At 46.5% G+C, this 55,573-nt stretch carries 62 protein-coding genes, 2 tRNA genes and 2 pseudogenes (2 of these 66 cut by a window edge); 38 read left to right on the plus strand and 28 right to left on the minus strand.

Annotation, left to right across the window (positions count from 1 at the left end; genetic code table 11):
* Window positions 1–386: the 5' portion of a DUF2889 domain-containing protein gene (locus DXE33_RS00320; protein WP_114638146.1), read on the minus strand. 163 nt of this gene lie to the left of the window's left edge; only the first 386 of its 549 coding nucleotides appear in the window; the start codon lies at window positions 384–386; its stop codon lies off the left edge, out of view.
* 102 nt (window positions 387–488) lie between these two features.
* On the opposite strand from DXE33_RS00320, the gene DXE33_RS00325 reads away from it, so the two are divergent.
* A complete protein-coding gene (locus DXE33_RS00325; protein WP_114638147.1) occupies window positions 489–1,226 on the plus strand; it encodes a pseudouridine synthase in 738 nt (245 codons plus the stop codon).
* Window positions 1,223–1,531: a 4a-hydroxytetrahydrobiopterin dehydratase gene (locus DXE33_RS00330; protein WP_114638148.1), complete on the plus strand. Its 309-nt coding sequence runs from the start codon at window positions 1,223–1,225 to the stop codon at window positions 1,529–1,531. Before DXE33_RS00325 ends, DXE33_RS00330 begins: the two co-directional genes overlap by 4 nt.
* A 15-nt stretch (window positions 1,532–1,546) precedes the next feature.
* On the opposite strand, the gene DXE33_RS00335 is transcribed toward DXE33_RS00330, so the two are convergent.
* Window positions 1,547–1,762 (minus strand): hypothetical protein, encoded by a 216-nt coding sequence (locus DXE33_RS00335; RefSeq protein WP_114638149.1) that lies wholly within the window; start codon window positions 1,760–1,762, stop codon window positions 1,547–1,549.
* Between the two features lie 310 nt (window positions 1,763–2,072).
* Between DXE33_RS00335 and DXE33_RS00340 the strand changes: the two genes are divergently transcribed.
* The 3 genes from DXE33_RS00340 to DXE33_RS00350 all read left to right on the plus strand — a co-directional run bounded on the left by DXE33_RS00340 (window position 2,073) and on the right by DXE33_RS00350 (window position 5,356).
* Window positions 2,073–2,426 carry a (2Fe-2S)-binding protein gene (locus DXE33_RS00340; RefSeq protein WP_331851779.1) on the plus strand — a complete coding sequence of 118 codons (354 nt, stop codon included), beginning with the start codon at window positions 2,073–2,075 and terminating at the stop codon, window positions 2,424–2,426.
* Between the two features lie 10 nt (window positions 2,427–2,436).
* Window positions 2,437–4,653, plus strand: a complete 2,217-nt coding sequence (locus DXE33_RS00345; protein ID WP_114638150.1) for a xanthine dehydrogenase family protein molybdopterin-binding subunit — start codon at window positions 2,437–2,439, stop codon at window positions 4,651–4,653.
* A gap of 253 nt (window positions 4,654–4,906) precedes the next feature.
* Window positions 4,907–5,356, plus strand: a complete 450-nt coding sequence (locus DXE33_RS00350; RefSeq protein ID WP_331851780.1) for a ferric reductase-like transmembrane domain-containing protein — start codon at window positions 4,907–4,909, stop codon at window positions 5,354–5,356.
* A gap of 196 nt (window positions 5,357–5,552) precedes the next feature.
* Here the strand turns inward: DXE33_RS00350 and DXE33_RS00355 are convergent, their stop codons facing one another.
* Complete coding sequence (locus DXE33_RS00355) at window positions 5,553–6,176, minus strand: SOS response-associated peptidase (protein ID WP_114638151.1); 624 nt, start codon at window positions 6,174–6,176, stop codon at window positions 5,553–5,555.
* 88 nt (window positions 6,177–6,264) lie between these two features.
* Here DXE33_RS00355 and DXE33_RS00360 point away from each other — a divergent pair, with 88 nt between their 5' ends.
* Window positions 6,265–7,107, plus strand: a complete 843-nt coding sequence (locus DXE33_RS00360) for a peptidylprolyl isomerase (RefSeq protein ID WP_114638152.1) — start codon at window positions 6,265–6,267, stop codon at window positions 7,105–7,107.
* 76 nt (window positions 7,108–7,183) lie between these two features.
* Here the strand turns inward: DXE33_RS00360 and DXE33_RS00365 are convergent, their stop codons facing one another.
* The 4 genes from DXE33_RS00365 to fdxA are packed head-to-tail and all read right to left on the minus strand — an operon-like array spanning window position 7,184 to window position 9,912.
* Window positions 7,184–7,672, minus strand: coding sequence for a dihydrofolate reductase (locus DXE33_RS00365; RefSeq protein ID WP_114638153.1), 489 nt, complete (start codon window positions 7,670–7,672; stop codon window positions 7,184–7,186).
* 10 nt (window positions 7,673–7,682) lie between these two features.
* The gene (locus DXE33_RS00370; RefSeq protein ID WP_114638154.1) at window positions 7,683–8,477 is read right to left on the minus strand and encodes a thymidylate synthase; all 795 of its coding nucleotides are present in this window, start codon (window positions 8,475–8,477) and stop codon (window positions 7,683–7,685) included.
* Between the two features lie 44 nt (window positions 8,478–8,521).
* The gene (locus tag DXE33_RS00375; RefSeq protein ID WP_231970272.1) at window positions 8,522–9,565 is read right to left on the minus strand and encodes an NAD(P)/FAD-dependent oxidoreductase; all 1,044 of its coding nucleotides are present in this window, start codon (window positions 9,563–9,565) and stop codon (window positions 8,522–8,524) included.
* 23 nt (window positions 9,566–9,588) lie between these two features.
* Complete coding sequence (gene fdxA / locus DXE33_RS00380; protein WP_114638156.1) at window positions 9,589–9,912, minus strand: ferredoxin FdxA; 324 nt, start codon at window positions 9,910–9,912, stop codon at window positions 9,589–9,591.
* A 117-nt stretch (window positions 9,913–10,029) separates the two neighbouring features.
* Here fdxA and DXE33_RS00385 point away from each other — a divergent pair, with 117 nt between their 5' ends.
* Window positions 10,030–11,043 carry a 2-hydroxyacid dehydrogenase gene (locus DXE33_RS00385; protein WP_114638157.1) on the plus strand — a complete coding sequence of 338 codons (1,014 nt, stop codon included), beginning with the start codon at window positions 10,030–10,032 and terminating at the stop codon, window positions 11,041–11,043.
* A 91-nt stretch (window positions 11,044–11,134) separates the two neighbouring features.
* On the opposite strand, the gene DXE33_RS00390 is transcribed toward DXE33_RS00385, so the two are convergent.
* From DXE33_RS00390 to DXE33_RS00410, 5 genes are all read right to left on the minus strand, one after another.
* Window positions 11,135–11,428, minus strand: coding sequence for a hypothetical protein (locus DXE33_RS00390; RefSeq protein ID WP_114639669.1), 294 nt, complete (start codon window positions 11,426–11,428; stop codon window positions 11,135–11,137).
* 12 nt (window positions 11,429–11,440) lie between these two features.
* Window positions 11,441–12,757: a molybdopterin molybdotransferase MoeA gene (gene moeA / locus DXE33_RS00395; protein ID WP_114638158.1), complete on the minus strand. Its 1,317-nt coding sequence runs from the start codon at window positions 12,755–12,757 to the stop codon at window positions 11,441–11,443.
* Window positions 12,754–13,359, minus strand: a complete 606-nt coding sequence (gene mobA / locus DXE33_RS00400) for a molybdenum cofactor guanylyltransferase MobA (RefSeq protein ID WP_114638159.1) — start codon at window positions 13,357–13,359, stop codon at window positions 12,754–12,756. Before mobA ends, moeA begins: the two co-directional genes overlap by 4 nt.
* Entirely contained in the window at window positions 13,359–14,483 is a 1,125-nt protein-coding gene (moaA, locus tag DXE33_RS00405) for a GTP 3',8-cyclase MoaA (RefSeq protein WP_408634190.1), read from the minus strand. The genes mobA and moaA overlap by 1 nt, the downstream gene beginning before the upstream one ends.
* A 116-nt stretch (window positions 14,484–14,599) precedes the next feature.
* Window positions 14,600–17,239 carry an Rne/Rng family ribonuclease gene (locus tag DXE33_RS00410; RefSeq protein ID WP_114638161.1) on the minus strand — a complete coding sequence of 880 codons (2,640 nt, stop codon included), beginning with the start codon at window positions 17,237–17,239 and terminating at the stop codon, window positions 14,600–14,602.
* A gap of 329 nt (window positions 17,240–17,568) precedes the next feature.
* On the opposite strand from DXE33_RS00410, the gene DXE33_RS00415 reads away from it, so the two are divergent.
* From DXE33_RS00415 to sppA, 3 genes are read left to right on the plus strand one after another with little or no spacing between them, the layout of a single operon-like run.
* Window positions 17,569–18,594 carry an RluA family pseudouridine synthase gene (locus tag DXE33_RS00415; RefSeq protein WP_114638162.1) on the plus strand — a complete coding sequence of 342 codons (1,026 nt, stop codon included), beginning with the start codon at window positions 17,569–17,571 and terminating at the stop codon, window positions 18,592–18,594.
* A complete protein-coding gene (locus DXE33_RS00420; RefSeq protein WP_114638163.1) occupies window positions 18,591–19,265 on the plus strand; it encodes an HAD-IA family hydrolase in 675 nt (224 codons plus the stop codon). Before DXE33_RS00415 ends, DXE33_RS00420 begins: the two co-directional genes overlap by 4 nt.
* Window positions 19,266–19,302: 37 nt before the next feature.
* On the plus strand, window positions 19,303–20,250 hold the full coding sequence (gene sppA / locus DXE33_RS00425) for a signal peptide peptidase SppA (protein WP_114638164.1): 948 nt from the start codon (window positions 19,303–19,305) through the stop codon (window positions 20,248–20,250).
* 28 nt (window positions 20,251–20,278) lie between these two features.
* Here the strand turns inward: sppA and DXE33_RS00430 are convergent, their stop codons facing one another.
* The gene (locus tag DXE33_RS00430; RefSeq protein WP_114638165.1) at window positions 20,279–21,049 is read right to left on the minus strand and encodes an SAM-dependent methyltransferase; all 771 of its coding nucleotides are present in this window, start codon (window positions 21,047–21,049) and stop codon (window positions 20,279–20,281) included.
* 3 nt (window positions 21,050–21,052) lie between these two features.
* Window positions 21,053–21,673 carry a Maf family nucleotide pyrophosphatase gene (locus DXE33_RS00435; RefSeq protein ID WP_114638166.1) on the minus strand — a complete coding sequence of 207 codons (621 nt, stop codon included), beginning with the start codon at window positions 21,671–21,673 and terminating at the stop codon, window positions 21,053–21,055.
* 319 nt (window positions 21,674–21,992) lie between these two features.
* Between DXE33_RS00435 and DXE33_RS09910 the strand changes: the two genes are divergently transcribed.
* The 17 genes and pseudogenes from DXE33_RS09910 to nagZ all read left to right on the plus strand — a co-directional run.
* Window positions 21,993–22,292, plus strand: a complete 300-nt coding sequence (locus DXE33_RS09910; protein WP_231970273.1) for a YceD family protein — start codon at window positions 21,993–21,995, stop codon at window positions 22,290–22,292.
* Between the two features lie 114 nt (window positions 22,293–22,406).
* Window positions 22,407–22,586: a 50S ribosomal protein L32 gene (rpmF, locus tag DXE33_RS00445; protein WP_011902241.1), complete on the plus strand. Its 180-nt coding sequence runs from the start codon at window positions 22,407–22,409 to the stop codon at window positions 22,584–22,586.
* 83 nt (window positions 22,587–22,669) lie between these two features.
* Window positions 22,670–23,683, plus strand: a complete 1,014-nt coding sequence (gene plsX / locus DXE33_RS00450; RefSeq protein ID WP_114639670.1) for a phosphate acyltransferase PlsX — start codon at window positions 22,670–22,672, stop codon at window positions 23,681–23,683.
* Window positions 23,680–24,666, plus strand: coding sequence for a beta-ketoacyl-ACP synthase III (locus DXE33_RS00455; RefSeq protein ID WP_114638167.1), 987 nt, complete (start codon window positions 23,680–23,682; stop codon window positions 24,664–24,666). Before plsX ends, DXE33_RS00455 begins: the two co-directional genes overlap by 4 nt.
* Before the next feature lie 74 nt (window positions 24,667–24,740).
* Complete coding sequence (gene fabD / locus DXE33_RS00460) at window positions 24,741–25,676, plus strand: ACP S-malonyltransferase (RefSeq protein WP_114638168.1); 936 nt, start codon at window positions 24,741–24,743, stop codon at window positions 25,674–25,676.
* 109 nt (window positions 25,677–25,785) lie between these two features.
* A complete protein-coding gene (gene fabG / locus DXE33_RS00465) occupies window positions 25,786–26,529 on the plus strand; it encodes a 3-oxoacyl-ACP reductase FabG (RefSeq protein WP_114638169.1) in 744 nt (247 codons plus the stop codon).
* A 99-nt stretch (window positions 26,530–26,628) separates the two neighbouring features.
* Window positions 26,629–26,868, plus strand: a complete 240-nt coding sequence (gene acpP, locus DXE33_RS00470; RefSeq protein ID WP_114638170.1) for an acyl carrier protein — start codon at window positions 26,629–26,631, stop codon at window positions 26,866–26,868.
* Between the two features lie 21 nt (window positions 26,869–26,889).
* Window positions 26,890–28,137, plus strand: a complete 1,248-nt coding sequence (fabF, locus tag DXE33_RS00475; RefSeq protein WP_114638171.1) for a beta-ketoacyl-ACP synthase II — start codon at window positions 26,890–26,892, stop codon at window positions 28,135–28,137.
* Window positions 28,138–28,185: 48 nt separating this feature from the next.
* Window positions 28,186–29,637, plus strand: a complete 1,452-nt coding sequence (locus DXE33_RS00480) for a DegQ family serine endoprotease (protein WP_114638172.1) — start codon at window positions 28,186–28,188, stop codon at window positions 29,635–29,637.
* Between the two features lie 137 nt (window positions 29,638–29,774).
* The gene (gene lepA / locus DXE33_RS00485; RefSeq protein ID WP_114638173.1) at window positions 29,775–31,580 is read left to right on the plus strand and encodes a translation elongation factor 4; all 1,806 of its coding nucleotides are present in this window, start codon (window positions 29,775–29,777) and stop codon (window positions 31,578–31,580) included.
* Window positions 31,580–32,386 carry a signal peptidase I gene (gene lepB / locus DXE33_RS00490; RefSeq protein WP_114638174.1) on the plus strand — a complete coding sequence of 269 codons (807 nt, stop codon included), beginning with the start codon at window positions 31,580–31,582 and terminating at the stop codon, window positions 32,384–32,386. Before lepA ends, lepB begins: the two co-directional genes overlap by 1 nt.
* 5 nt (window positions 32,387–32,391) lie before the next feature.
* Window positions 32,392–33,183, plus strand: coding sequence for a ribonuclease III (gene rnc / locus DXE33_RS00495; protein ID WP_114638175.1), 792 nt, complete (start codon window positions 32,392–32,394; stop codon window positions 33,181–33,183).
* Between the two features lie 44 nt (window positions 33,184–33,227).
* A complete protein-coding gene (gene era / locus DXE33_RS00500) occupies window positions 33,228–34,121 on the plus strand; it encodes a GTPase Era (protein ID WP_231970472.1) in 894 nt (297 codons plus the stop codon).
* A 6-nt stretch (window positions 34,122–34,127) separates the two neighbouring features.
* Entirely contained in the window at window positions 34,128–34,877 is a 750-nt protein-coding gene (gene recO, locus DXE33_RS00505) for a DNA repair protein RecO (protein WP_114638177.1), read from the plus strand.
* Entirely contained in the window at window positions 34,874–35,632 is a 759-nt protein-coding gene (pdxJ, locus tag DXE33_RS00510; protein WP_114638178.1) for a pyridoxine 5'-phosphate synthase, read from the plus strand. The genes recO and pdxJ overlap by 4 nt, the downstream gene beginning before the upstream one ends.
* 12 nt (window positions 35,633–35,644) lie before the next feature.
* Window positions 35,645–36,037 (plus strand): holo-ACP synthase, encoded by a 393-nt coding sequence (acpS, locus tag DXE33_RS00515; RefSeq protein WP_114638179.1) that lies wholly within the window; start codon window positions 35,645–35,647, stop codon window positions 36,035–36,037.
* Window positions 36,038–36,053: 16 nt separating this feature from the next.
* Window positions 36,054–36,637 (plus strand): annotated as a pseudogene (nagZ, locus tag DXE33_RS00520) (beta-N-acetylhexosaminidase); the annotation flags it as partial.
* A 104-nt stretch (window positions 36,638–36,741) separates the two neighbouring features.
* Here nagZ and efp read toward each other — a convergent pair.
* Together efp and earP are read right to left on the minus strand one after the other, a co-directional pair.
* Complete coding sequence (gene efp / locus DXE33_RS00525; protein WP_114638180.1) at window positions 36,742–37,302, minus strand: elongation factor P; 561 nt, start codon at window positions 37,300–37,302, stop codon at window positions 36,742–36,744.
* Window positions 37,303–37,386: 84 nt separating this feature from the next.
* Entirely contained in the window at window positions 37,387–38,457 is a 1,071-nt protein-coding gene (earP, locus tag DXE33_RS00530; protein ID WP_114638181.1) for an elongation factor P maturation arginine rhamnosyltransferase EarP, read from the minus strand.
* On the opposite strand from earP, the gene uvrC reads away from it, so the two are divergent.
* From uvrC to DXE33_RS09695, 5 genes are all read left to right on the plus strand, one after another.
* Window positions 38,456–40,372, plus strand: coding sequence for an excinuclease ABC subunit UvrC (gene uvrC, locus DXE33_RS00535; RefSeq protein WP_114638182.1), 1,917 nt, complete (start codon window positions 38,456–38,458; stop codon window positions 40,370–40,372). The genes earP and uvrC overlap by 2 nt on opposite strands.
* A gap of 32 nt (window positions 40,373–40,404) precedes the next feature.
* On the plus strand, window positions 40,405–40,980 hold the full coding sequence (pgsA, locus tag DXE33_RS00540; RefSeq protein WP_114638183.1) for a CDP-diacylglycerol--glycerol-3-phosphate 3-phosphatidyltransferase: 576 nt from the start codon (window positions 40,405–40,407) through the stop codon (window positions 40,978–40,980).
* A gap of 127 nt (window positions 40,981–41,107) precedes the next feature.
* Window positions 41,108–41,183: transfer RNA gene (locus DXE33_RS00545), tRNA-Gly, on the plus strand.
* Between the two features lie 51 nt (window positions 41,184–41,234).
* A tRNA-Cys gene (locus tag DXE33_RS00550) sits at window positions 41,235–41,308 on the plus strand.
* Window positions 41,309–41,534: 226 nt separating this feature from the next.
* Window positions 41,535–41,699, plus strand: coding sequence for a hypothetical protein (locus tag DXE33_RS09695; protein ID WP_197711956.1), 165 nt, complete (start codon window positions 41,535–41,537; stop codon window positions 41,697–41,699).
* Between the two features lie 228 nt (window positions 41,700–41,927).
* Here DXE33_RS09695 and lexA read toward each other — a convergent pair whose 3' ends face one another.
* On the minus strand, window positions 41,928–42,647 hold the full coding sequence (gene lexA, locus DXE33_RS00560; RefSeq protein WP_114638184.1) for a transcriptional repressor LexA: 720 nt from the start codon (window positions 42,645–42,647) through the stop codon (window positions 41,928–41,930).
* Window positions 42,648–42,707: 60 nt separating this feature from the next.
* Here lexA and DXE33_RS00565 point away from each other — a divergent pair, with 60 nt between their 5' ends.
* From DXE33_RS00565 to dnaB, 6 genes are all read left to right on the plus strand, one after another.
* Window positions 42,708–43,784 (plus strand): asparaginase, encoded by a 1,077-nt coding sequence (locus DXE33_RS00565; protein WP_114638185.1) that lies wholly within the window; start codon window positions 42,708–42,710, stop codon window positions 43,782–43,784.
* A gap of 146 nt (window positions 43,785–43,930) precedes the next feature.
* Window positions 43,931–44,305: a 30S ribosomal protein S6 gene (gene rpsF, locus DXE33_RS00570; protein ID WP_114638186.1), complete on the plus strand. Its 375-nt coding sequence runs from the start codon at window positions 43,931–43,933 to the stop codon at window positions 44,303–44,305.
* 59 nt (window positions 44,306–44,364) lie between these two features.
* On the plus strand, window positions 44,365–44,658 hold the full coding sequence (priB, locus tag DXE33_RS00575; protein ID WP_114638187.1) for a primosomal replication protein N: 294 nt from the start codon (window positions 44,365–44,367) through the stop codon (window positions 44,656–44,658).
* A gap of 13 nt (window positions 44,659–44,671) precedes the next feature.
* A complete protein-coding gene (gene rpsR / locus DXE33_RS00580) occupies window positions 44,672–44,944 on the plus strand; it encodes a 30S ribosomal protein S18 (protein WP_011902267.1) in 273 nt (90 codons plus the stop codon).
* A gap of 13 nt (window positions 44,945–44,957) precedes the next feature.
* Window positions 44,958–45,410 carry a 50S ribosomal protein L9 gene (rplI, locus tag DXE33_RS00585; protein WP_114638188.1) on the plus strand — a complete coding sequence of 151 codons (453 nt, stop codon included), beginning with the start codon at window positions 44,958–44,960 and terminating at the stop codon, window positions 45,408–45,410.
* An 80-nt stretch (window positions 45,411–45,490) separates the two neighbouring features.
* Window positions 45,491–47,941 carry a replicative DNA helicase gene (dnaB, locus tag DXE33_RS00590; protein ID WP_331851811.1) on the plus strand — a complete coding sequence of 817 codons (2,451 nt, stop codon included), beginning with the start codon at window positions 45,491–45,493 and terminating at the stop codon, window positions 47,939–47,941.
* Between the two features lie 95 nt (window positions 47,942–48,036).
* Here dnaB and DXE33_RS09650 read toward each other — a convergent pair whose 3' ends face one another.
* From DXE33_RS09650 to DXE33_RS00630, 11 genes and pseudogenes are all read right to left on the minus strand, one after another.
* Window positions 48,037–48,204 (minus strand): hypothetical protein, encoded by a 168-nt coding sequence (locus DXE33_RS09650; protein ID WP_174222274.1) that lies wholly within the window; start codon window positions 48,202–48,204, stop codon window positions 48,037–48,039.
* A 120-nt stretch (window positions 48,205–48,324) separates the two neighbouring features.
* Window positions 48,325–48,750, minus strand: a pseudogene (locus tag DXE33_RS00595) (C40 family peptidase); the annotation flags it as partial.
* 88 nt (window positions 48,751–48,838) lie between these two features.
* Window positions 48,839–49,852, minus strand: coding sequence for a PhoH family protein (locus DXE33_RS10610; protein ID WP_408634161.1), 1,014 nt, complete (start codon window positions 49,850–49,852; stop codon window positions 48,839–48,841).
* Window positions 49,815–50,009, minus strand: a complete 195-nt coding sequence (locus tag DXE33_RS10615) for a hypothetical protein (protein ID WP_408634162.1) — start codon at window positions 50,007–50,009, stop codon at window positions 49,815–49,817. The genes DXE33_RS10610 and DXE33_RS10615 overlap by 38 nt, the downstream gene beginning before the upstream one ends.
* A 47-nt stretch (window positions 50,010–50,056) precedes the next feature.
* Window positions 50,057–50,491 (minus strand): PIN domain-containing protein, encoded by a 435-nt coding sequence (locus DXE33_RS10620; RefSeq protein WP_408634163.1) that lies wholly within the window; start codon window positions 50,489–50,491, stop codon window positions 50,057–50,059.
* A gap of 212 nt (window positions 50,492–50,703) precedes the next feature.
* Window positions 50,704–51,195, minus strand: a complete 492-nt coding sequence (locus tag DXE33_RS00605; RefSeq protein ID WP_114638191.1) for a peroxiredoxin — start codon at window positions 51,193–51,195, stop codon at window positions 50,704–50,706.
* 48 nt (window positions 51,196–51,243) lie between these two features.
* A complete protein-coding gene (locus tag DXE33_RS00610; RefSeq protein WP_114638192.1) occupies window positions 51,244–52,161 on the minus strand; it encodes a polysaccharide deacetylase family protein in 918 nt (305 codons plus the stop codon).
* A gap of 18 nt (window positions 52,162–52,179) precedes the next feature.
* A complete protein-coding gene (locus tag DXE33_RS00615) occupies window positions 52,180–53,226 on the minus strand; it encodes a bifunctional UDP-4-keto-pentose/UDP-xylose synthase (protein ID WP_114638193.1) in 1,047 nt (348 codons plus the stop codon).
* 34 nt (window positions 53,227–53,260) lie between these two features.
* Window positions 53,261–54,130: a formyltransferase gene (locus DXE33_RS00620; protein ID WP_114638194.1), complete on the minus strand. Its 870-nt coding sequence runs from the start codon at window positions 54,128–54,130 to the stop codon at window positions 53,261–53,263.
* Window positions 54,131–55,093: a glycosyltransferase gene (locus DXE33_RS00625; RefSeq protein ID WP_114638195.1), complete on the minus strand. Its 963-nt coding sequence runs from the start codon at window positions 55,091–55,093 to the stop codon at window positions 54,131–54,133.
* A gap of 41 nt (window positions 55,094–55,134) precedes the next feature.
* Window positions 55,135–55,573 carry the final stretch of a DegT/DnrJ/EryC1/StrS family aminotransferase gene (locus tag DXE33_RS00630; RefSeq protein ID WP_114638196.1) on the minus strand. 728 nt of this gene lie beyond the right edge of the window, so the window shows 439 of its 1,167 coding nt (coding positions 729–1,167); its start codon lies off the right edge, out of view; its stop codon occupies window positions 55,135–55,137.

A 55,573-nucleotide genomic window follows, 5' to 3' on the forward strand; every position in this document is an offset into this window, starting at 1 on the left:
GCTAGGTTATTCAGTAGCTCACGTAAGTGGGTACAACCTGCAATTCCGCCTAAGTGGGTTTGAATCGTTTTACGCCAGCCTTTACCCAAGCGCGCTCCAATCAACTCATCCATCGGCGGAATTACCTGAGGACACTCAGGGTGAGGGTGTCCATCCATGGTGACTTCAATATCTTGAATTACCAGTTCTTGATTAACTGTTAAACGCACCCACATGTCATGAAAAGCTTGGCCAGGTTGCCAGGTTGTTGCGCCCGTTACAAAAGGACTGGTTTTGTAATCCTTGAGATGACCTTCGATATCCCATAGACCATCTTCTCTAGCAAATCCTTGAAAAGTGATTTCACGGGTATGTAGTAGGGAGCGTGGTTTTGGGTTGGAAAGCATCGGTATTCAGGTGTATGTGTCGGTATGGATCTAATGATAATGAATTGGTTCGGATAATGCTCCCGTAGATAAAACTTTGCTCTGTAGTATGCTCTGCAGCATATGGAAAAACCGATCTCGCTTGAAAAGATTTTATTTAGCCAAGGCTTTGGCACCCGTCGTTATTGCAGCGATTTGGTATATGCCGACCTCGTGAAGGTCAATGGTGAGCTTGCTCAGGATCCAGAAGAGCGGATTACCACTGATGGCTTAATCCTCAATGTTGATGGTAAAGATTGGGAGTATCACGAGAAGGCTTATATCGTTTTTAATAAGCCAGTCAACTACGAGTGTTCTCATAAAACCACACACCATCCCAGTGTCTATAGTTTGTTGCCTGCCCCATTTGTAGAGCGAGGCTTGCAGTGTGTAGGGCGACTAGACTATGACACCACTGGATTACTCTTAATTTCAGATGATGGTCAATTTATTCATAAAATGACCACCCCGAAAAAAAATATTGGCAAGGTCTATGAGATCACCACGCCAGATCCGATTACTACATCACAAATAGATCACTTATTAAATGGAGTGGTATTGGACGATGATCCCAAGCCTTGTTTTGCAAGTGCCTGTAAACAACTTTCTGAAAACGTGTTGGCGATGACTATCGTCGAGGGGCGTTATCACCAAGTCAAACGTATGATGGCCGCAGTTGGTAACCATGTTGCCAAGCTACACCGCACCCAAATTGGTACTTATCATATGCCATCAGATTTAGCAGAAGGCCAATGGCGCTGGTTATATGCTGACGATCTCAAGCAGCTTTCGCAAAGTGTCGATACACTAAGCGGCAAATGAGTCCCACACTGTTACCAGCTAATTTTGATTATCAAGGAGCTATACCCTTATGGCAGCTCCATGCCAGCGGTAAGAAGATTACACGCGAACTGACCTTTCAGAATTTTGAAAAAGCTTTTGCATTCATGATGCTAGTTGCACAGCGCGCCGAGGAAATGGACCATCACCCGGATTGGTCTAATTCATGGAATTGGGTGAAGATTGAGCTTTCAACCCACTCTGCAGGTGGGCTTACAGGGCTCGATATAGATTTAGCGCTGGCAATTGATCAGATCGCCAGTCAAGTGCAATCAGCCAAAGCTTAATAACTCAATAGTACTTTAGTGCTCTTCGCCTTCATGATCGTCTTCGTTGAGGCTCATTAAGATAGTTGCTAGCAGTCCATAGACAACTTCAGTGGAGATCATGCCATCTTCATCTAGGTCATCAATGAGGTCATTGAGACGATCCTCGGTTGGCTCGTTGAGCAAGCTCATGGCACATTCGCACCCATAGTCAAAATCTTCGTCGTTTTGGGTTTGATCTTCGTTTGTCATAGATTTCCTTAATTGAGTGCTTAGAATAGCAAATTACGCTTAAAACTGATAGTAATAAATGGGGAAGCTTATACCCTGGGCAAGTCTGATTTTGAGTAAGTGATGTGCATCTGCAAAAAGCCTGGAATGATTTATAGTCATCTAAAAATACAACAGAGGAGACAGTATGCAACTAAATATCAACGGTCAAATCCATCAGATTGACGTAGAACCCAATATGCCCTTGTTGTAGGCTATCCGGGAAGTCATTGGTCTTACTGGGACGAAATATGGTTGTGGCGTCGCCCAGTGTGGTGCCTGTACTGTGTATATGAATGGTGAGCCAGTTCGCTCTTGTTCTATTCCAGTTTCTGCTGTAGGCGCTGCCAAAATTACCACTATCGAATCTCTCTCTAAAGATAACTCTCATCCGGTACAACAAGCTTGGATTGCTCTAGATGTTCCTCAGTGTGGTTACTGCCAATCCGGTCAGGTGATGGCCGCTGCTGCTTTGCTTAAAAGAAATCCCAAGCCAACCGATGTGGATATTGATAATGCGATGTCCAATATTTGTCGTTGCGGCTCTTATCAAAAAATCCGGGACGGTATTCATGTTGCCTCTGGCCAGAAAAAATTAGCAGAAGTGTTGGCGCAATACCAAGCTTCTCCTGCAACTCGTGGTTAAGGAGAGGACGATGACATTAGAAAATCAATCACGTCGCGAATTTATTATCAAAGGCACCTTAGTCGGTGGTGGCTTGATCTTAGGAGTTGGCGCTTTGCCTGAATTTGCTCTAGCACAAGCTGGTGCTCAGTATGATCCGAATGCTCCCACCAAAATGGGTGAAGCAGAAGTGAATGCTTGGGTCAGTATTAAGCCAGATGACACAGTGTATGTCCGAATTGCTCGCTCAGAAATGGGCCAGGGCACTCGCACCGGTTTAGCTCAGCTAGTCACTGAAGAGTTGGAATGTAATTGGAAAAAGGTAAAAACTCAGTCAGCAACACCAGGCCAGAGTTTGGCGCGTAAGCGTGTTTGGGGTGAGCATGGTACTGGTGGTAGTCGTGGTATTCGTATTTCTGAGGGCTATGTTCGTCGTGGTGCAGCTGCTGCTCGCATCATGTTGCTTCAAGCCGCTGCCAATCAATGGAATGTACCTGTCAGCGAACTATCGGTATATAAAGGTGTCATTACCCATGTGCCAACGGGGCGCAAAACCACCTATGGAAAAGTAGCTGAGCTCGCATCTACCTTAACGCCGCCCGATCCGAAGTCTATCACTCTCAGAGACCCGCGCCAGTGGAAAGTAGCTGGTCAGCCGTATGCCCGTCTAGATACGGCTAATAAAGTCAACGGGAGCAAGGTTTACGGTATCGATTTACAGATGCCAGGCATGCTCTGCGCCTCGGTGAAGTCATGCCCTGTTTTCGGGGGTAAGTTAGTGAGCTATGACCAGGCTAAGATTGCGAAGATGCGTGGGGTCAAGGGAGTTGTCAAAATCAACGACAGCACGCTCGCGGTAGTGGCAGATACTTGGTGGCGCGCTAATACCGCCTTAAATGCATTGCCAATTGTTTGGGATGAGGGTAAGGCTGCAAATGTTTCACAAGACGACATACATCAGATGTTACGCGCCGGCTTGGATGAGAAAGGCGACTTTTGGCAGCGCAAGATTGGCGATGCCCCAGAAGTGATTAAGAGCTCATCGAAAAAGTTGGAAGCTACTTACTACACTCCCTATCGTGCGCACGTCAATATGGAGCCAATGAACGCCACCGTCAAAATTAGTGCGAACGGTGATCGTGCTGAAGCCTGGGTGCCGACTCAAAATGGTGAGGGCTCTCTAGCGGCACTCTCGGAAGCAACTGGAATCGATATCAACAAATGTGAAGTCTATAAGTTGGATTCTGGAACTGGCCTAGGTCGACGTGGGTCTACTCAAGACTTTACGACCTATGCTGCTAAGGTTGCAAAAGAATTTCCGGGTGTTCCAGTGAAAGTCATTTGGAGTCGTGAGGAGGATTTAACCCACGACTACTATCATCCGATTGCAATGGCCAAAATGACAGCAGGCTTGGATGCCAACGGTAATGTGACTGGAATGCATATCAAGGTATCAGGTCAATCTATTAATGCGACACTTGCTCCATCTGCAATTAAAGATGACAAGGACGAATGTCAACTTCAAGGCTTTTATGAAAATGGCCCTGATGCGCAATTGGGGTACACCTTCCCGACATTGCTCACTGAATATGTCATGAAAAATACTCATGTACCCGTTGGTCCATGGCGTGGTGTGAATACGAACCAAAATGGCATCTTTATGGAATGCTTTATGGATGAGTGCGCCAAAGCGGCTGGTAAAGACCCAGTGAAGTTTAGGCAGGCTGTAATGCAAAATCATCCTAAGCATTTGGGGGTTCTCAATGCTGTAGCTCAAAAAGCCAATTGGGATAGGCCGCTGCCTGCAGGAACCTATAGGGGTGTTGCGCAGTTTATGGGTTACGCTAGTTACTCGGCTTGCGTTGCTGAAGTTGCTGTAGAGGGCAATGTTGTTCACATCAAACGCTTGGTATTTGCATTAAATTCTGGGCATGTGGTGAATCCCTATTTGACCCGTGAGCAAATCGAGGGCTCAGTAGCCATGGCTTTAAGCGCCATCTTTAACCCTGAGATCACGGTTGAAAATGGCCGCATTAAGCAACAGAACCTTGACTCATACCCAATCATCAAATTGGCTTCAACCCCAAATATTGAGACAGTCTTGGTGCCTAGCTATGATTTTTGGGGTGGAGTAGGTGAGCCAACGATTTGCGTCGTGGGTCCTGCAGTGGCTAATGCTATCTCCGCTGCAATAGGTAGGCCTGTGCGCAACTTTCCACTCTCTAAAGAAGGTTTGAGTTTGGCGTAAGGCATCGTTTTCATCGTCATTTTTCTTCCCCCTTCTTTCTTTTTTATAAACAACTCTACTGAACATGCAAGAAGACTTGTAGATTGAGTAGGGTCGTTTAACATGTGTGAATGAAGCATCACAAGAGCGCACTCTTTCTAATCTCCTTATTGCCTGCAGTGCGTTTGCTCTGGCTTGCTTATTACGACGATCTAGGTGCCAATCCAATTGAGTTTATGACACGGTCGACGGGCACCTGGGCGTTAGTTTTCTTGTGCATCACGCTAGCAATGACGCCATTACGAGTCATCACGGGTTCATCATCTTGGATTTTGATGCGTCGCATGTTTGGACTCTTTTGCTTTTTTATGCCAGCATCCATTTTCTGATTTGGTTTTATTTAGATCAGGGTTTGGATATACAGGTAATGTTGCATGATGTGATCAAGCGCCCCTTTATCACGATGGGTTTTATCACTTTGCTTTTATTGTTACCACTGGCGCTGACATCTAATCGTTATTCGATTCGTTTGCTTGGAAAACGTTGGACTGTTTTGCATCGATTGGTTTATGTCATTACCTTTACGGCAGTCATTCATTACTGGTGGCACAAGGCAGGTAAGAATGATTTACAGACAGTGTTGATTTATGCAGGCGTGATTGCTGTGTTGCTCGTATCCCGCATTTCTTGGGTCAAAAGCTGTATTGGGCGCCGTCAGTCCTAGACCGAATCAAGTATGAATCTTGCTCGACAATTACGCTTTGTGTCTCTATCCAAAGGAGCGCAAAGTTCAAAGGTCGTCACTCGACTCTCATTATTTGAATGCTTCCGTGGGCGAGTAAGAGGCAGAGGCGATTGAAAATGAGTCGGTTGAGCCCTATGAGCCGATTCCTGCAGCGATCCAGTTTTAATAATGCGGATTATTCCGAAAAGATCAGCTCTGGAATGGAATCTAGATTTAATAGTTGGTGGGCAGTTTGTGGTGTTGCGTTGAGCCATGATTCAAAAAGCTCTAGCTTGAGGGGAACCACAGTACGCTTTTCATCTTCGGGCTTATGACAGCGTTTCATCACGGGATGCTGATCGGCATTAATGGTAAGCATCGAAAAAGAGACGATCAGCTCACCAGTCTCTGGTTCAGTCCAGGTATCCCAGATTGATGCAATCGCCATAGGCTCCCGATTAGCCAGTGTAATTTTGGTTCGAACTGCTTTTCCAGACTCGTAAGAGGGCTCATAAAAAGCATCTGCCAAAGCGAGTGCGTAGTGACGTTGAGACCAAGCATGTTTATAGGATGGTTTTTGATTAACAGTTTCCGCTCTAGCGTTATAGGTTTTTCTACCAAAGTCTTCATCCTGCGCCCAGGATGGAATCAGACCAAACCTAGCCAATCCAATCGCGGTTCGTTGGGTATTATGGCTTTTAAGAACAATCGGGCCGGGATAGGTAGGAAATACATCGTGCGCTCTAGTGATCGGTAAATCGAGATCAAAGTGGGTTTTGACCCAATCGATATTGACTGTAGATAGGTATTGAACGCACATGCGCTGATTTTACAGTTGATGACTTGTTTGAGCTGTGCGCCTTGGGCTCCTGTTACTATTAGGCCTATATTTTAGAAAGACCTTACTTATGAAACTATTCATTTCTAGTATTAAAACTATCGTAAGCCAGTTGATTGTCGCGAGCATTTTTAGTTTTGCAATCTGCGTTAGCGCAGATGCGCAACAAAGTGGTTTGCCAATTAATGCGGCCGCGTCAGTAAACGGAACCATCATAACTAATGATATGGTTGAGCAGGGAATCAAGATGGCGATCGCCCAAGGTCAAAAAGACTCTCCTGAATTGCGTAAAGCAGTGTTACAAAAATATATTGAAGTTTTACTGTTATCTCAACAGGCAGAAAAAGATGGTTTAGTGAATTCTGAAAAAGCAAATACCCAGTTGATGATGATTCGTCAAAATTACTTAGCCGACTTGGAGTTATCCAATTTCTTGGCAAAGAATCCGATCACCGATGCAGATATCCAAGCTGAATACAATCGAGAAATTGCTTCCTTGGGTCCGCAGGGAATGATTAATGAGTACAAGATTAGCGATATTGCTGTGGCCTCTGAGGCTGACGCTCAGGCGGCTCTCAATCGGATCAAGAAGGGCGAGGCTTTTGATAAGGTTGCCAAAAGTGTTTCCTTGGCGCCTAATCGAGCGCAGGGTGGCGCATCTGGATGGGTTCAGCCAGGACAGTTGCCTCCGCCAATTTCCGCTGTTTTGGTAAATCTTTCTAAGGGGCAAGCATCTACGGCTCCGATTCAAGTGCAGCAGGGGTGGTACTTGATTAAATTAGAAGATAAAAGAGCTTCTAAACCACCCACTTTAGATCAGGCTAAGCCAGCTATTCGTGCGGGATTAACTCAAAAGAAGCAATATGAGTTCATTTCTGAAATGGCCAAGAATGCAACGATTGTGCTTCAGTAAGTTGACGCAATGTAGGATGGTAATAAAGAAGGACTCTACGGAGTCCTTTTATTTTCAGTAAATTGCTATTGCAGTTCTATATTCGCTCCAAAGTCACAAAATTAAATGTGATATCCCCCTCGGACCCTGGGGTGCGCTCAAGCTCTTTCCAGGCAAGCGCGTTCGGTACTTCAAAAAACGTGTCACCATCCTCAATATTTAGATCAATTTCAGTGATGTAGAGCCGATCTGCCTTATCAAAAGCTTGCTTGAACAGTTGCTCGCCACCAATGACAAAAACGCGCGGGAAGTCACCCAAATTCTTCAATGCCTCATCAAGAGAGCCAACTAGCTCGCCACCAGTCGCTTGATAGTTGGTATTCCGGCTAACCACAATATTTCGGCGTCCTGGTAGCGGTCTGCCAATCGATTCCCAGGTTTTGCGACCCATGATGACTGGGTGACCCATAGTGACGCGCTTAAAGAATTGCAAATCAGCAGAAATCTTCCAGGGCATTTGGTTGTCGCGCCCAATAACATGGTTACGTGAGCGCGCAACAATCATGGAGATGGCGGGTTGTGTCATATCAGTTTTCTTAAACAGCTACTGGAGCTTTAATGTGCGGGTGAGATTCATAACCCACAATCTCAAAATCTTCGAGTTCATAATCAAAGATAGAGTCAGGTTTGCGCAAAATATTGAGTTTTGGGAGTGGAAAGAATTCTCTTGAAAGTTGGAGATTCACTTGTTCTAAGTGATTGCTATATAAATGGCAATCACCACCAGTCCAGACAAAGTCACCTACTTCTAGATTGCACTGCTGAGCCATCATGTGCGTTAGCAAGGCATAGCTAGCAATATTAAATGGGACGCCTAGGAAGATATCGGCACTGCGCTGATAGAGTTGGCAAGAAAGCTTGCCATCGGCCACATAAAACTGAAAGAAGGCATGACATGGTGCTAAAGCCATTCTAGGGATGTCTGCTACGTTCCAGGCGGAAACAATGATGCGACGTGAATCTGGATTCTTTTTGATGGTCTCTACCACTTCGGAAATTTGATCGATGTGTTGATCGTTGGGTGCTGGCCAGGAGCGCCATTGGTAGCCATAAATTGGACCCAAATCACCATCGGGTGCTGCCCATTCGTTCCAAATGGAGACGCCACGTTCTTTGAGCCAGTTGTTATTGGTGCTACCTTTGAGAAACCACAGTAATTCATAGATGATGGATTTCAGGTGCAACTTCTTGGTGGTCACCATCGGGAAGCCATCGGCCAAATTAAAGCGCATTTGATGACCAAATATGGAAATCGTGCCGGTACCTGTCCTGTCAGATTTTTTGACGCCCTTGGCGAGGACTTCTTTCATGAGGTCGTGATATTGACGCATAGAATTTGGCTAAATTAGTAGTGATTAAACAGATTAAGGGTAGCTTACTCGAATCCTGGGGACTTCACTCCAAGTGCCTGATGAAGCTTGGGGGAGGTGGTGGTGTACTGCAGCTGTACGGGCTTTTCTGGGTTCAGATACTCTGCTGCAGCAAAGGCAGCTAAGGCTGCCTCATGAAAACCTGACAGGATGAGTTTCTTTTTTCCTGGATAAGCGTTGATATCGCCTACAGCATAAATTCCAGGAATGCTTGTCTGAAATTTTTCGGTATCTACTAAGACTTGTTTGCGCTCAATGGCTAATCCCCAGTCGGCAATCGGACCCAATTTAGGGGAGAGTCCAAAGAAGATTAAAAGATCGTCAACTGGAAGTATTTGGGTATTGCCGTCAATATCGGTGACGGTAATTTCTCTAAGGTGATCATCTTGCTGTGCGAAGCCAGTAATTTGACCAATGAGTAATTGAATTTTTCCAGCAGCACAAAGTTCACGCATGTTGGTAATGGACTGTGGCGCCGCTTTAAAGTCATCGCGTCGATGAATTAAGGTAACGCTAGCTGCTTTATCTGCAAAATGTAGGGCCCAATCTAATGCAGAGTCGCCACCACCACAGACCACAATCTTCTTGTTGAAAAATTGCTCTGGATGTTTGACGTAATAAAAAACATGCCTGCCGACCAAATCTTCAATGCCGTCGACATTTAAGAGTCGGGGCTGAAAGGCACCAACGCCTGCGGCAATAAACACGGTCCTGGCCAGGAATTGTTCTGCTTGCGATGTCTCTATGAAAAAGCAACCATTCTCTTGCTTCTCTAGGCGAATGACTTCCCGTCCTAAATAAAATTGTGGTTTGAATGGCTCAATTTGCTTTAGTAAATTATTAATCAATTCGCGGCCAGAGCAAACCGGAATTGCTGGTATGTCATAGATGGGTTTATCGGGATAGAGCTCGATGCATTGACCGCCGACTTCAGGCAAAGAGTCAATGATGTGTGCTTTGATATCTAAAAGACCAAGCTCAAATACTTGGAAGAGGCCCACAGGGCCGGCGCCAATAATGACTGCGTCAGCAAGTGTGGGCGATTGCAAATCAATTCTCGTGTAAGTGGGGATTACTTCACTAACTGATCGAGTTTGTTTTTAACATCTTTCCACTCTTCAGCATCTGGAAGGGCGGCCTTGGATTTAGTGATCGATGTCCAGTTAGGCGATAGTTCAGCGTTGAGCTTGATAAATGCCTGTTGATCGCCAGGCACGTCATCTTCGGCGTAAATTGCATTGACCGGACACTCAGGAACACAAACTGCGCAGTCGATGCACTCGTCTGGATCAATGACTAGGAAATTAGGGCCTTCGCGGAAGCAATCTACTGGACAAACATCAACACAGTCAGTGTATTTGCAGCGGATACAGGATTCGGTAACAACGTAAGTCATAGTGATTAATCTAAAGAACCTCAAGAGGAGGCTGCTAAGCTAAGGGCTGCTAAGCTAAGTTATAAAACTTTAATTTTAGCTGAAATGGCCCGATTTACTTGAGGTAAAGTTCTACCTATGAATACACCTATAAACACGCAAACTATCGGTAAAAAGCCCAAAATCCTCGTGGCTAGAGCCATATTTCCAGAGGCATTGGCTAAGCTAGAGGAATCTTTTGAGGTTCGCTCAAATCAGGCAGACGTCATTTTGAGTCCAGAAGAGCTGCAACAAGCCCTGTCCGAGGTCTTGGGGGCCTTGGTTGCCGGTAGCGAACGAATTGATGCCAACGCTCTGGCACGCGCGAAAGATTTGAAGATTGTGGCCAATATTTCAGTGGGCTACAACAATTTTGATGTACCTGCTATTACTGCAGCTGGGGTGATGGCGACCAATACTCCTGATGTTCTAACCGATACCACTGCGGATTTTGGTTTTGCTTTACTGATGGCTACTGCAAGAAGAATTACCGAATCTGAGCATTGGATCAGAAATGGTCTTTGGGATAAGTGGTCAATCGTGAATAATCCATTGGGGATGGATTTGCACCATAGCACTGTTGGCATTATTGGTATGGGTCGCATTGGTCAGGGCATTGCAAAGCGTGCTCTTGGGTTTGGTATGAAAGTGCTTTATCACAATCGTAGTCGTCTATCAGAGGTGGATGAAAAAGCGTGTGGTGCAACTTTCGTCTCTAAAGAAGATTTGTTGCGTACTGCTGATCACGTGGTGCTGGTATTGCCTTATAGTGCCCAAAGTCATCATACGATTGGCGCAAGAGAAATTGCGATGATGAAACCCACAGCAACCCTCGTCAACATTGCACGCGGGGGCATTGTGGATGATGTTGCCTTAGCGCAGGCATTAAAAGATAAGAAGATTTTTGCTGCTGGTCTGGATGTATTTGAGGGTGAGCCATTGGTGCATCCAGAGCTTCTCAAACTGAGTAACGTAGTGCTAGCGCCGCATATTGCGAGTGCAACCGAAAAAACGCGTAGGGCAATGGTTGATCTTGCCATTGATAATTTGCGCGCTGCACTTGCTGGCAAAAAACCACCTAGCCTGATTAATGCGGATGTAATTAAAGGATAGCGCTACCTTCAATAGCGCTGCCTACATTGGGCAGAAAATTAAAAAGCCGAGGAACTCTCGGCTTTGTCATCCAATGAATGCGGGAATGAAATTATTCGGCTTCAATTTCTTCTGGAAGTTCACGCAAGGCAAGTTCGATTCCACCAAATTTTCCTGCAACCCAGTTATATACCTTGCAGGCTACCCACAATAAACCAAAGCCTAGCAAAGCATTGAGAATCAATGCTGACAGTACTGTGAAACCAGGAATTGCGCCATCACGAATAAAGGCTACAAAGAGAGCTAGTAAGACGATGGGAACTGAGAAGCAAAGATAAACTAAAACAAGGGTCTTAGCGGTATGAGTTGGATCGAGGAAGGCGAGTTCTTTTTTAGTAAGTTTCATGATCATGCAATCTTAAAGCAGTCCTTCAAAAAGCGCTATATCTACCCAGTCTCCAGCGGCAATATTCCCTTGATCGTGACCTAAAATTACAAAGCAATTTGCTTGGCTCATAGAGCGCAAAATTCCGGCACCTTGGCTACCAGTAAGTCTGACTGTCGGTTTGCCATCGGCGGCACGCCCCAAAATGGCGCGTTGAAATTCGGTGCGGCCGGGTTTCTTGCGAATTGCTGTTTCAGAGATGGCTTGAGTTAATGGGGGTTCGGTTTGGGTGGCGCCACCTAATTGCAATAGGGCGCTGCGGACAAATTGATAAAAAGTCACCATCACTGCTACAGGGTTTCCGGGCAATCCGAAGAATAGTGTTTTACGAGGATTAGATTGATCTGGTATGGGCTTGAGTATTCCAAAGGCCATTGGACGACCCGGTCGCATGGCAATTTTCCAAAAGCCCACATCTCCTAACTCTTGCAAGATTTGTTTGGTGAAATCAGCTTCACCAACCGAGACCCCGCCGGAGGAAATCAAGACATCTGCTTTTGCAGCGGCATTGATAAAAGCCTCTTTGAGAGAGTTAGGGTCATCTCGCACGATGCCGCAATCAATGATCTCTACATTAAGGCGATTCAGTAAACCAATAAGACTGTAGCGGTTGCTGTCATAGATGCTGCCGGGATCCAAAGCTTGATTGAGTGAGCGCAGTTCATCACCCGATGACAGAATGGCTACTTTAAGTTTGCGATGCACTTGCAGAGAAGCAATGCCAAGTGAAGCAGCTAAACCTAAATCAGAAGGGCGCAATACTCGACCTGCCACAATTGCGGGTTGATCTTTTTGAAGATCTTCGCCGCGTAGTCGGCGATTTTCTCCCGCCTTGAGTTGGGATCGTGTAAAGGTGATGGATTGATTGTTGCTACTGCTCGTAAACTCTTGAGGAATCACAGTGTCGCAGCCCTTGGGCATCAGCGCGCCGGTCATGATCTTAAGGCATTGAGCCTGACTGATGGATCCCTCATAAGGCTTTCCTGCTAAAGCAGTGCCGGCAATGGATAGAGTGATTTCTGAATTGTTTGTGTTTAGGCAAGTTCCATCAAAAGCGTAGCCATCCATGGCGGAGTTATCGGCAGCAGGAACATCAATCGGAGAGAGTAAATCTTGCGCGAGGATACGATTGAGGGCTTGATCTAAAGTAACAGTTTCAATGAAGTTTGAATCTTGAGTTGAGCCACCTTCTTGAAGTAGCTCTCTTACTAAATTGCGAATGGCTGCCCGAGCTTCATCGACATGCAATGATGAGCTAAGCAAGAGAGGATTATTTGGTGAATGCTTCATGACGAGATTTCTTCTAAAGCTCTTAGTTCTTCTGGGGTGTTAACATTTGCAAAGGCCTTTTCATCATCAAAAATGACTGTGCCGCTTTGAATCTCTTTAAACCAGCGATCAATTTTGAGATCGCCTTTTTTAAGAAATTCTGATAGTGATTCCTTGAGGTTTGCGCGCATCAGACAAAAAACGGGTTGCGCCCAAACCCTGCCATCAGATTCTTTGCTAGAGGCATATACCATCTGCAATTGCTTTTGCTCGAGCTCTTCGGTGAGCCTGAATGCCAAGTCAGCAGGTAGCAAAGGGGTGTCGCAAGGCGCTGTTAATAGATAAGGTGTGCGGCAGTTCTTCAGTCCCATCAGAAATCCTGCCAGTGGTCCTGAAAAATCAGGCGTCTCATCCATGCATACTGGATAACCATAGCCTGCATAACGGGTAATGCTGCGATTAGCGTTAATGATGATCGGACCAACTTGAGGCTTGAGTCGATCGATTGCAGATTCAATGAGGGGTTTTTGATGAAATGGAATCAGGCCCTTATCAATTCCTCCCATTCGCTGAGCGCGACCTCCAGCCAGAATCAATCCAGTAATGTCTTTGCTTGAAATCATTAGCCGCCTATGTAAGACATTTCAACTTTGCGGTTATTGGATGCCAGATTAGTGGTCTGTGATCCCCGAATTTCAGAGTAATGATCATCGCGCTGTGACCAAGTATGCATGACGGCATTGGCAATTTCTAAATCACTTCTACCAGAACGCAACAAGGTTTTGAAATCAAATCCCTCGTTAGCAAATAGGCACAGATACATTTGACCATCGGTCGAAATTCGGGCGCGTGTACATTCATGGCAAAAGGTTTGGGTTACGCTAGAGATCACGCCAATTTCACCGGAGCCATCAACATAGCGCCAGCGTTGAGCTACTTCACCTGGATAATTCGCTTCAATGGCTTGCAGTGGAAACTGCTCATGAATTTTGGCAATGACTTCTCTTGAGGGGAGCACTTGGGTCATGCCCCAGCCATTGGAGCTACCTACGTCCATAAATTCAATGAAGCGCAAGATAATGCCGCTGCCTTTAAAGTGTTTGGCCATTGCAACAATCTCATGGTCGTTCGTTCCTTTTTTAACGACCATATTGACTTTGATATTTTCAAAGCCGGCTTCTTGCGCTGCTGCAATACCATCTAAGACATCTGCGACCGGAAAATCGACATCATTCATCTTGCGAAAGATGGTGTCATCTAATCCATCAAGACTCACAGTCAGCCTCTGAAGGCCGGCGGCTTTTAGTGCCGCAGCCTTCTTGCGCAAGATGCTGCCATTAGTTGTCAGGGTCAAATCTAAGGCATTGCCTGCAGGAGTACGAATTGCGGCAAGCATCTCAATTAAGATCTCCAAATTTTTTCGCAACAATGGCTCGCCACCAGTCAGGCGAATTTTTTCAACACCCAAAGTCGAGAAGATGGAAGTTAAGCGGGTAATTTCTTCGAAGCTCAATAATTCTTGGTGAGCGAGGTATGGATAGTGTTGATCAAAAACTTCTTTGGGCATGCAGTAGGTGCAGCGAAAGTTGCAACGATCAGTTACAGAAATCCTGAGGTCGCGCAAAGTTCTTCCGCGTGCATCTTGAGTGCGATCATGGGGGGCAAGCAATTGCTCGCCAATAGATGGACTCCGGCCTTTGCCTTCATCAACGCGGATTGGAATGACTTTGGATATTGGACTTTGGATATTGCGGGGATTGCTTTTTCAACCATATGACAATTATGGCCGTGAAACGGGGTTTCTGCCGAACCGCCCAATATCCTTTTGGGATAGAAGGCGGTCTGGAGAAAAAGCTGCGAGGCTTAAACCGTTTTTTCTTGGCCGCCGGTTTCTACTAAAACCATTGGGCCCTCAGGCAGGGTTGCTGCCGGCTTAGGTACTCTACCTAAGTTCAAGGTAACTGGCTCAGCCTGAATTTGATTTTGTGCTTCTGCGTGCTTGGATGCATCGGTAGCTACCCAGATCATACCTGCTGACTGCACAACTTGATGCAAAGGTGTTTCTTCAAGCGCCTGGAAGGCAACTTTAGGAAGCTCTGGGGCAGGCTTAGTAATCACTTCAACTGTTGTCGCAGTAGCTACGACTGTTGTTACTGGCGCTGCTGCAGGAGTCACAGTTTGCGCAGGGCGATTCGATTGACGTGGTGGACGAGTAGACCTTTCACTGCGCTCTGGTTTTTGTGCTTGAGGTTTTGCATTGCCAAAACTATTCACAATATTTTGAATCGGCATCGTTGCAGATGCACCAGCCATACCAACTGGCGGGCCTGAGAACTGGCTTGTTGCTGAAGCGCTTGAAGCAACTGCAGTTGTATCACCATTTTCAGTACGCTCACCACGCTCTCGTTGACCGCGGCCACGACTTCGGCGATTACGGTTGCGACCGCGACGCTCTTCGCCATCCGCGCTGGTAGTTGCTTCTTCGCCTGGAGTAGCTTCAGTGGCTGGCGTGACGGCAGCTGGATTAGCTTGACGCTCAGGTTTTGGACCGTTCTGGTTGTTTTGATTGCGGTTGCCGTTACGGTTGTTGTTATTACGGTTATTGCCGCTGCGGTTATTGCTCTCAGTTGGAGCACCTTCGGTTGCATTGGCTGCTGGGCGCTCAGCACGATCACCATTGCGCTCGCCACGACGATTACGGCCACGGTTGCGATCGCCGCCATTACCATTACGACCTTGATTGCGGCCACGGTGATTGCTTGGCGCTGGTTTCTCTTCAACTGCTGGAGTAGAGGAGAAGAGTTTTTTGATAAAGCCAAAGAAGCCGCCAGAGCTTTCAGTGGTTCCCTTCTCGGTACGCGCAGGACGTGGCTGGCTCATTGGTGCAGGTTGAGTAGGGGTGATTCCCTTAACAGCAGCTTCAGGACGTGCTTTGAAATCGGCATCCTTTTTGCTTACTGTAGTGTCTGTCTCGAGCTCACGTGCAGCCTCTTCCGCCATTACGTAACTTGCTTTCTGATCATCAAGACGTGGGTCGTCATGACGCAAACGCTCTAACTTGTAATGGGGTGTTTCCAGGTGCTTATTTGGAACCATCAAGACATTTACTTTGAAGCGTGTTTCGATCTTGATTACCTCAGCACGTTTTTCATTTAAGAGGAAAGCAGCCACTTCAACTGGAACCTGAGTATGAATCGCAGCAGTATCCTCTTTCATTGCCTCTTCTTGAATGATACGAAGAACTTGCAATGCAGACGATTCAGTATCGCGAATGTGGCCGGTTCCATTACAACGTGGGCAGGTTACGTGGCTACCTTCGGATAGTGCAGGACGCAAACGCTGGCGTGACATTTCCATCAAGCCAAATTTGGAGATCTTACCCATCTGAACCCGAGCGCGGTCATGACGCAAAGCATCGCGTAAGCGATTTTCTACATCCTTCTGTGCTTTGCTCGATTCCATATCAATGAAGTCGATCACGATCAGGCCGCCCAAGTCGCGTAAACGCGCTTGACGCGCGATTTCATCGGCAGCTTCTAAGTTAGTGCGTGTAGCAGTTTCTTCAATATCAGAGCCACGGGTAGCACGTGCTGAGTTGACGTCAACCGAAACCAAAGCTTCGGTGTGGTCAATTACGATAGCGCCGCCGGATGGCAATGGCACAGTACGTGAATAGGCCGTTTCAATTTGATGCTCAATTTGAAAACGAGAGAACAAAGGCACATCATCTTGATAGCGTTTTACTCGTGGCAAATTGTCAGGCATCACCACGGACATAAAAGCGGCAGCTTGTTCGTAGATATCATCGGTATCGATGAGGATCTCACCAATATCAGGCTGGAAGTAATCGCGGATTGCGCGGATCACTAAGCTTGATTCGAGGTAAATCAATAATGGTGCTGAATTGCCTTTGGCGGCTTCATCAATTGCTTTCCATAATTGCAGGAGGTAACTTAAGTCCCATTGCAATTCGGTAGCATCACGGCCAATACCAGCGGTACGAGCAATGATGCTCATGCCATCAGGTACTTCTAATTGAGACATGGCTTCACGCAATTCTTGGCGATCTTCGCCTTCGATCCGGCGAGAAACACCACCACCACGGGGATTATTTGGCATCAATACCAAATAGCGACCTGCCAGAGAGATAAAAGAGGTGAGGGCGGCGCCCTTTTGGCCGCGCTCTTCTTTTTCTACCTGAACAATGATTTCTTGACCTTCGCGCAGGGCATCCTTAATGGAGGCATTGCGAACGTCGGTGCCTTCTTTGAAATATGCTCTAGCAACTTCTTTAAATGGGAGGAAGCCATGACGCTCTTCTCCGTAGTTAACAAAGCAGGCCTCTAATGAGGGTTCAATGCGGGTAATAACACCTTTGTAGATATTGCCTTTGCGTTGATCACGGCCGGCAGCTTCGATATCGATATCAATAAGTTTTTGACCATCAACGATGGCAACTCGCAACTCTTCCTGTTGAGTTGCATTAAACAACATGCGTTTCATAACACTCTCCTATGGGGGAGGATGTCGTTGCGCGCTGCGTTAGTGAGTCAGTTTGATGCCACCAAGGACGGTACCTGGGCGGTTTATGGGTGTGGATCATGCAAATCTAGGCACTTTTTGCCTAGTTCACCAACTTAACGTTTGGTTAATTCGGTGCCACACTTGGCGATCGCCGCAGAGACCTCCTTTTGGTCATCAATGGCCTGATCTCAGGCTGGGTCCGGCCAATAAATCGGCTAGATCGTTGATTGTACGGCACAAGTTGAATGACAATGGGGTATTGTTGAGTCCCTTGTCGTCCTAAACCAGGGCGATAAGGGAGATAAATCATGAAATCTGATCCAGTATCCAAGCCCAAAGAAGCCGAAACGCGCTCTCGTCCCCCAGCCGCCGTCCACTTGCAGACTATTGGGCCGGAAGAGGCTGGACAGCGTTTGGATAACTATTTGCTGCGCTGGGCCAAGGGTGTGCCCAAAAGTCATGTTTACCGCATTATTCGCTCGGGTGAGGTTCGGGTAAATAAGAAGCGGGCAGAGCCAACTACCCGTCTGATTGAGGGTGACGTTGTTCGCGTTCCACCTGTTCGCATCGCAGAACCTGCTCAAATGGCGGCCGTTAACACGGCTCAAACTAAATCTCGTGCCAGGGGCTACTCCGACAAGATGCCGATTCTGTTTGAGGATGAGGCTTTATTAATTGTGGATAAGCCAGCTGGTTTGGCGGTTCATGGGGGCTCAGGAATTGCCTTAGGTGTAATCGAGACTTTGCGCATTACTCGTCCAGAACTCAAATTCTTGGAACTAGTGCATCGACTTGACCGAGATACTTCGGGAGTATTGCTGTTGGCGAAAAAGCGTAGTGCCTTAGTGGAGTTACATCGTCAGATTCGAGAGGGCCAAACAGATAAGCGTTACTACTTATTGGCTTACGGCGAAATTAAGCAAGGCGCCCAAGTGATGCAGCTTAAATATCCTTTGCATAAATATTTGCTGGCTAATGGCGAACGCCGTGTGCGAGTCGATCCCGAAGGTTTGCCAAGTCATACCGCTTTGCGAGTAACAAAGACTATGCAACGCGAGGATGTTGCTATTACCCTGGCTGAAGCTCAGCTAAAGACTGGGCGCACCCACCAAATTCGAGTTCATCTGCAAAAATTAGGCCACGCCATTTTGGGTGATGGTAAGTATGGATTTGAAGATCTCGACAAATTAGTTAAATCCAAGAGGCTGTATTTACATGCGCACTTAGCAGGATTTACCCATCCCCGAACTGGTGAAAAGTTGCGGATTGAATCGCCACTGCCGCCAGAGTTTGTGCTGATGATGAAAAACTTTGAATCTACCGAAGCTCAATGAATAGAAAAAATAAATCAGATCGCCGTTACGACCTGATCGTCTGGGATTGGGATGGAACTATTATGGATTCCACCCCAACCATTGTTGATTGCATTCAGCAAGCTTGTCGCGATCTGGGTTTTAAAGAGCCTGATGACACCCTGGCGAGCTCTGTGATTGGTTTGGGCATTCAGGATTCATTGCGTCGAGCTGTGCCATGGATTGAGCCCATCCATTTCCAAAAGTTGACCGATCGTTTTCGATATCACTATCTTGCCAAGGATCATGAGCTTGATTTATTTGTCGGCATCCGTGAGCTCTTAGAAAAATTACGTGCAGAACAATATTTATTAGGGGTTGCAACCGGAAAGTCGCGGGTGGGATTGAATCGCTCCTTAAATCATCACCAGATTGGGCATCTCTTTCATGAGACGAAAACTGCCGACGAATCGTTTTCAAAGCCTCATCCTGGAATGCTCTTAGAGCTCTCGGATGCGTTGCAAGTGCCGACTCGTCGAATGCTGATGATTGGCGATACCACTCATGATTTGGATATGGCATCCAATGCTGGGGTAGATGCTGTAGCCGTCACCTATGGTGCACATCCACCTGATACATTAAAGACTGCAAAGTCTTTGGCGCATGTCGATGATGTGGCACAGCTCTCTAAATGGCTGCATGAAAATTTGTAACGTGATTGGTAGTACTAGAGAATACTGAGGAATCTAGATGGAAAATAATTCACCCCCAAATTGGGAAAGACAGGCACTTGAGCATCTACTCTTAGAGAATCTGAAAGAGACTCGCAAAGCACGGCGCTGGAGAGCGTTTTTTAGGGTACCGACTTTATTGCTTGTCATCGCGATTGCTCTGACAGTTTTTGATTTTCATCTTCCGGGTCGCGGCATGGGCGTGGAAAAACATACGGCGATGGTCACTTTGGAGGGTGAGATCTCTTCAAGCTCTCTGGCCAATGCCATGGACATCAACTCATCTTTACTGGCAGCGTTTGAGAATGAACATAGTGCTGGCGTTGTTTTGCGGATCAACAGCCCAGGGGGCTCTCCGGTTCAAGCTGGCATGATTAATGATGAGATTCATCGTTTGCGCAAGCTGTACCCTAAAAAACCCTTCTATGTCGTGGTTGAAGATATTTGCGCTTCAGGTGGCTACTACGTTGCAGTGGCAGCCGATCAGATTTTGGTTGATAAAGCCAGCTTAGTTGGCTCAATTGGTGTGATCATGGAGGGCTTTGGTTTCACGGGCTTGATGGACAAATTGGGTGTGACACGTCGCATGATTACAGCTGGCTCCAACAAAGGTATGCTTGACCCGTTTAGCAAGGAAGAGCCTAAGCAAGTCGAAATGGTGAAAACCATGATCGATGAAATTCATCAGCAATTTATTGCTGTAGTAAAAGAGGGTCGAGGCTCACGCTTGAAAGATACCCCAGATCTTTTTTCAGGACGCATTTGGAATGGCGAGCAGGCAGTCAAGCTGGGTCTAGTAGATGGTTATGGCACAGTCGATTCTGTTGCGCGCGATATCTTTAAGGCGCCAGATGTGCTGGACTACACCTTGAAAGAAAATTTTGCAGAGCGTGTGGCTAAACGTTTTGGCGCTGAGGCTGGTGCAGCAGCAGGCAAAGCTTTGGTGAAAGCACCTGATTTGAAGTAACAATCTCTACGCTTGAGATTTACTCAGCTTAGGCCAATAGTAGAAATACTGTTGGCCTATTTTGTAATGAAGCACATGCTGCTTCATTGGGGTAGCGCTTGCGCCAATGTTCAATCGGCATTGTGGTAATCATTTCTGATGGCAGGCTTAAATCTACGCCAATACAGAGCAGGGTTTGTGGCGCTAAAGAGATCATGCATGCCGTCAGCATGGCTACATTGCGATAGGGTGTCTCGATCCAAATTTGAGTCTGTTGGAGTTTTCGAGATTCCACTTCAAGTTGTTTGAGCTTGGTACTACGCTCATGGGTGTCCTGCGGCAGGTAGCCCTGAAATGCAAAGCGCTGACCATTGAGACCGCTTGCCATGAGCCCCAAGAGAATTGAGCTTGGGCCAACCAATGGCTTTACTTGCGCACCCAGTTTGTGAGCCGCGAGCACTAACTCAGCACCCGGATCAGCCACGCCGGGAACGCCCGCTTCAGACATCAGACCCATGTCATGGCCGGCTAGCAATGGCTTGAGTAAATCAGCAGGTTTTACCGAGTCGCCATACTTAGCATTACGGGCTGCACCTCGCCATTCACTCATTTGCATTTCTTGAATGGTGCATGTTAGAGGTAAAACACTATCAATTGCTTTTAAAAAAGCGCGCGCTGTCTTGGCATCCTCAACAATCCAATGCTTGAGTTTTGCAGTGCAGTTAATAGTTTCACTAGGGAGTACCCAAGGCAGTTGTTCTGCACGTGCGTCATCACCTAATGTATTGGGGGCTAAATAGAGTGTGCCAAGTTTTGCCATGAATTATTTCTTCTGTGGAATTGCAAATCCTGCATCACGCAATAAACCTGTCAATGCAATGAGTGGTAGGCCAATGAGTGCGGTTGGGTCATCGCTTTGGATGGACTCTAGTAGGCTGATGCCCAGGCCTTCAGACTTGGCGCTGCCTGCGCAATCGTATGGCTCCTCAGCGTGCAAATAGTTTTCTAATACTTCATCGGAAAGTTTGCGAAAGCTCACTTCGGTTGGCACGCTAATTGTTGTGAACGTGTCCTCTTTCATGAGGCAAAGTGCAGTATGAAAAGTGACGGTTTGGCCACGCATGAGTTGGAGTTGTGCCAACGCTCTCTCAAAGTTCCCAGGCTTTCCAATGGCAGCGCCACAAAGGTCAGCTACTTGATCAGAACCAATGACCCAGGCATTGGGATATTGTTTTGCCACTGCAGCCGCTTTTGCTTGAGCAAGTCGAAGCGTCAAATCCAGAGAGCTCTCTCCTGTTTGTGGCGTCTCATCTACCTGAGGAGAAACGACTTCAAATGGAATACGCAAGCGCTCCAACAGTTCGCGACGATAGACTGAGGTCGACCCTAGAATGAGCGGAGGATTCGAGAATGTTTGTATTGACGCTTTATTAGAAATACTCATTGCTGCTAACTTTCGAAGATGTCTTGATTTAGACTAATGTTATGAATCGTAATCAAGTTTTACCTCAAGTTCAGTTATCTTCAGAACCCAGTGCGCTCAGGCGGGTCGATTTTTGTGCTCCACAATCCTATCAGGGTGCTGGTTTTTTAAACGTTTCAGACCTGCCCAGGGTGACGGAAGAGGCATCAAGCGTGGTCGCCGGAGATGGTTTTCATTGGGAGGTCAAGACCCATTTTGAGGAGTCTTTAGGTAGTGATTCCCATCAAATCCTGAATTTAGGACTAAAAAAGGGCGAATTCACCTCATTTGCCAGCGCTGTTTGCAAGATTGTGCAGTCGATCTCCAGGAAAACCGACGTTTTGTCCTGGTGGCCACCCAAGAGGAGGCTGATGCTTATCCTTTGGAGGATGAAGAGCAAGAGCCTCTGGTTGCTAGTCAGCAATTTAACTTGTTAGAAACCATTGAGGATGAGGTTTTGCTGTCATTACCCTTGATTCCAAAGCATCCTGAGGGATTCTGTGAGACTCATGCCTCCATTTTTGGGGATGAGGAGTCTGGTGGTGAGCTTGGGGAGCGTGAAAACCCCTTTAACATATTGAAAAATATGAAGAAAAACTAACAATTCAGGCTTTTTGGGGTCTATTGTTTTAGGAGAGCTTGGCAAATAAATCAAGCATTTAGACGCTTTTCCATGCTAGAATATCGCCTTGCTCTTAGAGTTCATTATGTCATTATGGCCGTTCAACAAAACAAAAAATCACCTTCCAAACGTGGCATGCATCGTGCGCACGACTTTTTGACCGCACCTGCTACGGCTGTTGAAGCCACAACTGGTGAGGCTCATTTGCGCCACCACATTTCACCTAACGGCTACTATCGTGGCCGTAAAGTTGTTAAAACCAAAAACGACTAATTTTTTAGTCCAATCAGATAGAAGCGGCTCCATTTAAGGCCGCTTTTTTCTTGGATAAATTACTTGCAGCAATCAATCAGTTTATGAGCGTTACTCTTGCTATTGATGCCATGGGCGGAGATCATGGAGTTGTCGTGACGGTACCTGCCGCCTGCGATTTCTTGCAAAAACATGCTGATGCCAAAATTGCTCTGGTGGGCAATCCCGATTTAATCAAAGAAGTGTTGAGTAAGTCTGCTCAAGCCCCGATAGACCGGATTCAAATTATTCCTGCCAGCGAAGTCGTGTTGATGGATGATCCCATTGAAGTAGCGCTGCGTCGCAAAAAAGATTCTTCAATGCGTGTGGCAATTGAGCAGGTCAAAGATGGCACTGCTGATGCAGTGATCTCTTCTGGCAATACTGGGGCGTTGATGGCGATTTCCCGTTACATCCTCAAAACCCTTGATGGCGTTGACCGCCCAGCGATTGCTACAGCCATTCCCAATGAGTTGGGCCGTGGCACTACTATGCTGGATTTGGGTGCTAATGCTGACTGTGAGCCAATTCACTTGGTGCAGTTTGCCCAAATGGCAAACGTCATGGTGCAAGTGGTTGATGGCAAAGAAAACCCCTCTATTGGCCTACTCAACATTGGTGAAGAGGTCATCAAAGGCAATGAAGTCGTGAAGCAAACTAGCGAGTTGCTGCGCCAAACCAATTTAAATTTCTACGGCAACGTAGAAGGTAATGATATTTTCAAGGGCACAACCGATATTGTTGTATGCGATGGCTTTGTTGGTAATGTCGTACTCAAGGCTAGCGAAGGTCTGGCGAAAATGATGAGCGGATTGATTCGTGAAGAATTCAATCGTTCTGTATTAACCAAGTTCATGGCCATTTGTGCCATGGTCCCATTGCTACGTGTGCGTAAGCGTGTCGACCACCGTCGCTACAACGGCGCCGTCTTGTTAGGTTTGCGCGGTTGTGTCATTAAGAGTCATGGCTCTGCTGACCGTTTTGCATTTGGCTTTGCATTAGATCGTGCATATGAAGCGGCCAAAAACCGTATGGTAGAGCGGATTGCTGCTGCCTTTGTGGTGGAGACGAAAGTATGAGTATTTTTGCAAGAGTAGCTGGCACTGGAAGTTATCTTCCGCAGCAGCGTTTGACTAATCAAGACTTGGTAGAGCGTTTAGCCAAGTCTGGTCTTGAGACAAGTGATGAGTGGATTAGGACTCGTAGCGGTATTTCAGCGCGCCACTTTGCCGCAGACCATGAGCTTACAAGTGATCTAGCTGTTAAAGCAGCACTAGCGGCACTGACTAGCGCGGGAATGACTTCAGAAGATTTAGACCTCATTATTTTGGCGACCTCTACTCCGGATCACCTGGGTGGCTTTCCCAGTACTGCCTGCGTAGTTCAAGATAAATTAGGTGCTCACACATCGTGCGCAGCATTTGACGTACAAGCAGTCTGTGCTGGTTTCACTTATGCGCTCGCGACTGCTGATGCCTTTATTCGTTCTGGTTCGTATAAGAAAGTATTAGTGATTGGCGCCGAAACCTTTTCTCGCATATTGGATTTTCAGGATCGCGGCACATGCGTATTGTTTGGTGATGGCGCGGGCGCGGTAGTTCTAGAAGCTTCACCTGAGCCAGGAATTTTGTCTTCCGCTTTGCATGCTGATGGTAGTCAGCGCAATATTTTGTGTGTGCCTGGCCGCTCTGGTAATGGTTCAGTGCATGGCTCACCATTCATGACGATGGATGGCCAAGCTGTATTTAAATTGGCTGTGAAGGTGTTAGAGCAAGTGGCTCATGAGGTTTTGGAGAAAGCCAATCTCAAGCCTGAACAAATTGATTGGTTGGTTCCGCATCAAGCAAATATCCGCATCATGGAAGGTACTGCTAAAAAGATGGGCATGTCGATGGATAAGGTGATTGTGACGGTTCATGAGCATGGCAATACATCTGCCGCCTCTATTCCTTTGGCTTTGGATGCGGGTGTGCGTTCTGGTCAAATTCAACGCGGTCAATATCTCTTGTTAGAAGGTGTTGGCGGTGGCTTTGCCTGGGGAGCGGTTGCTCTCAAGTATTAATTCGGTGTTCATTCAGCGTTAAGTCAGTATTAGCCAGCATATATTCCATTTCTACTCTTCGATACATTAATCCCATGACATTTGCATTTGTTTTTCCTGGACAAGGTTCTCAATCGGTAGGCATGCTCAATTCCATTGCGCAGCGCCCTGAAGTGCGTACGACATTGCAAGAAGCTTCTGAAGCATTGGGAGAAGATGTTGCAAAGCTGATTGCTGAAGGCCCTGCGGAGGCATTGTCTTTAACTACCAATACGCAACCAGTCATGTTGACTGCTGCTGTTGCTTTCTATCGTGCTTGGTTGGCGGCAGGCGGCCCTGCTCCAAAAGTGATGGCAGGTCATAGTCTGGGTGAATATTCCGCTTTGGTTGCAGCCGGCGTGATTGCTTTTAAAGATGCTGTTCCTTTGGTCCGTTTTCGTGCCGAAGCAATGCAAACTGCTGTCCCAGTTGGTACTGGCGGTATGGCGGCTATTTTGGGTTTAGATGATGCAACCGTCATCAAGGTGTGTACAGAAGCTAGCGATGTATCTGGTGGTGTGGTCGAGGCAGTGAATTTCAATGCGCCTGGACAGGTGGTTATTGCGGGTGCGAGTGATGCTGTGACCAAAGCTTGTGAGTTGCTCAAAGTGGCTGGAGCAAAACGGGCATTGCCACTGCCAGTATCCGCACCCTTTCATTCGTCTTTATTGCAACCAGCCTCCGAAAAGCTCAAGGGCTATTTAGCGAATATTGAATTTAAAGCGCCGAGTATTGATGTTATTAATAACGTGGATGTTGAAATCCTCAATGACCCTCAAGCCATTAAAGACGCTTTAGTGCGTCAAGCTGCTAAGCCAGTACGCTGGCAAGAAACGATTCAGGCGATGGCAGCGCAGGGTGTGACTCAAGTAATCGAGTGTGGTCCGGGCAAGGTATTAGCGGGACTCACTAAGCGCATTCATGATCAAGTCACTGGACTGCCAGTCTTTGATGAAGCCAGCTTAAATGATGTGTTGGCTAGTTTGAAGTAATCAGTAAATCGACTACGAAACAACTAACAGAATAATTAACTAAGCAATTAACTAAGTATTCAATACAGACAATTAATAACCAATATGAAATTGAAATACTGGAAGACATATGAATCTTGATATAAGCGGACAAATTGCCCTGGTCACTGGTGCTTCTCGCGGTATTGGGCAAGCTATTGCAGACGAGCTAGTTAAGTGCGGCGCCAAGGTCATTGGTACAGCCACTTCTGAGGCAGGTGCTAAAGCGATCGATGATCGTCTTCAGTCTTCTGGTGGCAAAGGTTTGGTATTGGATGTAACTAAACCGGGCGCCTGCGAGGAAATGATCGATCTCGTGGTGAAAGAATTTGGTGGTATCAATATTTTGGTAAATAACGCTGGTATTACTCGTGACAACTTGGCAATGCGCATGAAGACCGATGAGTGGACTGATGTCATTGATACCAACTTAAGTGCAGTTTTTCGCTTATCTCAAGCCGTATTACGCCCTATGATGAAAGCGCGTGGTGGTCGAATTATTAATATCACCTCAATTGTGGGTCACATGGGCAATCCTGGTCAGGCCAATTACGCCGCGGCAAAATCGGGTGTTTCTGGCATGACGCGCGCTTTAGCTCGCGAAATCGGTAGCCGTGATATCACTGTGAATTGTGTAGCTCCAGGCTTTATTGATACCGATATGACCCGAGCTTTGAGTGAAGAGCAGCAAAATGCACTAAAAGTGAACATTCCGCTGGCGCGCTTGGGTAGTCCTGAGGATGTAGCCCAGGCAGTAGCCTTTTTGGCCTCTCCAGCAGCGGGATACATCACGGGAAATACCTTACATGTCAATGGCGGCCTATATTTGGCCTAATGGAATGCGGGATTTTGTTATTTTTTAGCGGATTTGCTAAATGCGTCCGCCAAGCTGATAAAATCCTTCCATCGTTTTTTACAACCCCTGGGGAAATTAATGGACAACATCGAACAACGCGTTAAGAAAATCGTCGCTGAGCAATTAGGCGTCGCAGAAGGAGATATCAAAAATGAATCTTCTTTCGTGAACGACTTGGGCGCTGACTCTCTTGACACTGTTGAGCTGGTTATGGCTTTGGAAGATGAATTCGGTATCGAAATTCCTGATGAGGAAGCTGAAAAAATCACCACAGTTCAGCTCGCGATCGACTTTGCTAAGTTAAAAGCTCAGGGTTAATTCCCTAGTTTAGGCATTACCGTGTCAGTATCAAACGGCCGACGCCGGGTAGTAGTCACCGGCCTTGGCCTCATCTCACCTGTTGGTAATTCGGTTGACGTAGCTTGGTCTAATTTGCTTGCTGGCAAGTCAGGTATTGCTACGATCACCAAGTTTGACCACACTCCACTGAGCGTGCATTTCGCTGGAGAGGTGAAAGATTTCAATGTCGAAGAATATGTTTCTGCCAAAGAAGCGCGTCATATGGATACCTTTATCCATTACGGTATTGCTGCTGGTACGCAAGCTATTCGCGATAGTGGACTAGAGATCACCGAGCAAAATGCCGAGCGCGTAGGCGTGATGGTCGGCTCTGGGATTGGTGGTCTGCCAATGATTGAAGAGACTGGCGCCGAGCTCTTGGCGCGCGGTCCACGCCGTATCTCCCCATTCTTTGTGCCTGGCTCAATCATCAATATGATTTCTGGTCACTTAAGTATTTTGTTTGGCCTCAAAGGCCCTAACGTCGCTGCAGTGACTGCCTGTACAACCGGTTTGCATAGCATCGGTTTGGCTGCGCGGTTAATTCAATATGGCGATGCAGATGTCATGATTGCCGGTGGCGCTGAGTCAACCATTTCTGCTTTAGGTGTCGGTGGTTTTGCATCTGCCAGAGCACTTTCAACTCGCAACGATGATCCTGCCACTGCATCTCGTCCTTGGGATAAAGACCGTGATGGTTTTGTTCTGGGCGAAGGTGCTGGCGTTCTCGTGCTCGAAGAGTATGAGAACGCAAAAGCGCGTGGCGCAAAAATCTATTGTGAGTTGCTCGGCTTTGGTATGAGTGGTGATGCGTATCATATGACTGCGCCAAATATGGATGGCCCACGTCGTTGCATGGTCAATGCAATGCGTGATGCCCAGCTTAATCCCGATCAAATTCAGTATTTGAACGCCCACGGTACCTCGACCCCATTGGGCGATAAGAATGAAACCGAAGCTATCAAGGCGGCCTTAGGCGATCACGCTAAAAAAGCTTTGATTAACTCTACCAAGTCAATGACTGGCCACCTGTTGGGCGGCGCTGGCGGCTTGGAGTCTGTATTTACGATTCTGGCGCTTCATCACCAGAAATCGCCTCCTACGATCAATATCTTTAATCAAGATCCTGAGTGTGATTTGGACTACTGTGCCAATACTGCTAGGGATGTGAAAATCGACCATGCAGTCAAAAACAACTTTGGCTTTGGTGGTACTAACGGCACCTTGATTTTTGGTAAGCTGACCTAATATTCTTCAATATCTTCATTATTGGTTTTTACCAAGTAGGTCTATAGCATGATGAAAAAGCACTTTATTGCGCTCTTGACTGTATTGAGTCTTGGGCAAATCGCATTTATTTCGTCTGTTAGCGCTCAAAATCCTCGAGTAACAATCCCAGATTTTGCAGACTTGGTTGAGCGCGCAAGTCCTGCAGTAGTGAATATCCGCACTACTGAAAAAATAATCGTGCAACAGTCTCAGGGTGGATTTCCAGGAATGCCAGAAGACCAGGCGGAATTTTTCCGTCGTTTCTTTGGCGTGCCTATTCCCGGCATGCCCAGTGGACCCAAGCAGGCACAACCTAATCCTGGAAAGCCTCAAGAAGCTGATAGAGGTGTGGGCTCTGGTTTCATTATTGAATCTAATGGATTGATTCTGACAAATGCTCACGTAGTCGAAGGGGCATCTACAATTTATGTCACCTTAACCGATAAGCGTGAGCTCAAAGCCAAGTTATTGGGCATGGATAAGCGCACTGATGTGGCGGTTGTCAAAATTGACGCGCGTGATTTACCAAGACTTCCCTTGGGCGACTCATCTAAGGTGAGAGTGGGTGAGTGGGTACTGGCAATTGGCTCTCCATTTGGTCTAGAGAACACCGTAACCGCAGGCATTGTCTCGGCCAAGAGCCGCGATACTGGCGACTATCTTCCCTTTATTCAAACTGACGTTGCAGTAAATCCAGGTAACTCTGGTGGTCCATTGCTCAATACTGCTGGCCAAGTGATTGGCATTAATTCTCAAATTTTTAGTCGCTCCGGTGGCTATATGGGGATTTCATTTGCCATTCCAATTGATGAGGCAATGCGCGTAGCTGATCAGTTGCGTACTAACGGCAAGATGACTCGTGGCCGAATTGGCGTTGCTTTAGGTGAAATGACAAAAGAGGTGGCTGAGAGTTTAGGTCTTGGCAAGCCTCGTGGTGCATACGTACGTAGTGTGGAAGCGGGTGGCCCTGCTGCGGCTGGGGGGATTGAGCCAGGCGATGTGATCCTGAGCTTTAATGGACGTGAGATCAACAAATCCACCGACCTACCTCGCGTAGTTGGTGAAACCAAGCCAGGCACTTCGGTCGTTGTACAAGCTTGGCGTAAGGGTGCTACTAGGGATTTAACTGTGACAGTAGCGGATTCTGACTCTTTGCAGGCTGCTAACAAAAAGCCTGATATTCCTGCCGCAAACGGAAATGGTGTGAATATTTTTGGAGTGGCAGTTGTAGATTTATCAGATGTTAAAAAGAAGGAATTGAACATCAAAGGCGGCGTTGAAGTGACGGGTCTAAGTGATGGCTCCTTAGCAAGAGCAGGGGTCCGCCCTGGGGATGTCATCATCCGGGTGGCCGATACCGATATTACCGCCGTAAAGCAGTTTGAGGCCCTAGCTAAGGGTCTGGATGCAAACAAAGCTGTCCCGGTATTTATTCGCCGTGGCGATAGCACCTTGGTTATCCCTGTAAGACCTAAATAAGCCCTTTTTAGGCTAAAAAAATGAGGTTCGGCGCCTTTTGGGCGCCACCCATTACAATCATCTGAAGACGACTTTTTGCAGCGCATCATTGTGGTGCGTTCTGACAAGGCGTTTTTTGAATTACTTAATAAGACGCTATGGATTTAATCCGCAATTTTTCTATTATCGCCCACATCGATCACGGCAAATCAACGCTTGCTGATCGCATTATTCAGTTGTGTGGCGGTCTCTCTGACCGCGAAATGGAAGCCCAGGTTCTGGACTCAATGGATATTGAGCGTGAGCGAGGTATCACCATTAAGGCCCAAACCGCAGCACTCAATTACAAAGCTAAAGACGGCAAGATTTACAACATCAACTTGATTGATACCCCAGGGCACGTTGACTTTTCCTATGAGGTAAGTCGCTCCTTATCTGCTTGTGAGGGTGCTCTCTTGGTGGTTGATGCCAGTCAAGGCGTTGAAGCGCAAACAGTAGCGAACTGTTACATGGCCCTCGAGTTAGGTGTCGAGGTTGTTCCTGTTCTCAATAAGATTGATTTGCCACAAGCCGATCCGGATCGCGCAAAAAAAGAAATAGAGGATGTCATTGGTATTGATGCATCTGAAGCAGTTACTTGTTCTGCTAAGACTGGTATGGGCGTAGCCGATGTGATCGAAGAAATGATTGCTAAAGTGCCGCCACCAAAAGGCAATTCAGCCGACCCATTACAAGCCTTGATTATTGACTCCTGGTTTGACAACTATGTTGGTGTTGTCATGTTGATCCGTGTAGTCAATGGCACTCTAAAGCCTAAAGAGAAAATTACCCTCATGGCTAATGGTTCAAGTCATTTGGTTGAGCACGTTGGTGTCTTTAGTCCGAAATCAGTTGATCGCCCAGAGTTATCTGCTGGTCAAGTGGGCTTTGTGATTGCGGGCATTAAAGAACTAAAAGCCGCTAAAGTTGGTGACACCGTCACACACTCTCCTGGACAACAAGGTCGTGTTCCCGCAGCACAGCCGCTGCCTGGTTTTAAAGAAGTCAAGCCACAAGTGTTTGCTGGCTTATATCCAGTTGAGGCTAGTGAGTACGATCAATTGCGTGAATCACTGGAGAAGCTCAAGTTAAATGATGCATCTCTCTTGTATGAGCCGGAAGTCTCTCAGGCTTTAGGATTTGGATTCCGTTGTGGTTTCTTAGGTTTGCTCCATATGGAGATTGTGCAAGAGCGTCTAGAGCGCCAGTACGGCATGAACCTGATAACGACTGCGCCGACTGTGGTGTATCAGGTGCAGCAGTCCGATGGCACAGTCATCATGGTCGATAACCCATCCAAGATGCCTGAAACCAGTAAGGTTGATACGATTCTGGAGCCGATTGTTACGGTGAACCTCTATATGCCTCAGGAGTATGTGGGTTCGGTAATTACTTTGTGTGTTGGTAAGCGCGGCATTCAGACGAGAATGAACTATCTCGGTCGCCAAGTCCAACTCACTTATGAATTGCCAATGGCGGAGATTGTCCTTGATTTCTTTGATCGATTGAAATCGATTTCTCGTGGTTATGCATCGATGGATTATGAATTCAAGGAATATCGTCCGGCTGATGTAGTGAAGGTTGATATTTTGATTAATGGCGACCGTGTGGATGCGCTGTCTGTGATTGTTCACCGTAGCAATAGTCAGCATCGTGGTCGTGAAGTGGTTTCTAAAATGCGCGGCATTATTCCTCGTCAAATGTTTGATGTGGCGATTCAAGCGGCCATTGGTAGCAATATTGTGGCCCGTGAAAACGTGAAAGCCTTGCGCAAGAACGTATTGGCCAAATGTTATGGCGGCGATATATCTCGTAAGCGCAAATTATTAGAGAAGCAAAAAGAAGGTAAGAAACGTATGAAGCAGGTGGGTAACGTTGAAATTCCGCAAGAAGCGTTCTTGGCTATTTTGCAATTGGAGGATTAATGAACTTTGCTCTCATTCTCTTTGTCTTGGTAATTGTCTCTGGCATTGCTTGGCTTGCTGACAAGATGTACTTTGCCCCACAGCGTCGTTTGGCTGGCAATGACCGTATGCCGCTTTGGTTAGAGTACACAGCTGGATTTTTTCCAGTCATTTGTGCTGTATTTGTGCTGCGCTCATTTATTGTCGAGCCATTTAAGATTCCATCTGGCTCAATGATTCCTACATTGCAGATTGGCGATTTTATTTTGGTGAATAAATTTACCTATGGAATCCGTTTGCCAGTGATTAATCAAAAAGTCATCACGCTGGGATCTCCAAAGCGTGGTGATGTAGTGGTATTCCGTTATCCCCGTGATGAATCTGTTGATTACATCAAGCGGGTTGTAGCTTTGCCTGGTGATGAGATCACCTATGAAGATAAGCGTTTAAAGATTAATGGTCTGCCATTGCAATACAGCGGTGGCGAGCCATACCTTGATCCTGAGAATATGCGCTATGCCAAGCGCTATACGGAAACGTTCCCAGTGGATTTAGGCGGCAATCGTCATGACATCCTCAACGACTCAGATCGCCCTTCAGCAGTGTTCCCAACAGAGCGTTTTCCAGGTGCTGAATTTTGCCAATACCAGCAGACAGGTCTGACTTGTAAAGTACCGGCTGGGCATTATTTTGCAATGGGTGATAACCGAGACAATAGTGCGGATTCTCGCTACTGGGGTTTTGTACCTGATAAGAATATTGTTGGCAAAGCTTTTTTTGTTTGGCTTAATCTAGGCAATCTAGGTCGCATCGGTAGCTTCGAGTAAATTTCATGAACGTGCGCTCCGTCATCGAAACAGCCCCACTTCAAGAGCGTCTTGGATATCAATTCAAGAAACCTGAGTTATTGCATCAAGCCTTGACACATCGTAGTCATAGCAAAAAAAATAATGAGCGTTTGGAGTTTTTGGGCGACTCTATTCTCAATTGTGTCGTTGCTGATTTGTTGTACGAGCGTTATTCAGATTTGGATGAAGGAGATCTTTCTCGTGTGCGGGCAAATCTGGTTAAACAACAGGCCTTATATGAGATTGCTCAAACACTCTCTTTATCCGATTATCTGCGCTTGGGTGAGGGTGAGCTTAAGAGTGGTGGCTTTCGTCGTCCATCGATTTTGGCCGACACTCTGGAAGCGGTAACCGGTGCCATCTTTTTGGACGGCGGTTTTGATGCCGCAAAAGATTGCCTAAGAAAGCTGTACTCATTGATTCTGTCGCAAGTTGATCCTAAAACTTTGGGTAAAGATGACAAAACCCTATTGCAGGAATGTTTGCAAAGTTATCAGTTGCCATTGCCAACTTATAACGTTACTGGAACTACTGGGGCGGCGCATAACCAGCAATTTGAAGTGGAGTGCTTGATACCAAGTCTGAAAGTGTCAGTAAAAGGTGAGGGTGCTTCCCGTCGTGCCGCTGAGCAATCGGCTGCAAAGGCGGCCTTGCTTGCGGTTTTAAAAGCATTGCCACAAGAATCTCGTAAGCCGAAGAAGACTCGGTCTGCCAAGAAAAAAGCGGCTAAAAAAGAAGTAGCCGAAGAGCAGTTAAATCTTAAGCTGAAGGGCTAATCGTGTTTAGATGCGGCACTATCGCCATTGTGGGACGCCCCAATATGGGCAAATCCACTTTACTGAATGCATTAGTTGGGCAAAAAATCAGCATTACTTCTCGTAAAGCACAAACCACACGCCACCGCATTTTGGGGATTCAGAATCGCGAAGAGGCTCAATTTATTTTTATCGATACGCCAGGCTTTCAGACACGTCTGATGAATACCTTGAATAAGGCGTTAAACAGAACGGTGACTACTGCGCTGCAAGACGTCAATGTCGCCTGTTTTGTTGTTGAAGCTGGGTACTTTGGCGAGGATGATAAAAAGGTGCTCAAGCTTTTGCCCGATAACTTGCCGGTAATTCTGGTGCTTAATAAATTGGATTTATTTAATAGTCGCTTTCAGTCGCCATCTGAGCGTGATCAGGCACTGCTAAACTTTATTAAAGAGATGGCTCGTCCTTGGTGTGAGTTAGACGGTCACGAAGATCAGAAGAGCGAGTTTGCTGAGATTGTTCCAATGAGTGCGAAAAGCCCTGGTGATATTGAAAGACTGCTTGATGTGCTTGAGGGCTACTTGCCTGAGGGTGAGCCAGTTTACGATGGCGACACCATTACTGATCGCAGCGAGCGCTTCTTAGCAGCAGAAATCCTCCGTGAAAAAGTGTTTCGCTTTACGGGTGAAGAGCTGCCTTACACCAGTACTGTAGTGATTGATCAATTCAAGATGGATGGCAAGATGCGCCGTATTGCAGCCACAATTCTGGTTGATCGTGATAGTCATAAGGCAATGATCATTGGCCAAAAGGGCGAGCGTCTAAAAAAGATTTCAACGGATGCCCGCATCGATATGGAAAAGCTCTTTGATGGCAAAGTCTTCCTAGAGACTTGGGTGAAAGCCAAGCGTGGCTGGGCAGATGATCGCGCTGAATTACGGGCGCAGGGATTGGAATAATTCCTCATGGCCTCGATTCGCGTGGTTGACGAGCCTGCTTTTGTATTGCATAGCATTCCCTATAAAGAAACCAGCCTCATACTGGATGTTTTCACCCGTCAGTATGGGCGCATGGCTTTAATTGCTAAAGGCGCTAAACGTCCTCGCTCAACATTACGCCCAGTGTTGCAACGTTTTCAACCGCTCTTGGTGTCTTGGAGTGGTAAGTCTGAGCTTCGCACCCTCACTAAATCGGAGTGGGTTGGTGGCATGCCTTTCTTAGTTGGTGATGCGCTACTGTGTGGTTTCTATCTCAATGAACTGCTTGTAAAGTTTTTGGCTCGCGAGGATGAATATGAAAAACTCTACGATCGTTATGCGCAGACGATTAATGCATTATCTAATCTCGAGTTCGAATCTAAAGGCTTGGAGGAAATTCTGCGTCCATTTGAGCTCTCTCTATTGCAGGAGACTGGTTATGCTGCTGCCCTAGATCGCTGCGTGGAAACCAATCAAGCTCCTGATGCTGATACCGAGTATGTCTATCAACCCGAACGTGGCGTGCGTCCAGCCCAAGGGGATGATCCAGGGCATTGGCCGGTGCTGACCGGCAAATCCTTGCTGGCTATTGCGGCGGGTGATTTTTCAGAGGCGCAGACGCTCTCAGAAAGCAAGCAATTAATGCGCTTTCTCTTGGGATTGCATTTACAGGACCGGGTATTGACTACCCGTCAAATTTTGATTGATTTAAAAAAATCTAGTAATCTACAGATATGAGCATAGGCCCAACCTTAGAACTTGGAATCAATATTGATCATGTTGCGACTTTGCGTAACGCGCGAGGGACTGTGTATCCAGATCCACTGCGAGCAGCTAAGTTAGCAGAAGATGCTGGCGCTGATTTAATTACCTTGCATTTACGCGAAGATCGTCGCCATATAAAGGATGCAGATCTGTTTGCTTTACGCCCCCTGATTAAAACCCGCATGAACTTGGAGTGCGCAGTTACACCCGAGATGATTGCGATTGCCTGTCAAGTGAAGCCCCACGATGTTTGCCTGGTCCCGGAGAAACGTGAAGAGGTGACTACAGAGGGTGGTTTAGATGTGCTGAGTCATTTTGAAGCAGTAAAAAAGGCAACCCAACAATTAAAAGATGCAGGCATACGGGTCTCGTTGTTTATTGATCCTGAGAAGCAGAAAATTCAGGCTGCTCAGGATGTGGGTGCCACGGTAGTCGAGCTACATACCGGCAGATATGCTGATGTATCTGGTGTAGAGCAGGCTGCTGAACTAGAGCGTATTCGTAATGCCGCAAGCTTTGGCAAGAGTATTGGCCTTCGAGTCAACGCGGGCCATGGATTGCATGAGGGCAATGTGATGCCGGTTGCAGCGATTCCTGAGTTATCGGAGTTAAATATTGGTCATGCGATTGTGGCTGAGGCTTTATTTAAGGGTTGGCAAAACGCGATTGAGGATATGAAGGCCTTAATGGTTCGAGCTCGACATCAAGACCATATCCGACCTCTTTAATTACGAATACTTATGATCATTGGCATCGGTACGGATATATTGCAGATTAGTCGTTTGCAAGCTGCCTATGATCGCACTAATGGTCGTTTGGCTGAGAAGATTTTGGGGCCAGATGAGTTATTGGTCTTTCAGAATCGTCTAGCCAGAAATCACAAGCGCGGTATTGCATTCTTGGCCACCCGATTTGCGTCAAAAGAAGCTTTTTCAAAGGCGATTGGGTTGGGAATGAGAATGCCAATGACGTGGCGTTCACTCCAGACTCTAAATGAACCTAGTGGTAAGCCTGTGACGAGTTATCGAGGTGCTTTGGCGCAATTTATGCAGGATCAAAATTGGGAAGCACAGGTGACGGTGAGTGATGAGCAAGATATGGCCATTGCTCATGTAATTGTTACGCAAAAGTAAGCGCAAATTATTCATATTGAATGAAGGTTTACGTCTTGGTGGAATGGCCAACTGTGGCAAGCATTTTCCGGGGCACGGTTGGGCAGAAGCAGACTCTCAGACTCTCATATTGCTATCCCAGTTGATGAGCGCTCCTTGTCAGAAATTCTGAACGATGATGCCAAGCCTTATGAATGGTTGGATCTCAGTTTGGCAGCTGTGATGCCGGCTCATGTGATCTATCCAAAGGTAGACAAGAATCCTGCTGGCTTTTCTAAAATTTGGTTGCATTCCATTCTTCGTCAGGAGCTAGGTTTTGAAGGTGCGATCTTTAGTGACGACCTTTCCATGGAAGGAGCTAGCGTTGCAGGCTCAGTAGTCAAAGGTGCTGAAATGGCGCTTGATGCAGGTTGCGACGCAGTATTGATTTGTAATCGCCCAGATTTGGCCGATCAATTGCTGAGTCAGCTCAAAGTGAGCAAGGCTAAGCAATTAGAATCAGCAATGTGCTTAAATCGCTTAATGCCAACAGCATCTTTTAGAACGTGGGATATATTGCAAGAGGAGGCTGAGTATCAGCACGCCAAGGGATTATTGCAACAACTAAAATTAATCACTTGATGATTTAAGCGACCCAGGAAGGCTCGGGTGTGACTCATTGGGTAAGAAAATAGGCAAGAAAAAAGCCCGGCTGGCCGGGCTTTTTAACATCAGTAGCTAGCTAATTAGTTAGCGCGGCTACGATATTCACCAGTACGAGTATCGATTTCGATCTTATCGCCAGTGTTGCAAAACAAGGGCACTTGCAATTCATAGCCAGTAGCTAATTTTGCTGTCTTTAATACTTTCCCTGAGCTGGTGTCGCCTTTGACTGCAGGTTCTGTGTAAGTGATCTCGCGAATGAGTGAGTTAGGCATTGCAACGGAGAGCGCTTTGCCTTCGTAGAATACAACTTCGCATGGCATACCTTCTTCGAGGTAGTTCAATGCATCACCCATGAATTCAGATTCCACTTCATATTGGTTGTAATCACTGTCCATGAATACATACATTGGGTCTGCAAAGTAAGAATAAGTACACTCTTTTTTATCTAGGATCACGACATCAAATTTGTCATCCGCTTTGTAAACGCCTTCGTTGGGCGCGCTAGTTAACAAATTCTTAAATTTCATTTTCACAACAGAGGAGTTGCGGCCTGAGCGGCTGTATTCGGCCTTTAATACGACCATGGCATCGGCGCCAATCATAACTACGTTACCAACGCGGAGTTCTTGTGCTGTTTTCATCTTGCTATTCCTGGCGCAGAGTGATTTCTGCGGTTTTTATCAAAAACAAGATTGTAACCGCCCGCAAGGCTTTATTGCTTGGCTCTAGGTGACAAACCGCAGTAGGCGTGCTGCCAGGCCACCATCCCCTTGTTTTTGAAGTAATTGGCTGCGCCAGGTCTTGGCATGAGTCTGCCAAGCATCTATTGATTCAAGCCATTCACTGGGCATTGCCCAGGTCATTGCCGTAATGGTAGCAAGTCTGAGGTCCTGATTGGCGTTTTCAAGGTAGAGGTCTAAGAAGGCAGCTAACTTCACTTCATGAGCGCGATCTTCCTGAGGATAGATGTGCCAAATAAAAGGTTTTCCTGCTAGCTGGGCGCGCACAAAAGAGTCCTCTCCGCGAACAATATTAAAGTCGCATTGAGATAAAACCCAGTCATATTCATCCTGCGATACAAATGGCATGGAACGTAGTAGAACGTTCGTTGGCAAATGAAGCGGTTGTTCGCCATAGAGATTTAACTGCTCCGCATGACCATGGGCAAGTATTACATCGACATTGTCACCAAGTGAGCTCAAACTCTCTAACCATTTTCGTAAGGGCGCTCCGGGGTAGCAGAAGATGCTGATGCGTTTGGCGCCAGGGCGCAGTTGCGACCAAACTGGTTTTAAATCCTCAGGGATTTTTTCTGCAACCAAATATCCTTCTGGCGGAACGGGGTCAATTAATAGACCGCCGACTTCATCTTGAAATCCAGGGAAGAAGAAATACTTTGCAATACCGTGCGATTGGGGGGAAGCCTTGGCATGAAAATCGGCAATCCAGGGTTCTGCGCTCAGATACTCTAAATTAATAATGATGGGTTTAATAGGTGCAACAAAGAGGCCTGCCAGATAGCGCTCGGGTAAGTCGCAGCCAAAGGCCTCAATTACCACGTCCGGTGTTTGTACTGGATGCCGTGAATTGCTAAAGCTTGCTTCCCAGGGTAGGAGATCAATTTTTTGCACAATTGCAGGTTCTACGCCAGAAGCGAGTAAATTGAGGGTTGGCAGGTCGTCGCAGAAAATGCGTACCTCTTGCCCATGAAGGCTTGATAAGCTTCGGGCTAGGCGCCAGCAAACACCAGTATCACCATAGTTATCGACGATTTGGCAGAAAATATCCCAACGCATGAGTAATTCGCTTTTCGAAACCCTTCAGCAGGATGTTAAACGGCTACCCGGATTGCCGGGGGTGTATCGCTTCTTTGATGAAGCGGGAAACATTTTGTATGTAGGCAAAGCGCGTAACCTTAAAAAGCGGGTATCGAGTTATTTTCAGTGTACACAGCTATCACCGCGTATTGAGCTGATGGTGGGCAAAATTGCCCGCTATGAAACTACAGTAACACGGACTGAAACAGAAGCCCTCATTCTAGAGAACAATCTCATTAAAGAGTTGGCTCCGCCTTTTAATATTCTGTTCCGCGACGACAAGTCTTATCCGTATGTGATGTTAACGGGGCATCAGTTTCCACGTTTAGCATCTTATCGCGGAAAAGTGGATAAACGTAATCATTACTTCGGGCCGTTCCCCAATAGCTGGGCTGTGCGCAATAGTGTGCAGATTTTGCAAAAAGTATTTCGCTTAAGAACTTGCGAAGACTCTGTGTTTAAAAATCGGAGTCGTCCTTGTTTATTGCATCAAATTCATCGTTGTAGCGCCCCGTGCGTTGGGCGTCTGAGTGTAGAACAGTATGGGCAGGATGTGGCCCAGGCAACGCGCTTTCTAGAGGGCGATCACTCTCGCGTTTTATCGGAGCTTGAAAAAGAGATGCATGCCCACAGCGAAGCGATGGAATTTGAAATGGCTGCAGTATTACGTGATCGGATTGCTGATCTCTCGAGTGTTTTGCAGCAGCAAGCTATGGATACAGTTGCTGAAGGCGAAGGTGATGTTGACATCATTGCTGTAGCGCAAATGGAAGGCATGGTTTGTGTCAATTTAGCCATGGTGCGTGGCGGCCGCCATTTGGGTGATAGAGCGTATTTTCCTAAAGGGTTACGAACAACATCTGGTCAACTTCCGGAGCCTACAGAAATTTTAGAGGCCTTCATCGCGCAGCATTATTTAGAGGAGCCTAGTTATGGTGAAGGCTCGCCAAGCAACTTAATCCCACCGGTATTAGTTTTAAATCATCCGCTGCGATCTACTGGCGATGATGTGACTCAGCTTGACGACGCTCCACCTGAAGATCTCCATGATCTATTAAATGCACAAGCTGGCAAAAAAATTACCTTCTTGCACCAGCCTCAAGGTCAACGACGCCATTGGCTAGCAATGGCTGAAGGCAATGCTAAGTTAGCTTTAACTAAACGTTTAGTAGAGACGGGCGGACAGTTAGCAAGGGCGCGAGCTTTGGTGGATATTCTTGGTTTGGATATTGAGGGCTTAGAACATTTACGGATTGAGTGTTTTGATATTAGCCACACCTCAGGGGAGGCTACCCAAGCTTCTTGTGTGGTCTATTCCAAGAATGCTATGCAATCGGGTGAATATCGTCGCTTTAATATTAACGACATTACACCGGGTGATGATTACGCAGCTATGCGTCAGGTATTGCAACGACGCTACGCCAACTTTCAGGAACTGCCGCCAGAAAAAATGCCACAAGTGATTTTGATTGATGGCGGTAAGGGCCAGGTTGAAATGGCAAGACAGGTGTTATCAGAATTCGGGATGGATGTCGGTTTGATCGCTGGTGTTGCCAAAGGCGAGGGGCGTAAAGTCGGTTTAGAAACCTTGATATTTGCAGATGGCCGCGAACCATTAGCCCTAGGAATTGATAGTGCAGCTTTATTGCTCATAGCTCAGATTCGAGATGAGGCTCATCGATTCGCCATTACCGGTATGCGGGCAAAGCGTGCTAAGGCTCGGACGGTATCGCGACTAGAGGAGATCGAAGGAATTGGCGCTAAAAGACGACAAAAGCTCTTAGCTCGCTTTGGGGGTCTAAAGGGTGTGGCGAACGCTAGTGTTGAGGAGATTGCGAGCGTTGAAGGGGTATCTATCACCTTGGCTGAACAGATTTATCGCCAGCTGCACTAAAGTAGTCACTCTATTTAGTTTATGCTTAGCAAATGCCATTCAATCTTCCTATTGCGCTAACTTGGCTGCGTGTTGCGGCAATCCCATTGCTGGTGGCAATCTTTTATGTTCCAAATTCTTTGTTTAGTCCGTTTGAAAAGAATCTCATCGGAGCAGTCATTTTCGTTTTGGCAGCACTGACTGATTGGTTAGATGGTTTTCTAGCGCGTCGGCTAAAACAAGAATCTGCCTTTGGTCAGTTCTTAGATCCTGTTGCGGATAAATTAATTGTGGCAGCAGCTCTCCTTGTTTTATTGAACATGGATCGTGTGCAAGTCTGGGTAGCTTTGGTCATCATCGGTCGAGAAATTACGATCTCCGCCTTAAGGGAGTGGATGGCACTGCTTGGGGCTGGGAAAAGCGTTGCTGTTCATATGGTTGGTAAGCTAAAAACGACTGCGCAACTTATCGCCATTCCTTTTTTGTTACTCAATGACACTTTATTTGGATGGTTGGATTGTGCTAAGTTGGGCACTTGGTTGATTTGGGTCGCAGCCTTTTTAACGCTTTGGTCAATGTTTTATTACCTAAAAAAGGCGTTGCCCCAATTGGTTGGCAAGGTGGATTAATACGATACACCCCCAGCCAGATTGGCTTTGCGGGCTCAGCGTTGATCCCGTTTTCACCCCTTCAATTAGGAATAATGCTTTCTTGGCGATTGTTTGTTAAACTATTGCCCTGTTTAGCCCTGTTTATGCGGGAATAGCTCAGCTGGTAGAGCGATACCTTGCCAAGGTATAGGTCGGGAGTTCGAACCTCCTTTCCCGCTCCAAGTTCGATGGGAAGCCCTGAAAAGCTTCCCATTTTTGATTTTGGTATATCTGGCGCGTTGGCCGAGTGGTTAGGCAGGAGCCTGCAAAGCTTCGTACGGGGGTTCGATTCCCTCACGCGCCTCCAGTAATTTTGCTTGACGAAATAGGTGCATCACCTAAAATGGTTTTAATTAATGTAAGCAAGATGCACGGACACTCTAAAGCGTAGACATGATCAAACCCCAAACCCTTAAAGTTAGCGCAATCACTTTATTTTTTCCGCAATCTTAGGTGCGTGTGCAATATCTGGCGATTCCCCATCCGGAACACCTGCTGAGGTACAAGAATTACAAACGCAACTTCTGGGCGATATGCCACTGCCACAGGGCGCAAAGATTGCTGGCTCTGACCCCATCATTATTGGCGGTGGTAATCAGTGGGTTGGCAGAGCAGTGGTCAATGCCTTGCAGGGTGCTACCGATGTGTATGCATTCTTTCAGTCCGAATATCCTAAATCTGGATGGACTATACAGTGAGAGCGCAGTAAAAGCAAAGTCCAGTATTTTAGTTTTTACCAAGGGCGATAGAACCGCAACAGTTGAAGTTGTTGAAGGGTCCCTTGGCGGACCCAAATCCATTATTGTGATAACTTCGTCTCCCAAGAATGCAAACGTGATTGTTCCAACGCGTAAGTAGTTCGTCAATTGCAGTTAATAAAAAAAAGCCTCTATTTAGAGGCCTTTTGTTTTGCGTCATTGATCTAACTAGAGATCCTCTGCACGGATTAGGCCAACTGCCTGACCTTCAATTGCAAAGATGGGGTGACGGCTATCCACCAGAATATTTTTGAAGTCCGGGTTCTCGGCTTGTAATTCAATCACCACCCCATTGGCGGTTTTCTTTTGCTGCCAACGCTTCACAGTGACTTCATCATCTAAGCGTGCAACAACAATATCGCCATTGCGCACCTTGGTTGTTTTTCTCACGGCCAAATAATCACCGTCTAATATTCCGGCATCACGCATGCTCATGCCTTTTACTTTTAATAAGTAATCAGCACCTTTGCTAAATAAGCTTGGATCAATCGGCACTTGTTTTTCAATATGCTCTACCGCCATGATGGGGGATCCTGCAGCAACTCTACCAATCAATGGCAATGTGAGTTGTTGTAGTGCGCCCGATGGGAGAGACAATTGACGATATTGATTTGAATGCTGCGTTTGATTGAATCGTTGCGGAATACGAATGCCGCGTGAGGTGCCTGGGGTTAATTCGATATAACCTTTTTTTGCCAGAGCACGTAGGTGCTCTTCAGCAGCGTTTGCAGATGCGAATCCAAGTTGGGTAGCAATTTCAGCTCGAGTCGGGGGAAGGCCACTCTCATCAATGGCTTTGGTGATGAGTTCCAAAATCTCGCTCTGGCGTGGAGTGAGTTTAGGGAGGGCAGTTAGCCCCTCTTGAAAATTGACTGTATTTATGTCCATACTGGGATTGTATACAGCACTATTTAAGAATTCAAGTTATTTAGAGGGGATAATAGGGGTATGAGTTCAATTAATCGTAATCTGGATCAATTTCCCCATATTCTGGTTCTGGGTATGGGCGGCACTATTGCGGGCTTGGCACCTAACCCTAATGAAAATCCCCTGCAATACGAGGCTGGCCAAGTTGAGGTGAGAGCTTTGTTGGCTCATGTGCAGTCAGCTATTCCTAGTGGAACAGCGCTGGTATCTCGTCAGGTGGCTAATATCAACAGTCGCGATCTTTCTAATGGGGAGTTATCAGAGCTCGGCTGTGTCGTACGTGAGGCCCTTGTAAATCCAATGGTTGCGGGGATAGTGATCACTCACGGCACTGATACGATTGAAGAAACAGGCATTTTTTTACAGCTTACCTGTGGGAATAATGCTCAAAATTTAGGCAAACGAGTGATCTTGACGGGGGCGATGTTCCCTGCGAATGCACCCAAGGCAGATGGCCCATCTAATCTCTTAGATGCGATCCGCTGGGCTTCAACCCCTTTAGATAATTGTCCTGGTGGAATTTACGCTGTCATGGATGGCAGGGCTTGCATGGCGATGGACTTAGCTAAACGCCACGCTAGCGCCCTAAATGCCCCAATTATGGGTTCCCCGAGTAGTTCAGCGGGCTTGATTAACCCATCTTGGCTCTCGGGAGTAAAGGCAGTTGAGGCAGCCTGGACGGAGGATTTACCAATTCCCAAGGAGAATGAGTGGTCTTGGGTGGAGATTTTGACTAGTCACGCTGGCGCTCGATCAGAGATGGTTTCGCATTGGCTCAATTCTGAAGTTTCAGGTTTGATTTTGGCTGGTAGCGGTATGGGTGGATTGCACCAGGAATGGCAAAAACCGCTGATGGAGGCTGCCTATCGAGGTATTGCCTTAGTGAGAACGACGCGCACAGGTGCTGGGGTCACTTTACCCAATATGCCCGATAAAGAGATGCCAGGTTGCCTAGCCTCTGGCACTCTCTCAGCCCCCAGGGCTCGAATTGCTCTTCAACTGGCTCTGAACGCTGAAAAACAGGCCAAGTTGGCTGGTAAATCTCTGACTTGGCAGGATTTTTTTGCTAGAATAGCGGTCTTGCCTGAAATCAGGTGAGCGCTGAAAAGCGGCAGTAAAGCTTTGAAAATAGTGTTTGTTAGTTGTACAGACAATTTGTTACTACCTTGTCACACTGGCGCTGATTTCGCAACCATCAGAAATTAGCAAGACGCCCAGGTGACTTTATCCTTAAGGAGTGTTTGATGCGTCATTATGAAATCGTCTTTATCGTTCATCCGGACCAAAGCGAGCAAGTGCCAGCGATGATCGATCGCTACAAAGCTACGTTAGCAGCTGCGGGCGGCAAAATTCATCGTATTGAAGATTGGGGTCGTCGTCAGATGGCTTACATGATCGACAAGCTTGCAAAAGCCCACTACGTTTGCATGAACATTGAGTGCGACCAAAAAACTTTGGAAGAGCTCGAGCATGCTTTCAAATTTAACGATGCTGTTTTGCGTCACCTCATCATCAAGACTAAGAAGGCTGAAACAGAGCCTTCCATCATGATGAAAGAAGTGCAGCGCGAAGAAGCTCGCAAATCAACCCAAGCCGACGCTCCAGTAGCGGTAGCCTAAGTTAAAAGTTTGAAGAGGAATACACAGACTAGAAAACGTATCAGAGAGGCGGAGCGGCGTTGAATCATTTCACCCTCACTGCAATCTTGGTATCTAAAGACGCAATTCGATTTACACCAGCAGGAATACCGGTGATGCATTGCCAGCTAGAACATAGCGGCCAAGCAAACGAGGTAGGAGTGGCAAGGAAAATTCAGATGAGTGTTGAAGCCATCACAATCGGTCCCATACAAAAGGATCTAGAGCGAATGGACTTAGGGGCCGAGGCGGTGTTCGAAGGATTCTTAGCACCCAAAACTCTACGTAATCAAAGACTTGTTTTCCATATCACCCATATTCAATTGAAAAATTAAAGAGGAAATCATCATGGCGTTTGGAAAGAAACCCGATTTCAAAAAGAAACCAGCTCAGAACCCACTGTTCAAGCGTAAGCGTTATTGCCGTTTCACTGTTGCTGGTGTAGAGCAGATTGATTACAAAGATGTAGACACATTGAAGGACTTCATTGGCGAAAACGCCAAGATCACTCCTGCACGCTTGACAGGCACAAAAGCAAAATATCAGCGTCAGTTAGACACTGCTATTAAGCGTGCTCGTTACTTGGCTTTATTGCCATTCTCCGATCAACATAAGAAATAATTGGGAGCCCTCAATGCAAATCATTCTTTTAGAAAAAGTAACAAACTTGGGCAACCTCGGTGACGTAGTTCGCGTTAAAGACGGTTTCGCTCGTAACTTCTTAATCCCACAACGTAAAGCTCGTCGTGCAACTGAAGCAGCTATTGCTGATTTCGCATTGCGCCGCGCTGAGTTGGAAAAATTGGCTGCCGAGAAATTGGCTGCGGCTGAAGCGGTTGGCGTAAAGCTCAAAGACCTGGTTCTCGAAATCGGTCAAAAAGCTGGTGTTGACGGTCGTTTGTTTGGTTCTGTAACTAACCACGACATCGCTGATGCATTGAAAGCTAAAGGCTTTACGATTGAGAAAGCATCGATTCGTATGCCTACTGGCCCGTTGAAAATGGTTGGTGATCACCCTGTAGCTGTTGCTGTTCATACTGATGTAGTGGTTGATATCACCATTCGTGTGGTTGGCGAGCAAGCGTAATTTTTAAAACAGAGATTTTATAAATCGCTGGCCTCATGGCTGAATCCCGTTCACGTTCCGTTACGCTAAATCCTGGCATGATGGGTTCTGGGGATGCGGTCGTGCAGGCCTTAAAAGTCCCGCCGCATTCTGTAGAAGCCGAGCAGTCATTGCTCGGCGGTCTACTGATCGATAACACCGCCTGGGATCGTTTGGGTGGCGTGTTAAACGAAAAAGATTTCTATCGTCCTGAGCATGCACTGATCTACAAGGTCGTGGCACGCCTTATTAGCGAAAACCAACCAGCAGACGTGATTACTGTTCATGAAGCAGTGAAGACTGAGCAAGGTGGTGACTTGGTTGGTATTGATTACCTCAACTCATTAGCGCAAAGCACTCCGAGTGCTGCAAACATTAAAGGCTATGCCGACATTGTTCGTGACCGTAGCATTTTGCGTCGCTTGATTGAAGTTTCAGACAATATTGTTAATTCCGCATTTGTTCCCGAAGGTCGTTCAGTACGCACTCTTCTCGATGAAGCGGAGTCTCGTATTTTGCAAATAGGTGAAGAGGGTAGCCGCAAAGCCGACTACCTTGAAATCGAGCCTTTGCTAAGAACTGTTGTAGCCCGTATTGATGAACTCTACAACCGTCAAGGCGGTAGCGATATTACGGGTATCGCAACAGGCTTTATTGATTTAGACAAGCAAACGAGTGGCCTACAAAAAGGTGATCTTGTGATTGTTGCCGGCAGGCCCTCAATGGGTAAGGCGCAACCTCTTGACGCCAAGATCAAAACAAAAACTGGCTGGAAGTTGATGGCTGAATTGCAGATCGGTGAGCAGCTTGCGTCTGTTGATGGTCAGCCATCCATGGTTACCGGTATTTATCCGCAAGGCCTCAAGCAAATTTATAGCGTGACCTTCTCTGATGGTCGCAAAGCAGAGTGCTGCGATGAGCATTTATGGCGGGTGATGTACCGTGACTGGGCGGAGCCACGCGTTATTAATACTGCCCGTCTAATGGAAATGTTGCAGTGTGTACGTTATAAAAACAGATTGTGGATCGATCCTGTTTCTGGTGACTTTGGTCACTCGAATGAATTACCAATCCATCCTTGGGTACTTGGTGCATTATTGGGTGATGGAACTTTGGCTCTATCCCATAGCAGTGTGATGTTTTCTACCAAATCACCTGAGCTGATTGAGCGTATGAATGCACTTGCGGGCTATGAGATAGAGTTGGTGCATGCTGGCGTGTATGACTGGCGCTTGGTTTCCAAAGAAAGAATTGCCGTCAACGGTCAAAGAGCAAATATCAGTACCAATTACTTTAGATCTACCTTGGATGAGCTAGGTGTTCTTGGAAGTAGAAGTTATGACAAAGCTATTCCCAGTCTTTATCTCGAAGCTAATAAAGAAGCTCGTTTAGCCCTGTTCCAGGGTTTGATGGATACCGACGGTTGGATTGAAAAATGGGGTTCGATTCGTTTCTGCACTGTAAGTAAGCAGTTAGCAGAAGATGTTGCTGCTTTGGCTAGATCGCTAGGTGGATTTTGCTCAATTGCCACTAAAAAGACTTCATACACCTATCAAGGTGAGAGCAAACAAGGTCGTCTTGCTTACGTACTAAACATGAGTTTTGCTGCGGGCTTTGATGCTTTTACGCTGCCTGAGAAAAAAGAGCGCCTGAGATCTCATTGGGATCGTCAACGACGCCTCACCTTTACAAGTATTGAGCCATCAAGAGTGGCTAATGCTCAATGCATTTCAGTTAGTCACCCACAAAGGACTTACATTACGAATGACTATGTAGTGACTCATAACACGGCATTTGCACTCAACATTGCTGAAAATGTTGCGCTTGCAGAAGGTTTGCCAGTAGTTGTGTTCTCTATGGAGATGTCGGGTGAACAGTTGGCTGCTCGTTTATTGGGTTCAGTAGGGCGCGTAGACCAAGGACGCATGCGTACCGGTAAATTGCAAGATGATGAGTGGCCGCGTGTAACTGACGCAATTGCCCGCTTAAGCAATACGCAAATTTTGATTGATGAGACTGGCTCTTTATCTAGTCTTGAATTGCGCGCTCGCGCACGTCGTATTGCTAGAAACTTTGGCGGTACGCTTGGTTTGGTGGTGATTGACTACTTGCAGTTGATGAGTGGCTCTGGTTCTGAAAATCGTGCAACGGAGATTTCTGAAATATCCCGCTCTCTCAAGTCACTTGCAAAAGAATTGCAGTGCCCAGTCGTTGCACTCTCACAGTTAAATCGTGGTCTTGAGCAACGTCCCAATAAACGCCCAATCATGTCAGACTTACGTGAATCTGGTGCGATTGAGCAAGATGCCGACTTAATTATGTTTATTTATCGGGATGAGGTTTACCATCCTGATACGACAACTGATAAGGGTGTTGCCGAGATTATTATCGGCAAGCAACGTAACGGCCCAATTGGAACTGTGCGCTTAAGCTGGCAGGGCCCATTTACCAAATTTGATAACTTGGCCATGGGATCGATTGGGTATTCCTCTGGTGGTTACGAGCCATTCTGAAGAAGTAAGTCACTGAGTATTGAGAATGGATAAACAAAAAGCCTCGCAATGCGAGGCTTTTTTACAGGGGACAAGAACTTTTTATAAAGTAACTTTTATTTTCCGCTTTCACACTTCTTAATAGAGGCAGCTTTTGCTGCGCCATAGAGGGGCTTACCATCTTTGCTTACCGCCTTTGCTTCGCAGGCTGCTTGATCAGCAAAAGCATATGTTGGAAGCGTAAAACTGAGTGCAATACTTAAAGCGATGATGATTCTTTTCATGACAATCCTTTTTGAGTGAATGTGAAACTTCAGAAGGTTACCCATGGGAACTTTACTAAATATTAAGATGTTTAGAAATATAGGGCAAACTCTATGAGCATAAGAACAAGGGTTTTATTGAGCTATACGACGTGCTTCGGTAAATTTAGCAGCCCAATAAGGCGCCGTAATGTAATCTAAGCGCACAGTGCCGCCAGCGCTTGGAGCATGTACGAACCTTCCTTGTCCCACATAGATGCCTGCATGTGAGTATTTTTCACCGGTGGTGTTAAAAAAAACAAGATCACCTGGCGCGGGTGGTTCATTTTCAACGCTGCGACCTTTATTGCTCATCTGTTGAATGGTTCTGGGGAGCTTGACTCCTGCAGCCTTGTTATAAATATAGACAATTAGCCCGCTACAGTCAAACCCCCCTTTGGGTGTATTCCCTCCATAGCGATAGGGCACGTCCACTAATCCAACCGCTGCGATAGAGATGTCTTCAGTTCCAACACTCGTATCTTGTTTGAATTGGGCAACTCTCGAGGCATTGGATTTGCTGCCCATGATGCTTGTAGTGCTGCACCCCGATAGAGTTAGCAGGGTAGAAATAAAAATGCCGCACCCTATGAGAGTGCGGCATGAGACAGTTTTTTTAAAGTGCGTCGGCAACATGATCCGCAAGACGGGAACGCTCACCGCGCGCAAGGGTGACATGGCCACCATGACGCCAACCTTTGAAGCGATCCACAACATAGGTGAGGCCTGATGATCCCTCAGTTAGATAAGGGGTGTCGATCTGAGCAATATTACCCAAACAAACAATCTTCGTTCCTGGGCCTGCACGAGTAACTAAAGTCTTCATTTGCTTTGGCGTTAAGTTTTGAGCTTCGTCAATGATGACAAATTTACTAACAAATGTTCTGCCACGCATGAAGTTCATGCTCTTGACTTTTATGCGTGAGCGAATCAGCTCTTGAGTGGCAGCGCGACCCCATTCACCGGCATCATCATTGCGTTGAAGTACTTCTAGATTGTCATCAAATGCGCCCATCCAAGGCTGCATCTTTTCTTCTTCGGTCCCTGGTAGGAATCCAATGTCTTCACCAACTGGGACGGTGGCGCGGGTGATGATGATCTCGTTATAGCGCTTGCTATCTAAAACCTGCTCTAGGCCAGCGGCCAGAGCCAGCAAGGTTTTACCAGTACCGGCTTGACCGAGAAGTGTTACAAAATCTACATCTGGGTTCATTAAGAGATTCATGGCAAAGTTTTGCTCGCGATTGCGTGCGGTAACGCCCCAGACATTATTTTTTTGGTGTGAAAAATCACGGAGTGTCTGCAAGAGTGCAGTTCTGCCGTTAATTTCTTTTACGTGGGCATAAAACGGTGTTGAGCCGTCTGGATTTTCTTGATAAACAAACTCGTTCACCAGCATGCTTGGTACTGAAGGTCCAGTTACTCTATAAAACATCGTTCCAGATTTAGAGTCCGACCAGCTTTCCATATCTTTGCCGTGTTTAGGCCAGAAATCTGCCGGTAAAGACATTACTCCGGAATACATTAAGTCGCGATCTTCCAATACTTGATCGTTGAAATAATCTTCGGCGGGTAAACCTAGGGCACGAGCCTTAATGCGCATGTTGATATCTTTTGATACCAACACCACTTTCCTGGCCTTTGCGATTTTTTTGTAATTCGCTAACAACCGCCAGAATCATATTGTCACCCTTACCTTCAGGAAGACCTTCTGGTAAGGCTTGCGTAGATAGCTTTGTCTGAAAATACAGGCGCCCTGAAACATCTTGGTTGCCTAATTTATTCAAGGGAATGCCATCATCTAAAGTACCGCTAGTGCCTGCAATTAACTGGTCTAGGGAGCGGCTAACGGTACGGGCGTTGCGAGCCGACTTCTGTCATGCCTTTCTTTCTTATGGTTATCTAGTTCCTCTAGGGTAGTCATAGGGAGAAATAGGTCGTGCTCAGAAAAGCGGAATAAAGAGCTGGGATCGTGCATGAGAACGTTAGTATCCAAAACAAACAAGCTTGGAGGTCCTGTGCGAACCACGCGTTTTGGTTTTGCTGGCGCAGTGACTTTGACTTCGTTCTTAGCTGGGCTGCGGTCATCCTTAATTTTTTCTAGTGCTACTTCCGCAGCAGATAAATCTTCCTCTACATCATTAGCCCAATCAGAGGCATCCACCACTACTGGCTTTGCTGGAGCAGAACGTTTCTTTAAATCAGGGGTGTCCTTGCGGCTCAGTTTTACTTGATCAGCAATTTGAGTGGGGATCGGGGGCAATGGCATGCAGACTCTCCTAAAAGAAAAAACCGCCAAGCGGAGTGCATTGACGGTTTATTGTGAAACTGGTTGTGAAAACTTCTAAAAAACGGAGGGGGTTATTCCCCGAACCTGATTTGAGTTGCTCAGATTTCTGATTCAAACGGATTGACAGACTTTCCCGTCGTTTACGGTGCATATGAATCACTTTACCCCAAAATTGGGGCTTTGCAAGCACCTCAGATCAAATTGTTGTAAAAATTATTTTGTAGCTTGGGGGCTGCTTGTAATACCTCTGTCACATGACCTGGAACTTTGAGGCCGCGCCACTCTTGTGCCAGCTTTCCATTGGAGTCAAAGAGAAAGGTGCTACGCTCGATTCCGCGAACCTGTTTGCCGTACATATTCTTCATTTTGATTACCCCAAAGAGTTGACAGAGTTTTTCTTCGGTATCAGCAACTAGCTCAAAAGGCAACTGTAATTTGCTACGAAAATTATCATGGGATTTGAGGCTATCTCGAGATACGCCCACTACCAAAGTATTTGCTTTGGTAAATGCTTCAATGTTGTCGCGGAATTCACCAGACTCAGCAGTGCAGCCAGGAGTCATATCTTTTGGATAAAAGTACAGAACCAATTTTTTGCCCATAGCTGATTCTGGGGTGAATGTTAGTCCCGAGGTTGCAGGAATTGCGCAAGGTGGAATGGGTTGTCCGATAGCTACTGTCATGATGGTCCTTTGTAGTTTCTTTGTAGTTTGTCTCTCTAGTTGTTGATATTAGTTATTCTGAATAATCAATTCACCGCTGCGATTGGGTATTTCGCCCCAGGTCAGGGGTAATACAGCTATTTTATCCAGTTGTTTAGTGGCTTCCCAAGATTGGTGCAGCTCACCCATAGTAACTAAATCATGGCCTTGATTTAGCCAGCCAGCCAATAGTTGTTCAAAGGCAGGGAGGAGTTTTTGACCCTCTAACTCTGCATGCAGGGTAAATACTTGGTCATTGGGGTTACTTTGGGTGATTTCCAGAATCTTTTTGATGGCTTCAAATTCATTAGCGCCATCAACTCCGATGAGCTCATCCATGGTCGGCAGGGTAGTAGGATATTGCACATGCTTGGCTTTACCAGAAGGTAGCGCAAGTCGATACGGCATGAGATTAGGTTCTGCTCTGCCATCGGATGAATAGGTAATGCCCCATTGATCTAATTGTTCAAATGCCGCCTCGTTCATTTGCCAACCGGCAGCACCATAAGTGACTGGTGGATGGCCAAAGATCTCTACAAAGCGATCCCAACTTTTTTGCATCATCGCTTTAGTCCAAATGGAATCTTGATTGCGCACTGCATCTTGCCATGCGACGTGATCCCAAGTGTGAATACCTGTTTCATGGCCCGCTTGATCAATGGCGCGCATTTCTGCAGCTGCTTTTTTTCCAATATCAGGACCAGGAAGTAAGACGCCGTACAGCAGGGTTTTGATGCCGTAGTGTTCTACGACCGAAGTACGACCTACTTTTTTTAAAAAGCCAGGGCGAAAGACTCTTTTTAAGGCCCAGCCCGTATGGTCAGGGCCTAGGCTAAATAGGAAAGTGGCCTTTAAGCCAAATCGCTTGAGAGTCTTGGCTAAATTGGGTACACCTTCTTTGGTACCACGTAAGGTGTCAACATCAACTTTGAGAGCGATCTTGGCCATGAGCCCAGTTACTCGTTCTTATTCTGAATCAACTAATGAGCGAGCCTTTTCAACATCCTGGCGATAGGCTTCAAAAATATTCTTTAGCGCATCCGCCATAGTTACTGTTGGTTTCCAACCCAATTCGATCATTGTGTTATCAATCGCAGGAACACGATTTTGCACGTCTTGATAGCCTTCGCCGTAATAAGCGCCTGAGGTAGTTTCAATAATCTTCACATCATTTGCTGTCTTGGCATATTCGGGAATACTGCGCGCAATTTCTAACATCTGATTTGCTAGCTCACGCACAGAGTGATTATTTTTGGGATTGCCGATGTTGTAGATCTTCCCATTGGCAACACCATCTTTGTTATCAATGATGCGCATCAATGCATCAATTCCATCATCAACATAAGTGAAGGCGCGCTTCTGCGCACCACCATCAACTAGATTAATTGGTTCGCCACGAACGATATGACCTAGGAACTGGGTGACTACACGAGAAGAGCCTTCTTTGGGTGTGTAGATGCTGTCTAAGCCTGGGCCAATCCAGTTAAAGGGGCGAAAGAGAGTAAAGCGTAAACCTTCCATGCCATAGCCCCAAATCACACGGTCCATTAACTGCTTGGAGCAAGCATAAATCCAACGTGGTTTATTGATTGGGCCGTAAACCATATTGGATTTAGAAGGGTCAAATTCATTGTCTTCACACATGCCATAGACTTCAGAGGTCGATGGGAATACCAAATGCTTTTTATATTTCACTGCAGAGCGCACAATGGGAAGATTGGCTTCGAAGTCGAGTTCAAAAACTTTTAAGGGCTGCTGTACATAGGTTGCAGGTGTGGCAATAGCGACTAAGGGAAGAATCACATCGCATTTACGAATGTGATATTCAACCCATTCTTTATTGATGGTGATGTCACCTTCAAAGAAGTGCATGCGTGGATGATTGATCAAATCACCTAAGCGATCATTTTGCATATCCATGCCATAGACATCCCAATCGGTTGTCTCCAAAATGCGCTTAGAAAGGTGGTGACCAATAAATCCGTTCACACCAAGAATGAGTACTTTTTTCATCTCTACTGCCTCGTAATTATCTAATTTGTTTGGCTTATTTACTAGCGGGGAACCATTCCAGGATTTCCAGTGCCTGACGGTTTCCACAAATGCCGAATACCTGATTATCAACCACTTGGATGCCTACAGCCCCAAGATCCAGATCGGCTGGAAATGGCCCTTTTAGGCTGGTTTTAGCGACAATCATGGTTTTACCTTGGTGGTTGGTAAAGGCGCCTGGGTAAGGGGGTGCCACAGCTCTGACTAGGTTATGGACCTGTTGGGCGGTTTGCTTCCAGTGAATCTGGCCATCTGCAGGCTTTCTGCCGCCAAAATAACTCCCTTTTTCAAGTTCATTGGCCTTGCGGGGAATCTTACCTTGAATGAGGCTTGGTAATGCTTGTTCCATTACTTCAACGGCCGCTTGAGTAACTTTTTCAAACACATCGGTGGCAGTTTCATCGGGGCCAATCGGAACAGCTGCTTGACCCACGATATCACCGGCATCTGGTTTGACTTCCATGACATGCAAAGTAGCGCCAGTTTCGGACTCACCATGCAAGATTGCCCAATTCACGGGGGCTCGACCTCGATATTTCGGAAGCAAAGAGCCATGCATATTTAATGCTGCAATCCTGGCACATGCCAAAATTTGCGCTGGGATCATGTAACGATAGTAAAAAGAAAAAATGTAGTCAGGGGCTAGGGCTTGCAGCTTCGGAATTAAATCTGGTAGCTCATTTGCAGTTGGCGTGATAAATGAAATCTTTTTGTCGGCGCAGAGTTTAGCCACGCTTCCAAACCAGACATTCTCATTAGGGTCGTCTTGATGGGTTACCACTAAATCAATTTGGATGCCGGCACTAAGAAGTGCATTGAGGCAATTGACACCAACATCGTGATAAGCAAAGACGACCGCGTGCAATTATTTTTTCTCTAAAACAGTTTGCACAACATAGCGAGGACGATTGCGAATTTGCTGATAGATACGTCCAATATATTCGCCCAGAAGACCAAGGCCAAACAGCATGACGCCAATCAGGAAGAAGGTGAGTGCGAAGAGAGTAAACACTCCCTCCACCTCAGCGCCTAGAATAAAACGGCGCACCAGCAAATAGATGAATAGGCTACCCGCAGCCAGCGATAGCAACATGCCTAAGATTGAGAAAATCTGCAGCGGCATGATAGAAAATCCAGTTACCAAATCAAAGTTCAGGCGAATCAGTTGATATAAGCTGTACTTGGATTCACCAGCAAAACGTTCTTCGTGTTTGACAGTGATTTCAATTGGATTTGCAGCAAAGGTATAAGCCAATGCCGGAATGAAAGTATTGTTCTCGTCGCATTGGCGAACCAGGTCGACGAGACGACGACTATAGCCGCGCAACATGCAGCCTTGATCGGTCATCGTGATGCGTGTGATGTTTTCACGCAAACGATTCATGGCACGTGATGCAAATTTTCTGAAAAAGCTATCCTGACGATCAGCGCGAATGGTACCAACGTAGTCATGACCTTTGAGTAATTGTTCGGTCAGCGCATCAATTTCTTCAGGTGGGTTTTGTAAGTCCGCATCCAAAGTGATGATATATTCTCCTTGGGCGTATTCAAAGCCAGCCATGATGGCCATATGCTGTCCAAAGTTACTGTGAAACAAGACAGCACGGGTGACAACAGGACGTAATTCCACTTGTTTGGTCAAAATTCCTGCTGAGCGATCTTTGCTGCCATCATTAACAAAAACAATCTCATAGGTAATCTGGCGTTTTGCAGCCAAAGCATCAAGCGCTGAATAGAGGCGATCGAATAAAGCCTGCAGACCACCTTCCTCGTTGTAAACGGGAATCACAATGCTCAGCTTTGGGTTGGCAACTAAATTGGCAGTCATGCTGTAATTTTGCCTGAATCTGAGGATTTACCCCAAGAATGCTAGTTTTTGTGGTGTTTCTTCAGAATTCTGACAAGTCCACTCGCTATACGGCCAATATCCTCATCCTGCATAGCAGGAAATAAAGGTAGGGTCAGAATTGATCTACCAATGCGCTGCGCAACAGGTGTATCACTGGTTTTATATCCCTGGTTTTTATAAAGGGTAAAGTCGGTGATCGCTGGGTAGTGCACCCCGGTGCCAATGCCAAGGTCTTTTAGTTCGGTCATCACTTGTGCACGATCAACCTGGAGTTGATCTAATGGCAACACCACCTGAAACATATGCCAGTTGCTATCGTTAAAGTTTTCAAGAGGTAGCTCTAGGCGAAGATTTTCTAATCCCGCAGATTTCAATTGAGTGCGAATAGCATCGAAATATTGTCTCGCTAGAGCTGTTCGACGTGTTTGGTATGCAGGCAATTGTTTGAGTTGTTGTAAG

Origin of the sequence: Polynucleobacter necessarius, from assembly GCF_900096765.1 — a bacterium.
GTDB classification, from domain to species: Bacteria; Pseudomonadota; Gammaproteobacteria; order Burkholderiales; family Burkholderiaceae; genus Polynucleobacter; species Polynucleobacter necessarius_F.

What these genes read in the sequence shown, in the direction of transcription:
- rnc (WP_114638175.1), top strand. Translation starts at nt 32,392, where the DNA reads ATGAACGTGCGCTCCGTCATCGAAACAGCCCCACTTCAAGAGCGTCTT.
- DXE33_RS00325 (WP_114638147.1), top strand. Translation starts at nt 489, where the DNA reads ATGGAAAAACCGATCTCGCTTGAAAAGATTTTATTTAGCCAAGGCTTT.
- DXE33_RS00415 (WP_114638162.1), top strand. Translation starts at nt 17,569, where the DNA reads ATGAAATCTGATCCAGTATCCAAGCCCAAAGAAGCCGAAACGCGCTCT.
- DXE33_RS00335 (WP_114638149.1), bottom strand. Translation starts at nt 1,762, where the DNA reads ATGACAAACGAAGATCAAACCCAAAACGACGAAGATTTTGACTATGGG.
- plsX (WP_114639670.1), top strand. Translation starts at nt 22,670, where the DNA reads ATGAGCGTTACTCTTGCTATTGATGCCATGGGCGGAGATCATGGAGTT.
- acpS (WP_114638179.1), top strand. Translation starts at nt 35,645, where the DNA reads ATGATCATTGGCATCGGTACGGATATATTGCAGATTAGTCGTTTGCAA.
- DXE33_RS00610 (WP_114638192.1), bottom strand. Translation starts at nt 52,161, where the DNA reads ATGGCCAAGATCGCTCTCAAAGTTGATGTTGACACCTTACGTGGTACC.
- DXE33_RS00410 (WP_114638161.1), bottom strand. Translation starts at nt 17,239, where the DNA reads ATGAAACGCATGTTGTTTAATGCAACTCAACAGGAAGAGTTGCGAGTT.
- DXE33_RS00385 (WP_114638157.1), top strand. Translation starts at nt 10,030, where the DNA reads ATGAATACACCTATAAACACGCAAACTATCGGTAAAAAGCCCAAAATC.
- rpmF (WP_011902241.1), top strand. Translation starts at nt 22,407, where the DNA reads ATGGCCGTTCAACAAAACAAAAAATCACCTTCCAAACGTGGCATGCAT.
- DXE33_RS10620 (WP_408634163.1), bottom strand. Translation starts at nt 50,491, where the DNA reads ATGCCATTGCCCCCGATCCCCACTCAAATTGCTGATCAAGTAAAACTG.
- DXE33_RS00355 (WP_114638151.1), bottom strand. Translation starts at nt 6,176, where the DNA reads ATGTGCGTTCAATACCTATCTACAGTCAATATCGATTGGGTCAAAACC.
- DXE33_RS00340 (WP_331851779.1), top strand. Translation starts at nt 2,073, where the DNA reads ATGAATGGTGAGCCAGTTCGCTCTTGTTCTATTCCAGTTTCTGCTGTA.
- sppA (WP_114638164.1), top strand. Translation starts at nt 19,303, where the DNA reads ATGGAAAATAATTCACCCCCAAATTGGGAAAGACAGGCACTTGAGCAT.
- DXE33_RS00420 (WP_114638163.1), top strand. Translation starts at nt 18,591, where the DNA reads ATGAATAGAAAAAATAAATCAGATCGCCGTTACGACCTGATCGTCTGG.
- recO (WP_114638177.1), top strand. Translation starts at nt 34,128, where the DNA reads ATGGCCTCGATTCGCGTGGTTGACGAGCCTGCTTTTGTATTGCATAGC.
- fabD (WP_114638168.1), top strand. Translation starts at nt 24,741, where the DNA reads ATGACATTTGCATTTGTTTTTCCTGGACAAGGTTCTCAATCGGTAGGC.
- DXE33_RS00430 (WP_114638165.1), bottom strand. Translation starts at nt 21,049, where the DNA reads ATGGCAAAACTTGGCACACTCTATTTAGCCCCCAATACATTAGGTGAT.
- lepB (WP_114638174.1), top strand. Translation starts at nt 31,580, where the DNA reads ATGAACTTTGCTCTCATTCTCTTTGTCTTGGTAATTGTCTCTGGCATT.
- DXE33_RS00480 (WP_114638172.1), top strand. Translation starts at nt 28,186, where the DNA reads ATGATGAAAAAGCACTTTATTGCGCTCTTGACTGTATTGAGTCTTGGG.
- dnaB (WP_331851811.1), top strand. Translation starts at nt 45,491, where the DNA reads ATGGGTTCTGGGGATGCGGTCGTGCAGGCCTTAAAAGTCCCGCCGCAT.
- lepA (WP_114638173.1), top strand. Translation starts at nt 29,775, where the DNA reads ATGGATTTAATCCGCAATTTTTCTATTATCGCCCACATCGATCACGGC.
- DXE33_RS00330 (WP_114638148.1), top strand. Translation starts at nt 1,223, where the DNA reads ATGAGTCCCACACTGTTACCAGCTAATTTTGATTATCAAGGAGCTATA.
- rpsR (WP_011902267.1), top strand. Translation starts at nt 44,672, where the DNA reads ATGGCGTTTGGAAAGAAACCCGATTTCAAAAAGAAACCAGCTCAGAAC.
- rpsF (WP_114638186.1), top strand. Translation starts at nt 43,931, where the DNA reads ATGCGTCATTATGAAATCGTCTTTATCGTTCATCCGGACCAAAGCGAG.
- DXE33_RS00455 (WP_114638167.1), top strand. Translation starts at nt 23,680, where the DNA reads ATGAGTATTTTTGCAAGAGTAGCTGGCACTGGAAGTTATCTTCCGCAG.
- DXE33_RS00615 (WP_114638193.1), bottom strand. Translation starts at nt 53,226, where the DNA reads ATGAAAAAAGTACTCATTCTTGGTGTGAACGGATTTATTGGTCACCAC.
- DXE33_RS00360 (WP_114638152.1), top strand. Translation starts at nt 6,265, where the DNA reads ATGAAACTATTCATTTCTAGTATTAAAACTATCGTAAGCCAGTTGATT.
- mobA (WP_114638159.1), bottom strand. Translation starts at nt 13,359, where the DNA reads ATGATTTCAAGCAAAGACATTACTGGATTGATTCTGGCTGGAGGTCGC.
- DXE33_RS00345 (WP_114638150.1), top strand. Translation starts at nt 2,437, where the DNA reads ATGACATTAGAAAATCAATCACGTCGCGAATTTATTATCAAAGGCACC.
- DXE33_RS09650 (WP_174222274.1), bottom strand. Translation starts at nt 48,204, where the DNA reads ATGAAAAGAATCATCATCGCTTTAAGTATTGCACTCAGTTTTACGCTT.
- moeA (WP_114638158.1), bottom strand. Translation starts at nt 12,757, where the DNA reads ATGAAGCATTCACCAAATAATCCTCTCTTGCTTAGCTCATCATTGCAT.
- fabG (WP_114638169.1), top strand. Translation starts at nt 25,786, where the DNA reads ATGAATCTTGATATAAGCGGACAAATTGCCCTGGTCACTGGTGCTTCT.
- DXE33_RS00565 (WP_114638185.1), top strand. Translation starts at nt 42,708, where the DNA reads ATGAGTTCAATTAATCGTAATCTGGATCAATTTCCCCATATTCTGGTT.
- DXE33_RS00605 (WP_114638191.1), bottom strand. Translation starts at nt 51,195, where the DNA reads ATGACAGTAGCTATCGGACAACCCATTCCACCTTGCGCAATTCCTGCA.
- acpP (WP_114638170.1), top strand. Translation starts at nt 26,629, where the DNA reads ATGGACAACATCGAACAACGCGTTAAGAAAATCGTCGCTGAGCAATTA.
- efp (WP_114638180.1), bottom strand. Translation starts at nt 37,302, where the DNA reads ATGAAAACAGCACAAGAACTCCGCGTTGGTAACGTAGTTATGATTGGC.
- DXE33_RS00390 (WP_114639669.1), bottom strand. Translation starts at nt 11,428, where the DNA reads ATGAAACTTACTAAAAAAGAACTCGCCTTCCTCGATCCAACTCATACC.
- DXE33_RS00435 (WP_114638166.1), bottom strand. Translation starts at nt 21,673, where the DNA reads ATGAGTATTTCTAATAAAGCGTCAATACAAACATTCTCGAATCCTCCG.
- earP (WP_114638181.1), bottom strand. Translation starts at nt 38,457, where the DNA reads ATGCGTTGGGATATTTTCTGCCAAATCGTCGATAACTATGGTGATACT.
- pdxJ (WP_114638178.1), top strand. Translation starts at nt 34,874, where the DNA reads ATGAGCATAGGCCCAACCTTAGAACTTGGAATCAATATTGATCATGTT.
- uvrC (WP_114638182.1), top strand. Translation starts at nt 38,456, where the DNA reads ATGAGTAATTCGCTTTTCGAAACCCTTCAGCAGGATGTTAAACGGCTA.
- pgsA (WP_114638183.1), top strand. Translation starts at nt 40,405, where the DNA reads ATGCCATTCAATCTTCCTATTGCGCTAACTTGGCTGCGTGTTGCGGCA.
- DXE33_RS00370 (WP_114638154.1), bottom strand. Translation starts at nt 8,477, where the DNA reads ATGCGTCAATATCACGACCTCATGAAAGAAGTCCTCGCCAAGGGCGTC.
- DXE33_RS09695 (WP_197711956.1), top strand. Translation starts at nt 41,535, where the DNA reads ATGCCACTGCCACAGGGCGCAAAGATTGCTGGCTCTGACCCCATCATT.
- DXE33_RS00625 (WP_114638195.1), bottom strand. Translation starts at nt 55,093, where the DNA reads ATGACTGCCAATTTAGTTGCCAACCCAAAGCTGAGCATTGTGATTCCC.
- fdxA (WP_114638156.1), bottom strand. Translation starts at nt 9,912, where the DNA reads ATGACTTACGTTGTTACCGAATCCTGTATCCGCTGCAAATACACTGAC.
- rplI (WP_114638188.1), top strand. Translation starts at nt 44,958, where the DNA reads ATGCAAATCATTCTTTTAGAAAAAGTAACAAACTTGGGCAACCTCGGT.
- DXE33_RS00365 (WP_114638153.1), bottom strand. Translation starts at nt 7,672, where the DNA reads ATGACACAACCCGCCATCTCCATGATTGTTGCGCGCTCACGTAACCAT.
- lexA (WP_114638184.1), bottom strand. Translation starts at nt 42,647, where the DNA reads ATGGACATAAATACAGTCAATTTTCAAGAGGGGCTAACTGCCCTCCCT.
- era (WP_231970472.1), top strand. Translation starts at nt 33,228, where the DNA reads ATGGGCAAATCCACTTTACTGAATGCATTAGTTGGGCAAAAAATCAGC.